This is a genomic window from Pseudoalteromonas sp. MB47 (assembly GCF_011319765.1).
GTDB classification, from domain to species: domain Bacteria; phylum Pseudomonadota; class Gammaproteobacteria; order Enterobacterales; family Alteromonadaceae; genus Pseudoalteromonas; species Pseudoalteromonas simplex.
In genome coordinates this window covers 173,015-230,685 of sequence record NZ_VFBD01000020.1, presented here as the reverse complement: position 1 = coordinate 230,685, position 57,671 = coordinate 173,015, and the positions used below count along the sequence as shown (strand labels likewise).

The following is a 57,671-nucleotide window of genomic DNA, read 5'->3' as shown; positions in this document are numbered from 1 at the left end:
ACTTTAACGCAACACTAAACCCTGAATCACTTGTGGTTCTTGAAAATGCGAAAGTTGAGCCGTCACTTGCAAATGCACAAGCAGAGCAGGGCTTCCAGTTTGAGCGTACAGGTTACTTCTGTCGTGATAGCAAAGCAGAAACCTTAGTATTCAATCAAACTGTGGGTCTTCGTGATTCATGGGCGAAGATTGAACAAAAGGGCTAATAGCTAATTTTGTTAAGTTTCTATGCTTAATAAAAAACCCTTTCACTTTAAAAGTGAAAGGGTTTTTTTATAACTATTAAAAGCGATTAGAAATAACCGCGAATACCCAAGCTGAAGTTACGACCAGGTAGTGGTGCTTTTTCTTTAATGAATGAGCTGTGTACGAAACCAAGTTCATCGGTTAAGTTGTCAACATTGATGTAAAGCTGTGTATCAACAGGACCTAAGTCAAGTTGGTAGTTAGCTGATGCATCAAATAGGGTATAGCCGTCAGTTTTTGTCTCGTAAGCAGTAATGTCAGACTGCTCAAAATAATGAGTACCGGTTAGGCTAAACTTCCAATCAGACACTGTGTACTGTAATTCAGAACCCAGTTTATTAGCCGGAATACGAGGTAAGTAACCTTCATCATCTTTTAGCTTAGCCGTTGTTGAATCACCAAACACTTTAACTAACGCACTTGGCGTCACTTGATAATGTACGTCAAATTCAATACCGTATAATTTCGCATCTTTACTTGTGAATTGGTAAACCGCCATTGCATCTTCATCTGCATCAGCTGCTGATTCTAAGCCATGCTCTTCATCAAAAACTAAACCGGTATTTTGCTGGTAGTAGTAGTTTTCAATGTCGTTATAGAAGAAGTTAACTGTGTAACCAAAGTCACCAATAAAACGACGGAAACTTAAATCAAAGTTAGTTGCAGTTTCTTGCTTGATATCTTCTGGCTCAAAATGAATTTCGCCATCTTCAATATGATAACCAAGGCCTAGCTCATAAGTACCTGTTGCGATATGAATACCGTTTGAAAGTAATTCAGCACTTAGCGGCGCACGTTCTGAACGTGATACACTCAGAGCAACACTTTGGCCTTCTTGATATTGCCAAATTGCACCTGCAGATAAGCTTAGGTTTGTGAAATCTTCACTGTAGTTAATGATTTCAGCTTCTTCTTCGTCATGGTGCTCTTCTTCCTCTTCATGATCGTGATCATGATGATGCTCAGCCATGCTTACAGCAGAATCGATTTGATAATCTTCAAGGCGTGCACCTAGCTCAATGGTCACATCACCAAACTGGCGCTCTTCAAGAACGAATAACGCGTTTGTTTTAGTGACACTTGCTGGCGTAAAGGCTTCTTCACCATCTGCATCATAGTCAGACTCAGTGTAGTGATAACCAGCCATACCGTGCCAAAGGCCTAACTTGTGCTCAACGGTTGCACGTGCTTCGGTTGTTTTGTTTGTAAACACGGTGCCCACTGCACCATCTTCGATTTCAGCGTGTTTGTAGTCTGTGTAGCCAACGCGTAGTGAGATATTTTCAATCCAGTTATCATGAAGTGCATAGCTCATGTAGCCTTGCCAGCGATCTTGCTCTAGCTGTGCAAATACTGATTCTTCGTGCTCTTCTTCACCTTCATGTTCGTCATGATCTTCCTCTTCTTCATGATGATGATGCTCATGAGCAGGAATACCATAATCTGTTTCGATGCGGCCGTATGACACACCTAGCGTTAGATGATCGCCCACGTAACTAGTACCAAAGTTAACTGTTTGGCTATCAATAAAGGTGTTTTCTACGCTGTTAGCTGTTTCGTGTTCTTCATGCTCCTCGTGCTCTTCATGTTCCTCAGGAAGCTCAAAGTTCGGTGTGTCGTAATCGTGACCTTTGCGCTTAGTACCGTCAAAATGGAAGTTGAAACCATCGTTACCGGTTTCAAGTTTTGCAGCATAGGTGTTGGTATTAGATACTGTATCGTGTGTATATTGAGCAGCACCGGTTAAAGACTCGATGTTATCGGTAGGAATACGGTTATCAACAACGTTCACCACACCACCGATAGCGCCAGAGCCATAAAGTAGAGTAGCAGGGCCGCGAAGTACTTCGATTTGCTCTGCTGCTAGGCTGTCATTTGATGTTGCGTGGTCAGGGCCTATACGAGATGCATCACTGCTATCAAGGCCATTTTGGGTGATCTTCACACGCGGACCATCTAAACCACGAATAATTGGGCTTGATGAAACTGGGCCAAAGTAGCTAGCATTAACGCCCGGTAAACCTTTTAGTGTTTCGCCTAATGTCGGTTTTGCTTCGTCTTTTAACTCATCACCGGCTAAAACATTCACAGGCGAAATCATTTCAAGACTATTTTTATGAAGCGCTGATGCATAAACAACAACCGTTTCAACTGAGGTTGGTGTAAGCGTAACCACAACATTTTGGTCTTCGCCATTAATAGCAATACGCTTATCGATGAAATTGTTTTTACTGATGTGAAGCTGACCTTTATTGTCTACATCAATTTTAAACTGACCTTGTTTGTCAGTCACAACGCTTTGTGATTTGCCGTGTACATGTATTTCAGCATTGCTGATAGGTTGTTGGTTTTTATCTAATACTTGACCTGTGATCACAGCAGCCATTGTTGATTGAGAAAACAGCGCAGCGGCAACAGCACTAGAAAGAATTGAAACTTGTTTCATCATTACTACTTCTAAGTTTGTTGTTGAGTGTTGCGTTATATTATAACGCTGAAAATATTAATCGCAATAACGTTATACTATAACTTTACCTATACCTTAACCCTAAGTCGCGATTTTATCACCATACACTATACTTAGACTGTTACACTGAGATGGCTGAATCTTATGTCTGATAAAAATAGGGTATTCAAAGCAAATTTTACTATTGCTGATTTAAGAGAGCATCGTAATCACAAAGAGGTGTTTACCACTGCTTGTGACCGTCGTGAAAGCTATCAACACTTTGTACTCAAGCTTTTAAGTTATTGCTTATTTTCACACAACGAAACAGCCATATTGAATGCAAGGTTCAGTCATGCTGAACCGGATGTGTCAATAAAAGCGCTTGATGACCACTATCAAACATGGCTTGCTGTTGACCAACCGGATATTGTGCAGCTTAATAAAATCGCGAAGCGGGTTGATGAACTGTGGGTCGTGACAACCTTAAACAACGACTGGCTTAAAGAAAATGAGCACCAGTTGGATCTGATCAATAATGGCCATTTAATTGCGTTTGATGACAGCTTTATTGAGGAATTAGCGAGTCATCTAACTAAAAACTTACAGTGGGATGTTACGATTGATCAGCAAATGGTGAGTGTGTCAGATAAAGAAAATTTCTACCAAACGAGTAAGCTTATTTGGCATTAAAGCTCAATTTTTACCTTGCCATTGGGTTTACTACAACACAGCAATACTTCGCCTGTTCGAACGAACGCAAGCGGCTCTTGATTGTAGCTCACATCACCTTCGACTAATTTTGCACGGCATGCGCCACAATAACCTTCACGGCATTGGTAGGGGACATCTATTTTGTTTTGTTCTAGGCATTCAAGGAGAGATGAACAGCCAGAATCAAATTCAAGATTCTGGCTGTCTGTTCCTGCAAGGATAACCTCTGCAGTGGTGTTTGAGCTCATTACAGGTCGAAATCACCAAAGTCAGATGCATCAACTTGAGAGTCAATTTGACCAACAAGGTAAGAGCTGATTTCAGCTTCTTGTGGGGCAACTTGAACATTGTCTGATACTAACCAAGAGTTGATCCACGGAATAGGGTTACTCTTACTTTCGAACTGTGCTGGTAGGCCTACCGCAGTCATACGTGCATTAGTGATGTATTCAACGTATTGGCATAAGATATCTTTGTTAAGACCAATCATAGAACCATCCTTGAACAGGTATTCTGCCCAATCTTTTTCTTGTTCTGCTGCTTCAACAAACATCTGAATTGCTTCTTCACGACATTGTGCTGCAACGATTGCCATTTCTGGGTCGTCTTTACCTTCTTGCATAATGTTCAAGATGTGCTGTGTACCAGATAAGTGTAACGCTTCATCACGGGCAATTAGCTTGATGATTTTTGCATTACCTTCCATTAATTCACGCTCAGCGAAAGCAAATGAACAAGCAAAGCTTACATAGAAACGAATCGCTTCTAAGATGTTAACCGACATCATTGCTAGGTAAAGTTGCTTTTTAAGGTCAAATAAGCTGACTTTAACTTCTTCACCATTGATCACATGTTTACCTTCACCATATAGGTTGTAAACAGAAATCATGTTTATTAAATCATCGTAATACTTAGTTACCGCATCAGCACGCTCACTGATTTTCTCGTTGCTTACGATATCGTCAAAGATAAGTTCAGGAGATTGTGTAACGTTACGAATAATGTGTGTGTATGAACGGCTGTGAATGGTTTCACTGAACGCCCATGTTTCAATCCAAGTTTCTAACTCAGGAATAGACACAATAGGTAATAACGCAACGTTAGGTGAACGGCCTTGTACACTATCAAGAAGCGTTTGATATTTTAAGTTACTTAAAAAGATGTGCTTTTCGTGCTCTGGTAACGCTTGGAAGTCAAGACGGTCTTTACTTACATCAACTTCTTCAGGACGCCAAAAGAACGAAAGTTGCTTTTCGATTAGCTTTTCGAAGATAGGGTACTTTTGTTGGTCGTAACGTGACACGTTTACCGTTTGGCCGAAAAACATCGGTTCTTGTAATTGGTTATTATGATTTCGGCTAAAAGTTGTATATGACATAGTGATTTCTCAAAAAACAGTCAGGACAAAGCGGGCTAATGAGCCCGCTTTTGTTATGTTATTAATTTAATTAGATTTTACAAGCGCCGCCTGCACAACCGTCATCTTCTACCTCTGGTGTTAACTCATCTTGAGAGTCTGATGCACCATCACGTGTGTTGTGATAGTACAGAGTTTTAACACCAAGTTTATACGCAGTCAGTAGGTCTTTTAATAGCACCTTCATAGGTACTTTACCGCCTTCGTACTTAGATGGATCATAGTTAGTGTTTGCAGAGATCGTTTGGTCAACGAATTTTTGCATAATACCAACCAGTTGTAGATAACCATCGTTTGAAGGAATATCCCACAGTAGCTCGTAGTTATCTTTAAGATTTTCATAATCAGGCACTACTTGCTTTAAGATACCATCTTTACTTGCTTTAACACTGATATGACCACGTGGTGGCTCGATACCATTTGTCGCGTTAGAGATTTGCGATGATGTCTCTGAAGGCATAAGGGCAGATAGCGTTGAGTTACGCATACCGTGCTCTTTAATGCTTTCGCGTAGTGAATCCCAATCTAAGTGAAGAGGCTCATCACAGAACTGATCTAGGTCACGTTTGTAAGTATCTGTTGGCATAATGCCTTGAGAATAGGTTGTCTCGTTAAATTTAGGACACGCACCACGTTCTTTCGCTAACTCATTTGATGCTTTCATTAGGTAATATTGAATTGCTTCAAATGTCTTGTGAGTCAGGGCATTTGCGCTGCCATCTGAGTAACGCTTACCATTTTTCGCTAAGTAGTACGCGTAGTTAATAACACCAATACCTAGCGTACGACGACCCATAGTCGCGTTTTTCGCCGCAGGAACAGGGTAGTCTTGGAAATCAAGTAAGTTATCAAGGGCACGTACTGCAAGTTCAGCAAGTTCTTCTAATTCGTCAAGTGATTCAATTGCACCTAAGTTAAACGCCGACAGCGTACAAAGTGCAATTTCACCTTCTTCATCCATTACATTGCTAAGTGGCTTAGTTGGTAATGCAATTTCTAAACATAAGTTAGATTGACGAATTGGTGCCACAGTCGAGATGAACGGGCTGTGCGTATTACAGTGGTCAACGTTTTGTAAGTAGATACGACCTGTGCTGGCACGCTCTTGTGCAAACATTGAGAATAACTCAATCGCCTTAATACGTTTTTTACGAATTGACTCGTCTTGCTCGTATTTGATGTATAGCTCATCAAACTTCGCTTGATCTTCAAAGAACGCATCGTATAGACCCGGTACATCTGATGGGCTAAATAATGTGATGTAATCGTCTTTGATTAAACGGCTATACATTAATTTGTTGAACTGCACACCGTAGTCAAGGTGACGTACACGGTTATCATCAACACCACGGTTGTTCTTAAGAACAAGTAGGTTTTCAACTTCTAAGTGCCAAAGTGGGTAGAACAACGTTGCTGCGCCGCCACGAACACCACCTTGTGAACAACTCTTAACCGCTGTTTGGAAGTGCTTATAAAACGGAATACAACCTGTATGGTACGCTTCGCCGTTACGAATAGGGCTACCAAGGGCACGGATGCGACCGGCATTAATACCAATACCTGCACGTTGCGAAACATATTTAACAATCGCAGACGATGTTGCATTAATAGAATCTAGGCTATCACCACATTCAATAAGTACACATGAGCTGAACTGACGTGTAGGGGTACGTACACCAGCCATGATAGGTGTAGGTAATGAAATTTTGAATGTAGATACTGCATCATAAAAACGCTTGATGTAATCAAGGCGTGTCTCTTTTGGATAATCAGAGAATAAGCTTGCAGCCACTAAGATATATAAAAACTGTGCACTTTCGTAGATTTCACCAGTTACACGGTTTTGAACTAAATACTTACCTTCAAGTTGCTTAACAGCAGCGTAGCTGAAGTTTAAGTCACGGTTGTGATCAATGTAAGCATCTAACTCGTCAATTTCTTGTTCGGTATAATCAACAAGTAGGTGTTGATCATAACGCTTGTCTTCAACTAATTTGGTGATGTGATCGTATAAGCGCGGCGGCTCAAATTGACCATATGCTTTTTTACGTAAATGGAATACAGCTAAGCGAGCAGCGAGGTATTGGTAATCAGGCGTATCTTTAGAGATCTGATCAGCTGCAGCTTTGATGATTGTTTCATGAATGTCATCGGTACGAATGCCGTCATAAAATTGAATGTGTGATTTTAATTCAACTTGTGAGACAGACACATTCTCTAGACCTTCTGCGGCCCAAGCGATCACGCGATGGATCTTATCTAGATCAAGTGACTCTTTACGGCCGTCACGTTTGCTTACAGATAGCTGTTGGTTCATAGTTTTGCCTGTATTCCTTGGGAAATTTTAGTTGTAAGACAAAGGTATTCTTTAATGTAATTATTATTATTCAACACCAAGATAAACTAATTGAATAACATTTAGCCACAATATCTGGTGTTGTTTAAATTGCAGATCACAAGATAGTGTGGTCTGAGTTGTTTTGCAAGGGATAGAATTGCCCCAATTTGTGGATAACTATTGGATAAGCGCATTGTGTTAGTAACCATTAACCTTTGAACATTCATAGACGACGAAATTTGTAGAAATCAACAAAAGATCCAGAAAATTTACCGTTTTGAAAAATAAATTTTGACTGATTTTTTTATCATCAATGAATGCTCAAAAGTAAATCAAATCACAACATATGGTGTTTCAGTTATCAAATAACACTATATATGGTTAAAACCATCAATCGGCGTTTGCCAATTAAAATCCGCTTGCCAGCCAAGTGCGGCATCTACACTGGGTATATAACCCCATAACGCTGTTGCGCTGTACATATTGGCCGCTTTTGCTGCTTGAATATCACGTTCAGCATCACCGATATATAAACAACGGCTCGGATCAACATCTAAGATCTCAGCAGTGTGTAATAGTGGATCCGGTGATGGTTTTGACACAGCTAATGTATCGCCACTCACAACTGCCTTTGCATCACGCAAAGAGGGAATAGCCTGCACTAAGGGCTCAGTTAAAAAGCCGGGCTTATTAGTCATAATGCCCCACTTAATATTGTTTTGCTCAAGTGCAATTAAAAGCTGTTCGATGCCGTTGAAGCATTTACTGTGCACAGCAATATCTTCGGCGTAATAGTCAAGAAGCTGCTGGCGCAAGGCGAGTTGTTCAAGTTCGGGCCATTTATCCCCAAACCCTACTTCTAATAATGCATTTGCACCGTTAGACGCAGCAGGGCGATAAACATGCTCAGCAACAGGCGCCACATTGGCGTCTGCTAACACGCGGTTTAATGCACCACCTAAGTCATCCGCGGTATCGAGTAGTGTGCCATCTAAATCAAAGATAAACGCATCAAAATCGATAGAGGGTGTTTGCACACCACTCATTAGGCTAGTTTCTCAAAGTGCAGGATGTAATTAACACTTACATCATCATTTAAGCTGTACTGCTTAGAAAACGGGTTATAGTGAAGACCGGTACTGGCGCGTACTTTTAATCCTGCTTCTTCTGCCCATGCAATAAGCTGCGCAGGTTTGATAAACTTTTTATGGTCATGCGTACCTTCAGGCACCATTTTTAAAAGCTTTTCAGCACCGACAATAGCAAACAAGTAGGCTTTTGGTGTTTTATTTAATGTTGAAAAGAACACATCAGCGCCCGGTTTAGCAAGGTCTGCTACAGCACGAATAATAGAAGCAGGGTCTGGAACATGCTCAAGCATTTCCATACAAGTCACTACATCAAAGCGAGCAGGGTGCTCAGCAGCGAATTGCTCTGCAGGTACTTTTATATAATCAACAGGTACGCCTGTTTCTAAACTATGTAACTTAGCAACGGTAAGTGGCTCTTGGCCCATATCGATACCGGTTACTTTAGCGCCCATACGCGCCATACTTTCACTTAAGATGCCGCCACCACAGCCAACATCTAAGGTTTCCTTATCAAATAAGCCGCCTACTTTATCAGCGACAAAATCCAAACGTAGAGGATTTATTTCATGAAGGGGTTTGAACTCTCCGTCGCGGTCCCACCAACGTTCTGCGATGGCTTCAAACTTTGCAATTTCTGCATTATCTACATTTTGATGCTCGGTCATAAAAAACTTCCTCGTTAATCTGAGGCCATTATATAGGGGGAAATTAATAAATCGCAAAGATTTAGCGCCTGTAAATCTAAATAAATTGTGATAGCATGGTCTGGAAATAATAACTAAAGCTCTTAAGACGGCGGTTTGCCTCTTAATGAGTCAATACTGAAGGAATGTGAAATCAAATGACTGATCTCGCCAATGAAATTCTGCCAGTCAATATTGAAGATGAATTAAAAAATTCCTACCTTGATTACGCGATGAGTGTAATCGTAGGACGTGCATTGCCAGACGTACGCGACGGCTTAAAGCCAGTTCACCGCCGCGTTTTATTCGCAATGAACGAACTCAATAATGATTGGAATAAACCTTACAAGAAATCAGCACGTGTTGTTGGTGATGTAATCGGTAAGTACCACCCACATGGCGACAGCGCGGTATATGACACCATCGTTCGTATGGCGCAGCCTTTCTCATTACGCTATATGCTTGTTGACGGCCAAGGTAACTTTGGTTCTGTTGACGGTGACTCTGCGGCAGCAATGCGTTATACGGAAGTCCGTATGGCGAAAATGTCACATGAATTATTAGCTGATTTAGAAAAAGAAACGGTTGATTACGTACCGAACTACGACGGTACTGAGCAAATTCCTGACGTATTACCTACAAAAGTACCTAACTTATTAGTAAATGGTTCTTCGGGTATCGCGGTTGGTATGGCGACGAACATTCCACCTCATAACTTAACAGAAGTTATCAATGGTTGTTTAGCGCTTATTCAAAACCCTGATATGTCAATTGCTGACCTTATTGAATATATCCCAGGTCCAGATTTCCCGACTGCGGCGATTATCAATGGTAAAAAAGGCATTGAGCAAGCGTACTTAACAGGTCGTGGTAAGGTATATATCCGTGCTCGTGCTGAAATCGAAGTTGACGAAAAAACCGGTCGTGAAACAATCATCGTTCACGAAATCCCTTATCAAGTTAACAAAGCACGCCTTATCGAAAAGATCGCAGAGCTTGTTAAAGATAAGAAGATTGAAGGTATTAGCGCACTACGTGACGAATCAGATAAAGACGGTATGCGTATCGTTATCGAAATCAAACGTGGTGATGTTGGTGAAGTAATCTTAAACAACCTTTATGCACAAACTCAGTTACAAACTGTGTTTGGTATGAACATGGTTGCACTTGATAACAACCAACCTAAGTGTTTCAACTTAAAAGAAATGCTTGAAGCGTTTATTGTACACCGTCGTGAAGTTGTTACACGTCGTACTGTATTTGATTTACGTAAAGCCCGTGACCGTGCTCACACGCTTGAAGGTTTAGCGATTGCACTTGCGAATATCGACCCAATTATCGAACTTATTCGTAAGTCACCAACACCAGCAGAAGCAAAAGCGGCACTAACAGCACGTTCTTGGGAACTAGGCACTGTTAAAGCAATGCTTGAAAAAGCAGGTGAAGATAACGTTGCACGTCCTGATTGGTTAGCGGCTGATTTAGGTATCCGTGATGGTCAGTACTATTTATCTGAGCAACAAGCACAAGCAATTCTAGACTTACGTTTACACAAACTAACAGGTCTTGAGCATGAGAAGATCTTAGACGAGTATCAAACACTTCTTGATCTAATTGCTGAGCTTTTACACATTCTTTCAAGCCCAGAGCGTTTAATGGAAGTTATCCGCGACGAGCTAGTAGAAATTAAAGAGCAATATGGTGACGAACGTCGTACTGAAATCAGTGCAGCAGCTCACGATATTAGCCTTGAAGACCTAATCAATGAAGAAGACGTTGTTGTAACGCTTTCTCACGAAGGTTACGTTAAGTATCAACCATTATCGGATTACGAAGCACAGCGTCGTGGTGGTAAAGGTAAGTCAGCAACGAAGATGAAAGATGAAGACTTCATCGAACGTCTATTAGTTGCAAATACCCACGATACAATCTTATGTTTCTCAACAGCAGGTCGCTTATACTGGTTGAAAGTATATCAGTTACCATTAGCAAGCCGTGCAGCGCGTGGTAAGCCAATTGTTAACTTATTACCTCTTGAAGCTGATGAGCGTATTACTGCTATCTTACCAGTACGTGAGTACGAAGAAGATAAATACATCTTCATGGCAACTGCGTTTGGTACAGTTAAGAAAACACCACTTACAGCATACAGCCGTCAACGTGCGAGCGGTATCATCGCAGTTAACCTAAATGAAGGCGATAGCCTAATTGGTGTTGATATCACTGATGGCACGAATGAAATCATGCTATTCACTGATGCTGGTAAAGTTGTTCGCTTTAAAGAAGCAGAAGAGTCAGCAGTTGTTGATGAAAACGGTAACCCAGTTCTAGACGAAAACGGTAACCCAGAAATCCGCTTCAAAGGTGTACGTCCAATGGGTCGTACAGCAACAGGTGTTCGTGGTATTAAGATGGCTGACGACCAACGCGTTGTGTCGTTAATCGTACCTAAGTCAGATGGTGCAATCCTAACTGTGACAGAAAACGGTTACGGTAAGCGTACAGCACTTGAAGACTACCCATCGAAGAGCCGTGCAACACAAGGTGTTGTATCAATCAAAGTAAGCGAGCGTAATGGCGCTGTGGTTGGTGCAGTACAAGTTGACGATAACGACGAAATCATGATTATCTCGAATCGCGGTACCCTAGTACGTACCCGTGTAAACGAGGTTTCTACGGTTGGTCGTAATACTCAAGGCGTTATTTTGATACGAACTATTGACGAAGAGCAAGTAGTTGGTTTACAACGTATCGAAGAAATCGAAGTTGATGAGCTAGAAGCCATCGAAGGCGAGGCCGTTGAAGTAGTCGATACCAATACTGAAGAAACGGGTGATAACCCACCTTCAGAATAACATTGATTTAAAAAGCGGCTTTGGCCGCTTTTTTTATCCGCACTATAATTACTGGAATGAGGCAAAGTAATGACTAAGTATAATTTTTGTGCAGGACCGGCAATGCTACCGCCGGCAGTTATGCAAAAAGCACAAAAAGAATTTATAGATTGGCAAGGTTTAGGTGTCTCTGTGATGGAAATTAGCCATCGCAGCAGCGACTTTTTAGCGCTTACCACTAAATGTGAAGCGAGCTTACGCCGCTTAATGAATATTAGCGATGAGTTTGAAGTGTTATTTATGCACGGCGGTGGCCGTGGTCAATTCAGTGCTGTGCCACTGAATCTTCATCTTGATGATAAGCCAGCCGTGTACTGTGAAAACGGTGTGTGGTCTAAAGGGGCTACTTCAGAAGCGGCAAAATTCACTGCAGTTGAAAGCATCAATGTACGTGATGATGAGCAGCAAAATGGCCAGTTCTCTATAAAACCAGCAAGCAGCTGGGAATTACCAGCTGATGCGTCGTACATTCACTATTGTCCGAATGAAACCGTTGATGGTATCGAAATTTTTGACGTACCATCACACCCATCAGCACCGATTGTGGCTGATATGTCATCGACTATTTTATCGCGCGAGTTTGACGTAAATCAGTTTGATCTTATTTACGCTGGCGCACAAAAGAATATCGGCCCGTCTGGTTTATCGATTGTTATTATTCGCAAAACACTTCTTGAGCGTGAAGGTCTTGCCAAGCCAGGTATTCTTGATTACGCCTTAGAAGCAAAACAAGGCAGCATGTATAACACGCCACCGACATTTGCGTGGTACTTAGCAGCTGAAGTATTTGAATGGCTTGAAGCAAACGGCGGCGTTAAAGCGATGGAAGAACAAAACATCGCAAAAGCAGAACTTCTTTACAACTACATTGATAGCTCAGATTTTTACAGCAACAAAGTTGCTAAACATTGCCGTTCGCGTATGAACGTACCGTTTTGGCTAAACGACGAATCACTGAATGATAAATTCATTAGTGAATCAAAAGAAGCAGGCTTATTAGCCCTTGAAGGTCACCGTATTGTCGGTGGTATGCGCGCAAGCATTTATAATGCGATGCCACTTGAAGGTGTTCAAGCCTTGGTTAATTTTATGAAAAAATTCGCCAAGGAGAACAGCTAATTATGGAACAGCTTCGTCTTGAACCGATTACAAAGGTAAATGGTAGTGTGACACTGCCAGGCTCAAAAAGCTTATCAAACCGTATTTTGTTACTAGCTGCTTTAGCAGAGGGCACAACGGTTGTTGAAAACCTATTAGATAGTGATGACATTCGCCACATGTTAGGTGCATTAAATCTTTTAGGTGTAAATGTATCGCTTAATGAAGATAAAACAGTGGCCACCGTAGAGGGTGTTGCTGGTCAATTCAAAACGCCAAGTGAGCCACTGTTCTTAGGTAATGCCGGTACGGCTTATCGTCCACTGACAGCGGTTTTAGCTGCTGTAGAAGGCGAGTACCAGCTGGTGGGTGAGCCTCGTATGGAAGAGCGCCCAATCGGCCATTTGGTAGATGCACTGCAAGCACTGGGTGGTGATGTTGAATACCTTAAGCATAAAGATTATCCACCACTGGCCATAAAAGGCGGTAAAATCAACGGTGGTAAAGTTGCAATTGATGGCAGCATTTCTAGCCAGTTCTTAACAGCGTTACTAATGGCAGCACCATTATTTAATGGCGATACAGAAATCACCATTAAAGGCACGCTGGTATCAAAGCCTTACATTGATATTACTCTAGATGTAATGAAGCGCTTTGGCGTTACTGTAAGCCATGACAATTACGAAACATTTTACGTTAAAGGCTGTCAGCAGTATCAAGCACTTGAGCGTATTATGGTTGAAGGTGATGCATCAAGCGCCTCTTATTTTGTTGCAGCTGCTGCAATAGCAGGCGGCGAAATTGAAATTAACGGGGTAGGTGCGGCATCTGTTCAAGGTGATATTGGTTTTGCCAAAGTGATGGAGCAAGTAGGCGCCAAAATCGATTGGTACGATGAAAAGCTGGTGGTTCGTAAAGGCGAGCTAAACGCGGTCGATATTGATGCCAATGCAATCCCTGATGCGGCAATGACACTCGCCACTGTTGCGCTTTTCGCTAAAGGTAAAACAGCAATTCGTAATATCTATAACTGGCGTGTAAAAGAAACAGATCGTTTATATGCCATGGCGACTGAGCTTCGTAAAGTTGGTGCAGAAGTGGTTGAAGGTGAAGATTTCATCGAAATTACACCACCAGACACATTTAACGATGTAGCGATTGATACCTATAACGATCACCGTATTGCCATGTGTTTTGCAATGGTTGCCGTTGGCGGAAAGCCGATAACCATTAACGATCCTAAGTGTACATACAAAACTTTTCCAACGTTTTTCAAAGTACTAGAGTCTGTCTCAAGTCAATAAAACAGAAGAAAATATAAAAAGTTACATTCTAAATGCGGATCTATTTCTAGAACTGGCGTATAATATCGCGGTTTTATTTTGGTGTGCATTGCAGGAGGTTATAAATGCAGGCGTTATCAATGCCCGTAATCACCATCGATGGCCCAAGTGGTTCAGGTAAAGGAACTGTTTGTCGCTTGTTAGCCGAGAAATTAGGTTGGGATGTATTAGACAGTGGAGCGATTTACCGTGTGCTGTCACTTGCAGCGCTTCATCATCAAATTGAACTAGATAATGAAGATGCGCTAGTTCCGCTAGCTGCAAACTTAGATGTACAGTTTTTGGTCGATAGCCAAACGCATACTTCTAAAATTGTCTTGGAAGGCGAAGACGTCACAACCACAATTCGTAACGAAGAAGTGGGTGCTGCGGCATCAAAAATTGCTGCATTACCACGGGTGAGAGAAGCATTATTACGTCGTCAACGTGCGTTTCGTACTGAGAGCGGCTTAATTGCCGATGGTCGTGACATGGGCACAGTTGTGTTCCCAGATGCACCATTGAAGATTTATTTAACCGCATCAGCTGAAGAGCGCGCTCGTCGTCGCTTTGCTGAGTTGAACGAACGCGGTCTTGATGTTACACTAAGTGGTCTACTTGAGGACATAAAAGCTCGCGATCACCGTGATATGACGCGTGAAGTTGCGCCGCTTGTTCCTGCAGAAGACGCCATTGAGCTCGATACAAGTGAGCTTAATGCAATGCAAGTGTTTGATAAAGTTGTAACTTTACTCGACGAAGCAGTACTTGCAGGAAAGCTTCCAAAAGCTTAAAAGTAATTTATTAAGGTACCGGCAGGAAGCCAGTGCTATTTTAACAACCCCATGCAGCATGGTTGCTAATTGGTTATTTAATTATTTAGAGACGTATAATGTCAGAAAATTTTGCGCAGTTATTTGAAGAAAGCCTTAAGGGTTTTGAAGCAGAGCAAGGCTCTATCGTTAAAGGTACTGTTATCTCAATCGAGAACAACATCGTACTTGTTGATGCTGGTCTTAAATCTGAAAGTGCAATCCCTGCTGAGCAATTCAAAAATGCTGCTGGTGAACTAGAAGTTGCTGTTGGCGACGAAGTAGATGTTGCTTTAGACGCAATCGAAGACGGTTTCGGTGAAACTATCCTTTCTCGTGAGAAAGCGAAGCGTCACGAAGCGTGGATCCGCTTAGAAAAAGCATGTGAAGAGCAAGAGACTGTTACTGGTGTTATCAACGGTAAAGTTAAAGGCGGTTTCACTGTTGAAGTTGATTCAATCCGTGCCTTCCTACCTGGTTCACTTGTTGATGTTCGTCCAGTACGTGACACAACTCACCTTGAAGGTAAAGAGCTTGAGTTCAAAGTAATCAAGCTTGACCAAAAACGTAACAACGTTGTTGTTTCTCGCCGTGCAGTTATCGAATCAGAGAACTCACAAGAGCGTGAAGAACTTCTTGCTAACCTTGTTGAAGGTCAAGAAGTTAAAGGTATCGTTAAGAACCTTACTGACTACGGTGCGTTCGTTGACCTTGGTGGTGTTGACGGTCTACTACACATCACAGACATGGCGTGGAAGCGTGTTAAGCACCCTTCAGAAATCGTTAATGTTGGCGACGAAATCGCAGTTAAAGTTCTTAAATTCGACAAAGAAAAGACTCGTGTATCTCTAGGCCTTAAACAGCTTGGCGAAGATCCATGGGCAGCTATCGCTGGTCGTTACCCAGAAGGTTCTAAGCTTTCTGGTCGTGTAACTAACCTTACTGACTACGGTTGTTTCGTTGAAATCGAAGAAGGCGTAGAAGGTCTAGTACACGTTTCTGAAATGGATTGGACTAACAAGAACATCCACCCTTCAAAAGTTGTTTCACTAGGTGACACTGTTGAAGTTATGGTTCTTGAAATCGACGAAGAGCGTCGTCGTATTTCTCTTGGTCTTAAGCAATGTATTGCTAACCCATGGCAAGAATTTGCTCGTCTACAAAACAAAGGCGACCAAGTTACTGGTAAGATCAAATCAATCACTGACTTCGGTATCTTCATCGGTCTTGAAGGCGGTATTGACGGTCTTGTTCACCTTTCAGACATTTCTTGGAACACGCCAGGCGAAGAAGCTGTACGTGAATTCAAGAAAGGCGACGAAATCACTGCTATCGTATTACAAGTTGACCCAGAGCGTGAGCGTATCTCTCTAGGTGTTAAACAAATCGAAGCTGACCCATTCAATAACTACCTGGACGCAAACAAAAAAGGTGCTATTGTTAAAGGTAAAGTGACTGAAGTTGATGCGAAAGGCGCAACTGTTGAGCTAATCGAAGGCGTTGAAGGTTACATCCGTGTAGCTGATATCGCTCAAGAGCGTGTTGAAGATGCTACTACTGTAGTTTCTGCAGGCGACGAAATCGAAGCGAAATACGTTGGTGTTGATCGTAAGAACCGCACTTTAAGCTTATCTGTTAAAGCTCTTTTCGAAGCAGAAGAGAAAGAAGTACTAGAGAAGCTTAAGAAAGAAGAGCCAGCGTTCGAAAACGCTATGGCTGCAGCATTCAAAAATGCTCAAAAAGACTAATATCTAGTCTTTTAAAATTGGAAGGGCAGTTTTGCCCTTCCTTTACCACTCTTTAAGGAAACGCTATGACTAAGTCAGAATTGATAGAACAACTTGCCGAGCAACACGCACACATCCCTGTGAAAGATGTTGAAAATGCTGTTAAAGAAATTCTTGAACAAATGGCCGGCTCATTATCTAGCTCAGATCGCATCGAGATCCGTGGCTTTGGAAGTTTCTCATTGCATTATCGTTCTCCTCGCACAGGTCGTAATCCAAAGACTGGCGAAACAGTTGAGTTAGACGGTAAGCACGTACCACATTTTAAACCAGGTAAAGAATTACGTGACCGCGTAAATGCGAGTATTGCCTAGTTTTATACAGGAGTAGTTACTTGTTTAGGGTATTAAAAATTGTATTAATTGCGCTGTGTTTATTTATTGCGTTTGTACTTGGTTCACAGAATCCACAATTGGTGCAAATCAATTATTTAATCGCGAGTAATACTTTGCCCCTAGCTGTTGTAATAAGTATCTGCTTTATTTTAGGTGTCGCAATTGGTTGTTTTATAAGCTTTACACTGTTTTCTCAGTTAAAGTGGCAAAATTATCGCTTAAAAAAGAAATTAGCGCCTGAAAAAAACAATAAAAAGCTTGTTGCTAATAAAGACACCTAATCATGATTGAGCTTCTGTTTTTACTTTTACCCGTTGCAGCCGGTTACGGTTGGATAATGGGTAAAAACAGCGCTAAAAACCAAGCTCATCAGCTTAATCGCCAAATTACCTCTGAATATTCTAAAGGCCTTAAATTTCTCTTAGACAGAGAAGAAGACCAAGGCTTAGAACACCTTATTAATCTACTCGAAGTTGCCGCTGATTCAGTTGAACACTATTCAACGCTAGCCACTATGTTCCGCCGCCGTGGCGAACTTGACCGCGCTATTAAAATTCATGAGCTGCTATTAAAACACCCAAGTCTTGATGAGCAACAAGCTGCAACCAGCCGCTTAGAGCTCGCTGAAGACTATATAATGGCAGGCTTGTTAGATGGTGCAGAAGAGCATTTAGTATGGCTTGTTAAGGCAGGTTATAAAGAAGCGTTAGAGCCAATTATTAATCTCTATTCACAAACACGTGAATGGGAAAAGGGCATTAACATGTACGAGGCCCACAGTGAGTTGTTCACTAAACCTCAGCATGTAAAAGCAATTGCCAATTTTTACTGTGAAGCAGCTTTACAAGACAATGATACGCAAATTATGCGTAAAGCTATTAGCTTAAACCACAAAGCTATTCGCCCATTGTATGAGCTTGGCCACAGTGCTTTCACTAAAGAAGATTATGTAAAAGCAATTTACTATTGGCGCGAGCTTATTAGCCAATTCACGTTTTTTGCGCCGGTATTTATTGAAGAATTAGCACTGAGCTATCAAAAGCTTAATTTAACGCATCAGTTTTACGAATTACTGAATGAACTGCTAGATAAAGGTGGTGTATTAATAAAAATAAAACACTGCCAAGCTTTACTTGAGCAAGGGCACATCGAGCAAGCAATTAAATTTTTAACGGATAGTTTAAAGCGTCATCCGACTATTCGTGGCTTTAGCTTTTTATTACAGCTACTTGCCAAACAAAACAACGATATTAAAGATGTACTCGATCAAATTGATAAGCTCGTAACGTCTTATATCGCAACTAAACCTGATTTTCAGTGCCAACACTGTGGCTTTACCAGTCATACCATTTATTGGGTATGTCCATCTTGTAAGCACTGGGAAACAATTGTTCCAAGCCGTGGCATAGACGGTTTTTAATTCATATTAGTCCATTAGTTTTTAGGAAAGTTATGTCTGTCGAAGATTCAAAAAAAGTATTAATTGCCCTTGATTATGATGATCAACAAACAGCTCTTGCGTTTGTAAAGCAATTATCGCCTGATACGTGTCGCCTTAAAGTAGGCAAAGAAATGTTCACGTATTTTGGTCCTAGCTTTGTTAAGGAACTAATCGACTTAGGTTTTGATGTATTCTTAGACCTAAAATTTCATGATATTCCAAACACAGTGGCTAAAGCCGTAACAGCAGCTGCAAAAATGGGTGTATGGATGGTTAACGTGCATGCCTCTGGCGGCGTTGAAATGATGACCAAAGCAAAACAAGCTTTAGAGCAGTTTGGTGATGACGCACCGTTACTGATTGCAGTAACTGTACTAACCAGTATGGATGCCGCAGAGCTTACTCGTTTAGGTGTAGATAAAACACCTGAAGAGCAAGTGATTTACCTAGCAAAGCTTGCCAAAGAATCAGGCCTTGACGGGGTAGTGTGCTCAGCACAAGAAGCGAAAAAGCTAAAAGCAGAACTTGGCGCAGACTTTAAACTGGTTACTCCTGGTATTCGCCCTGCAGGCAGCGATGCAGGCGACCAAAAACGCATCATGACACCAAAACAAGCAGTTGAAGATGGCAGCGACTATTTAGTTGTAGGCCGCCCAATCACCCAATCGGCAGACCCAGTTGCAACACTAAAAGACATTAACGACTCACTAAAATAATCCTCGTTATTTTAAAAAGCCTTTAAAGAGCATTGTAAGCGTGATTTATATCGCGTTAGATACAAGGCTCTTTTTGTTTGGCTAGCTTAAGTTAGCGAAAGAAAGCATATTAAGCGTGTTAATGTCTCGGCTTTGGCTCGATGTAAGATTTTTTTGTGCAAGGTGGAAAACTTATGAGGGTAAATACGTATTCCATTTTGATCATTTGCAAATAATGAGTTTTTATAAATTAGTTAAACACTGTATTTTTTAACTGTCATAATTCATGGTAGTTAAATTACATGCCTTATTCTCGGTATGTAAAACTCTTGAATTTTCGCTTTACCTTTTTTTAAAATTAAGTAACTGACTTTTAATCTATTTTGCTCTGCTATTCTCGTTTAATAAAAAATATTGATTCTCGATTAAGTAAATTCTCGGTATTGGGGTGACGAATTTTTATTGCCACCCATCTCAGAAGTTAGTAAGTTGATAATGTTATTATAAATTTAAATATATATTTACTTAGATTAGGGTAATCACTTGCGAGTGTTTATCGGTATTTTTGGTAAAATGTTGTTATGTGCTTTAATAAGTCTGAGCATAACTCAAGCGAGGAGAAAGTATTTTGACATTAGATGGATATAGAAAAGAATTTGAACAATCTTCAAACAGATCTATTTCAATGCCGGTTGCTGGAGCCATTATTTGGGGTTTAGTTGGGCTTTTAAGTACACAATTTAGCGCAAATATTTCTATATATATTCTACTTTTTGCAACAGGCGGTATTTTTCCTATAGCTTTATTAATTGCTAAATTTAGAAAAGAGAACTTAGTTTCCTCATCTAACCCTTTAGCAAAACTAATGGGCTTATGCATAATTATGGTTAATCTTCTTTGGGCTGTCCATATACCATTACTTTTTAATGCACCTGAATTTGTTCCTTTGAGTTTAGGCGTTGGCTTAGGACTTCATTGGGTAGTCTATTCTTGGATCGTTAACCATCCTGTTGGCTTAATACATGCTGTGTTAAGAAGCATTTTAATTGTAGCAGCTTGGTATTTATTTCCTAACAGCAGTATTTTAGCTATCTCTTGTGTTATCGTTGTCACTTATTTAATTAGTATTTATCAAATGTTAACTAGGGATATAGCAAGCACATAACAAGCCAATCAAGATGGAAATTTACAGTGTACTGTTTTCGCCCCGCTCAACTATTTTATTTAGCAAACTATAAATTTCCCCTTATTGGGGCGTTATAGCACGGGTTGTATCACAAATATTAAGCTCGGCCGTGGCAGTGAATATGCTTCAAGGTTATTCGTAAGGAAAATATTAGGACATGGAAAAATTTCTTCTCGCAATTTTAGTAATTCCATTCCTTATTGGTTTGTAATTTTTTCTGTTAATTCAGTCTCTGAGTTTAGTAAATCATTAGAAAATTGTTCTCATCCATTGCTTGTTAGATGTTTCTCATTTTTATTTCTAACTAATAATTTTTTCAATTCAATTGCGATTTCACATAAAAAAGAGGCTTTTAAAAACATAGGACTGGCTTTATTGTGTTGGCTAGCCGCAGCTGTTATTTTGTATATTGCCCATCAATTCCAATATGTATAAGAAGCTAATGTATAACGGTGGGCTTGAGTAATAAACTGATAGATAGTCAGAGTACTATTTGCGGTAAGTTCGAATTAGTATATTGCCCATGTGATGCTACTTATAAACTTATTTTGCTATTGAAAAAATAGTAATCTTCTAATTAAGGTTTTAGGAGAAACCGTTGAAGATGGCAGCGACTATTTAGTTTTAGGCCGCCCAATCACCCAACCGGCAGACCCAGTTGCAACACTAAAAGAAATTAACGATTAACTAAAATAACCTCGTTATTTTAAAATAGTCTTTAAAGAGCATTGTATGCGTGATTTATATCGCGCGTTATACAATGCTCTTTTTGTTTGTTGGCAATTTGAAAAATACTCTAGGTTATCTACAAGCGAGAATCTGATGATCGAGCCAACTCGTTTTTGGACAGAAACCATTTAGCACTTCGAAAGATAACGCCGCAAATAAACGGTAAAAAATAGTTGGCTATAATTTGTGAGGTAGCTAACTGTTTTTTGTTCACCATTTAATTTGTTTTGTTAAGTGCGATGTTGATCAATATCGTGACCGCAGTTGTAACACTTTGACGTTGGTAAACGATATTTGAAAAAGCCTTGTACAATTTGATTTCGTGAGCATTTTTGGCAGGTATAACCCAACGCTTTAATTACTAATAGAATAGCAAGCACCATGCCACCGATATAAACGGGGTTAACAAAGAAGTCATCAACGGTAGTCACTTGGAATTGGAAGCCTATGATACATAACAATAACAAACCCAAATATATTTTAAACTGAACACTACGCTTCAATTTAACCTCACTTTCACCTGAGTACCAACGCTTGCAGCAGCGGAGAGCGAAGCGAATCCGCTGACTGCACTTGTTAGTGATTAATTCTCCCCAACAAGTCGAAGACTTCCTGAACGACCATATCTGGCTCATCTTTCTGTGGGAAATGGTAACTCTTGTTTGTTAATACAGCCTTTCCTTGTGGAAATGCGTATGCCCATTCAGAGTGTAATTCTCCCCACATTTCCCGAGCTTCATCTGTAAAAAAGAGTAATGGAGGATTTTCATATTTTTTTATTGATGCAATGACTGTTACAGGAATGTCCTGTATTTCAGGATAACTGGGCAGTGGTCGTTTAGCCCAGAAATCTAGGTATTGGTTAGACATTCCGTTTTTCATATCGTCCAGTTTCACTTGAGCAATTTCTTTTTCTGCTTTAGTAAGATCAATTCTTCTCATAATATCAACATCATGTTCTGAAGCTGGCTCAACTAGCATTAACCCGGAAACCCATTCAGGATAGGTAGCAGCAAAGCGTCTAGCGATGTAAGCGCCATATGAATGGGCCACATAAACTACTGGTTTTTTAATGTGAAGAGCTTCAAGAACTAAACGGGCCTCTTCAGCATACTCCTCAGAGCTATAATTCTTCACAACGTGCTCTGAGCCACCGTTTCCAATCCGAGAGTAACGAATGACACGAGTGTTTTTGGCAAGACTTTTGAAAATAGGGTCCCAATCAGATAAACCTGCTGAACCTCCAGCCTCTAAGAATACGGTATGTTTGCCATTACCAGACATCTCGTATTCGACATCATATCCATTTACCGTGACGAAACTAGGCTTGGCAAAAACAACCACTGGAACAAAAAGACTAAAAAGCAACCACGCAGATTTCATTTATTCTCCTTAAACACTAACATTTTAGTATTTATGCGACACGCAGTCTGTGTTGCATAATCGCTTGTTGGACTGAGCCGCTACCTGCTTGGTGTGACAGAGTTGGTGTTGTTTATGCTATGGGAATTTGCTTTTTGGTGGTTCTCACTTTCGTAGCTAATTTAATCAGCTTAGCTAGTGTTATGTATGCTTTCCCTGCATTGCTCAGCGCTTATTATGTACTCATTACACCTAAATTTGCCTTAATAAGCAATTATATTTTTACTCGTTTAGGAGCCGCAATCTGAGTTATTAATAACTGATTTTAAGCATTTTCGCTAGCTCGTTTTGGGGCAAAGGCGAGCTATATTTTAACTCGCCGATGGACAGAAACAATTTAGCGCCGAAGGATGACTCTGTGCCAAAAGCGGATCTTCACGCCGTTGTAACCAGCTAAAATAGTTGGCTAGAATTTTGTTAGGTACAATCAAAGCCAAATATTTTTTGTCCGTGTTAACAGCCTTGTTAGCAATTTTTACATCGTTCTCTGAAACACTCTTTCATCCTCACCCAAAGAGAGCATTTTCAATGCAATGACTTGCTTATTTTTATATATTGCTTGCAGTCTTGCTTCAGTAAACGCTTTAAAAACAATGGTCTTTTTATCAAGTAACTCAATTTCAAACGCCGGATCATTTGAATATTGATAAAAGAGTTTACCACTTTTTTGGAATATCTTGCGCTCTCCAAACGTACCTACTATCTGATTGAAATCACTCTGACTTGGCTGGTATTGGCTCGATTTTGCTTTAACCAATGGATAGACCCATTGATGCAAACCAAGGTTTTTACTATTACTTTTGATTAAGGAATTAAGCACCTCTGCATAAGCAACATAAAATGCATTATCACTACTTGTTTCAATATTTGGTTTCACCCCCTTTCTTTCCCAGTTGTCATTTGTTCTTGGATCTACAGGTCGTGTGGATGGTAAAGTGAGAATATAATCATTATTTACTATTTCAGTACTTCTACCATGAGCGGCGCCAGCAGTTACCTCTCCAACAATGGTTGCTCTATTCAAACTTTGCATTGAATAGCTAAAGCCTTCTGCAGCGGATGCAGAATTACTGCTGGTGAGGATATAAAGTGGAGTATCTTTAAACCTAGGACCAGGTACATATGGCGAAGTCCAATCTTGCGTTTGAGTTAACACACCGTTTTCACGGCTTTCAAAAGTTGATAAATGGACTGTATCTAGGTCAAAGAAGTAACTTGCTAAGGAAGTCACCATAAATGGACTACCGCCATAATTGTTCCTTAAATCAATAATGATACCATCGGCATGCTGTAAAAATTTCATCGCATTTTCAAGCGTCTCACCTCCTAAGTGACTGTCAGAGAAAGCTCTTATATCGAGGTAACCAATATTGCCATCAAGCAATTCAACCTTTTTAAAACCATAGTTGTCTATAGGAGTCTCCATGACACGACTATCAGCAAACGCCTCAGTTTGTGCTGACGAACGATAGTCTTTCAATTCACTAACCCAATTTGGATCATAAACAACAGAAAGATGTTTATCATTTGCAATCTTGTTTAATTCCAAGGTCATAAATTCAGCAATATCTTCAGATGACTTTTGACGTTCACAACCAGATAAAAATACTTGCGAACGTATTAACTGAGCTAACCTTGTTGCTGTATTTTCAATGACGTAGTTATCTTCAAGTTGTTTGGCAATATTTTGTGACACATCATGACAATCTGCAGCGCTGACATAATTGCATAGAACGAGTGAGCTAACGATGAGGGGTTTAAAGACTTTATTGTTCATATTTTCCTGAAATTTTAATTATTGTTTTTTAATAACGTTCGAACACACCAAAAGGGGTTAAAAGATTTTTTAAATGCTAAATTAAATTGCTAACGCCGCCCTAAGCGGTGAGTAATAGTTGGCTAAACTGTGAAGCGAAGCGGAACCGAGCCAACTGTTACGAATCCGACTTTAAGGCCTTGTTAGGGCATGTTATTTAAAAAACATATGCTTGATTTAGTGTCTCTCCGCAACCACCAGACTGACATTCGTAGTTAATGTCAACAATCATGTCATCTCTCAGAGTAACTTCATAATTGCTGCCACAATATTTACCCGAAAACTTATTAATTTCTTCAAAATAAAATGAATAACTTCTAGAAGGATATGAGGCTACTTTTGTCAATATTATCTCTGCATTTCGGCTCATTATTACAATACCTTCACTGGAGTCAGCATCATCTATGACTTTAGGCTAGAAGAGCAGCCTGCAATAGCGACGATTAAAAATATGGTGAGGAATCACATAGTGCCCTAACAATTTTCTAGTGCGCTCGCCGCGCATCTTTGTGCCGATGTTTCACGCATGTATTAATGAATTTATTTTTAACAAATAACGTAGTGCATTGCCAACTATAATATTTTTATTGACGCCTAAGGTATTCATAAAAAGAATATTAGCTCGTAGCTCATTTTCTTGACTATGGAAGCACAACGATATAGCTGTGTATTTACACAGCGATGACATTAAAGTTATGTGGAATATCAGGTTTATGGAGTAGAGCCAATAGCATTAGATGAATAACACTGTGTCTGATCGCTCAAAGCCGACCTTAGAGTAATTACGTTAACTCAATTATGGGCATAATGAGTTAGAGCCAAAGGACGGCTTTGTACCAATTGAAGACGGTCAGGGGTTATAATGTCTGTGGTCAAGGTTTGACTCCTTTAGCTTCACTTACATCTCCCTTTAAACAAAACTAAGTTTCCTATTAAGCGATACAGCGAACCTCTACACGTACCACCAAAATCAAATCTGGTCGACAAAAAAACAACTATTTGATCATTTCCAATAATTAAAATTTAAACAGGTTCAAGTCATAAACCAAAATAACTATTTCAGCATGTAGAGCTCTTTCTCAAAGTCATTCAAACCACTTAAATGAATTACTTTAAGAATACAGTTAGATAATATGCGTGATGCTTTATTGAGGACATCCCGTGAGGGTACCTCCTTTCCAACATCCCTTACCGGAACGACATCTTTAACCTTCGCATTATGGACAGCAGACGAGCGAATGTTGTAGAAGGCTTTTAAGTAGTTATAATTCACTTCTCGCTCCTTGTAGTTATCTGAAGAAAGCTTGGCACCAAGTAATCGTACTTGTAACGACAGCTGTTCTGAACTTTCACTCTTCGTTAGAATTGATTCAGCACACATCCCTAAATCAACTGCCTTATCAACAAGGTCATGAGAATTCATAGAAGACGATTTACGTTTAAGCGCCAATTCAATTGCCCCTTTGGTTTTACTATTTAACGCGTTGTACTTGCTAAACACGTTCTTCAACGTGTCTTTATCATCAAAATACAAATCATCATTGCAAAAAGGACGTAGCAACTGCAGTGCGCTTATAATGTTCACATCAATAAAGCCAGAGCATGGCACTGTATCGTCAAAAAGCATTCTATTACTCGTAATACACGCACCATATTCCTTTGTAAAGAGCGACAAGAAATTTGCCTTCAAGGTATGTGATTCTAAAATATCGTAAAGTGATCTTCTTTCATCATGAGCCACATCGTCATAATCATGAGCATCAAACATATTTTGACGAACTGTGGTTACGATAAAAGCAGGCTTATCCCCAGGGTAATCACGACTGATATCATACCAATCCCTATTAATCCTGTTTTTAACCCCATCTGGGAGCGCTTCAAACCCACAAATACGCGTATTATCATCAAAATAATATGTTTGATCAGGATAAACGCCTTCCAACAGTGAAATAAGATGCAAAGGAACTGTTTGGTTATCGGCAAAATCAAGAAAATATTTAAACGCTTGCTTAGCATCTATCTCATTCGCTTTCTTACAAAGCCACTTAGCCACATCAAACGGGGATATTGTAGTGCGACATGTTGACGTTCCCCACAATCTGTTTACTAAGTTAGGATAACTCGCTAATAACGCATCCATTAATTTAAGCGGCTTTTTAGCCACCCCATCTTTAACTACCATGCTTCGCCAATCAACAAGTGGGCTCATCATTTTCAAAAAGTGTGCATCTTTACGACACTCATCTATAAGTGAGATTATGTCCTTTTGATACGCTTTCATACTCTTTCCATTACACGTTCAATTCACGCGCTATAGCAGGCCCATTGCCACACTAAAGCCAGCTCTTTGGTTATTAAAGCCAATTGGGTCAAAAAAATCGATTTAATACACCATAATTTACCACTGTACTGTTATAGCTCAAAGCTGAACTACTTCAAAGTGCCAGCAGCTGACGCTCAACTATAGTAGTTTTATTGGGCAGATAAAATTGTATTTCACCTAAGCATTAAGTGGTAAAGCTTTCCTATAAGCCCAAATATCATAAGTGATCTAGGGCACATCGACTTAGCTGAAAAACTCCAGAGATAATATTTAATTTCGAATCCATACCTCATAGAGTTGTAACGCTCCAGCTAACTAAGCTTTTTATGTGATTTTCTTCAGCTTGATACGGAATTCATTTTCTTTAAGTTGTGCTTTATATAACGGTATAGAATGACCAACAAGTTTTTTTATAATATCTATATCCAAATCAGATGCGCGAGCCCCAAACGTTATTGATAATATTTCTCCCGGAATAGGATAAACTTTTCCACCATCAGCCTGAAAGGTTCGCCACTCTCTTTCATAACTCCATTGCTCAGACTTTGTATATAAAACACGCATCAAAGACTTTTCATGACCATCCTTTGAAAGAAGTGATTTAACGTTCATTGATGGATAATTTTTAGTATATGCAACCTTTCTAGTAACTTTTGAATTACCGAGTTCATTTGAATCATTTCTCTCGAACTCGATACAAACTCCTTTGTGGTCATCAGCATAGTGAGACCACATTAGTATATCTTTTTCATCTTCGCTAAGGATAAAATACCAAAATCTTTAAGTTCCTTTTTAAAGGAATCAATGTCACCTGTTAGGTCTTTTCTTGTGTAAGCAAGAACCTCATTTGGATCTTCATTAGGAAACGCTTTTTTGATTTTATCCTGATCGTTAGATTCAATTATAGCTGACGAGTTCTTAAAGGAGCACTGTGTATCAAATGGATCATTAAATGATTCTGGCTTTGGATAATAAATCCTATTATTTGCGATAATGTCTAAAGTAAAATTATTTAATGGTTTGTATTTAAACAGTGATTTTATTTCTGGATTATTCATTTTCGGCATACTCTCAGCTCTGCCCAATCACATAACATCTTATTGAACAACACTTTGTGTGGGTTATAAGCACACCAAAACGGCGTGTATTACATACCCTGATAATTTCACCAATAATTACCTTTGTAAACAGATAATTAAAACAGCTAGGAATTAAGCATGTTATTTTGCCCCAAAGTGGTGGTTAATAATGTTATCGAGAAAAATTAGGAGACAACTCATCTAAACAGGAATAAATTTAACTTTTTCAGTGTCAGGTGATCGCTCAAAGGCGACCTTAGAGTATTTACGTTAAATCATTTTGGGGCAGTAATGAGTTAATCCGGAAATGTTGGTTTTGGAACAATACCGACTTCCACTTTTAAATGAATAGTACTCAAAATAACGTTAGAAAACTTATAGCACCCGTACGTTAAAGCTATAAACCAATAAGAATAAAAAAAGAGTAAAGCTTTCACCTTACTCTTTCAGATAATTCAATATCTTGTTGACTCGCAACTCGCAACTCGCAACTCGCAACTCGCAACTCGCAACTTACTTCAATCTAACCGACGTCGCTTCAATCTCGATTAAACCTTGCTTAAACAAACCACCAATGGCTTTTTTGTAGTTTGCTTTACTGGTTGAGAAAGTCTTTTTAATTGCTTCAGGGTCTGACTTATCACCTAGGTGAAGTACGCCGCCTTCGGCTTTTAATTTAGCTAATATTTTTTCGCCTAAGTCGTTTACTTTACCCATACCTGGCTTTTCAAGTAGTACGTCGATTTTACCGTCTTCACGTACTTTTTGAATAAAGCCTTTTAAGCGTTGGCCCACAAACAGCTTTTTAAATACTGTGTTGTAGTAAACAACGCCAATGTGGGCTTCGTTTACAAGTACTTTGTAGCCAAGGTCTGTTTTACCGGCAACGATTAAGTCAACTTCTTCCATTACTGAGTAAGTTGGTGCTTCTTTCGATAAAAATTTATTAAAGTTGCTCGATGCACAAATACGTTGGCTGGCATTATCTAGGTATAAACGTACAAGATAAGAAAAGCCGTCTTTCATTTTTGGCTTTTGTTCGTTGTATGGCGCAAGTACGTCTTTTTCAAGGCCCCAATCCATAAACGCACCGGTGCTATTGATTGCTTTAACGCGTAGTAGGGCAAATTCGCCTACCTCAGCCAATGGTTTTTTTGTGGTGCCGGTTGGGTGACCTGCGTGATCTAGGTAAATGAATACTTGAACGCTGTCGCCAGCTTCTAGTTCGTAATCAATTTCTTTGCTTGGTAAGAATACTTCGCCCAAATCACGGCCATCTAAATAAGCACCTTCGTTAGACATTTCGTTAACGAAAAGGGTTTGTGTGGTTCCTAAAATACTCATTGTTATTCCTGTTCTGGCTTTTTCTTACGGCGCATTGGAGCAAAACCATCTACATCAATTGGTGCTTGAATAGGGGCTTTAGGCTTTTTAGGGGCTGCTTTGCGTTTTGGTTTTGCAGGTTTTGCAGCCACTTTTTTCTCTGCTTTTTTCCAAACTGTGTTTGGTTTTTTCTCGCGCAGACCTTTAAATTTACCAACAAGGCCGTCAACGGTGAAAAAGCTTAATTCATCATTTAAAAATGCTTTAATTGCTTTGTAGCTTGGCCAATCTTTCGGGCCCACTAATGAAATAGCAGTTCCTTTAAAGCCTGCGCGACCAGTACGACCAATACGGTGCACATATTCTTCAACATGCTTTGGTAGGTCAAAGTTAATTACGTGGGTCACGCTTAATAAATCAAGACCACGTGATGCAACATCGGTGGTGATTAAGATTTTAAAGTTTTCACGGCTAAAGGCATCCATAATTTCAAGGCGCTTTGCCTGTGTTAAGTCACCCGCAAGCGCTTGCGCTTTAAAGCCTTTATCGTTTAATAGCTGGCTTAAACGTTGAGTATCTATACGTGTTGCGGTGAAAATAATGCATTGGCCAACATTGTCTTGTTTTACAAAGTGCTCAAGTAGGGCTTCTTTGTGATCTAGATGATCAGCTAAATAAAGCTGCTGAGTAATGTCACTATGTTGCTCGTTAGAGGCACTTAACAATATTTGTTTTGGTGAACGTAAAAGGTTACGTGACAGGGCATCAACTTGTGCATGGTCAAGGGTTGCTGAAAACAATAACGTTTGGCGTAAACGGTGATCAGCAAGCTCGTTAATCATTTTAACTTGATCGGTAAAGCCTAAATCTAAGATACGGTCAGCTTCATCAAAAATTAACAGCTCTAAGCCTGAAAGCTGTAATGAGCGTTGACTCAAATGGTCAGCTAAACGCCCTGGTGTACCTACTACAAAATGAGGGTCTTTGCGCAGTGCTTTAATTTGGTCATTAAAGTTTTCACCACCCAGTACTTTTACAGCACTAATGTTTGTACCGGCAATTAATAGCCTTAATTGGCTGTACACTTGGGTTGCTAATTCGCGGGTAGGTGCAACGATTAAAACGCGAGGGTCGCGTTTACTGAGTGCTTTTTGTTTCATTACACGCTGTACAGCAGGTAATAAAAACGCCAGCGTTTTGCCCGATCCTGTTTTTGACTGTGCAAAAATATCATGGCCTGCGATAGCTGTTGGTACCGCGTGAGCTTGAATGTCAGTGGGCTGGGTGATGCCTTGATGCGCGAGTTGTTTTTCGAGGCGTGTATCAATCCCAAGTTCAGTAAATTGCAATGCGTAATCTCCGATGAGCAAAATTTGTAAATCCCGTTCATTATAACGCACTTGCCTCACTAGGAGACAGTAAAAACACAGCTAATTCGCATCAGTTTTTGCAATTATCGCTAATTCGCGTAAAATACGCGCCCTCAATGCGCCGGATTTGCGATTCGGTTAACGCCCCACATGGGCATTTAAAGCAAAAGGTAAAACCATGACTGCTGTTCATAAAGACAATGTAACTAGCGAGCACTTTGTTGTTTGCGCACTTTACAAGTTTGTAGCCCTTCCTGATTTTGAAGCGATTCGCCAACCACTACTAAAAGTAATGGAAGACAATGAAGTACGCGGTACTTTGTTACTTGCGGCTGAAGGTATCAACGGTACTGTTTCTGCTAAACGTGAAGGTATCGATAACCTACTTGCATGGTTAGATTCACAACCAAACCTAGACAACATTGTGACTAAAGAGTCATATGATGATGAATGCCCGTTCTACCGTACTAAGGTAAAACTGAAAAAAGAAATCGTAACTATGGGTGTTGAAGGTATCGATCCACGTGAAGTAGTGGGTACATACGTAAAACCAGCTGATTGGAATGCATTAATTTCAGATCCTGAAGTGATTCTTATCGATACGCGTAACGATTACGAAATCGAGATCGGTACTTTCCAAAATGCCGTTGATCCAAACACGAAGACATTCCGCGAATTCCCAGCATGGGCGAAAGAAAACCTAGACCCAGCAAAGCACAAAAAAGTCGCTATGTTCTGTACCGGTGGTATTCGCTGTGAAAAATCAACTGCGTACATGAAAGAGCAAGGCTTTGACGAAGTATTCCACCTTGAAGGCGGTATTCTTAAGTACTTAGAAGAAGTACCAAAAGAAGAAACCATGTGGGAAGGTGAGTGTTTTGTATTTGATAACCGTGTAGCGGTAAATCACGATTTACAAAAAGGCTCTTACGACCAATGTCACGCATGTCGTATGCCTATCACTGAAGAAGAAAAGCAAAAGCCTGAATACATGGAGGGTGTATCGTGTCATCACTGTCACGACAGCCTAACAGAAGAGCAACGTGCTCGTTTTGCTGAGCGTCAAAAGCAAATCGAGTTAGCACAAGCGCGTGGCGAAGGGCACATCGGTAACGAAGCGCAAGAAGTTCTTCGTAAGCGTAAAGAAGCTAAAAAAGCACAAAAAGAAGCACAGCGCCAACAGTAATTGTTAGCTTTATGAATTGATAGAAACCCCAGCATTGTCTGGGGTTTTTTTATGCCTATTCAAAAAGAACATATAAGTGATGGTTCTTATTGTCTGGAGGTAACCATTGCAAGCGAAGCACACTTAAAAGAGGTCGATTCATCACATTGTCGTTTCTAATTAGAAAACACAGGCGATGTATGAGTTTATTTCACCTTGGCTAATTGTTTATTAAACGAAGTCAGCTTTTTATTGATCACAAAGCTGTTACACTTCGTAACAATTAAAACGATTCTTATTTAGGTGAAATTTTGACAATTGGCAAATTACATACATGGACTTTAATTGCCTGTATTAGTTGTGTTTCCGTCGCTGAGGCGGCTAATGTAGTTGTAGAATCAGTGTCTGTTGAAAAGTCTAAACAACAGATAAAAGCAGTGGGTAATGCAGAAGCGATTCACTCAGTCACTCTTTACCCAGCAGTTGGGGACAGAGTCACCGCTGTTTACTTTAAACCAGGCGATAACGTTGCCAAAGGTGACTTACTGTTAGAGCTTGATTCACGTAGACAAAAAGCAGCGTTGATCGAAGCTGAAATTACCTTAAAAGATGCTGAGCGCACCATGAAAAGGCTTGAAGAAAGCCACGCCCGTGGTGCGGTGCCACAAAGTGATTTAGATGATGCGAAAACACTTTATGAGCTTGCAAAAGTCCAGTTAATGCAAGCGAAAACAGAGCGTGAAGACCGCGAAGTTCGTGCTCCGTTCAGTGGTGTTATGGGTTTAACTGACGTCGAAGTAGGCGATAGGATCACAACCCAAACAGCCATTGCCACTATCGATGATATTTCTGAGCTTTATATCAATTTTAATGCCCCAGAAGCCGCTATCTCAGTGCTTAAACAAAAATCTTCGGTCGAAGTAGTGCCTTGGTTAGGCGATAAAGCTTACACGGCTAAGGTGGCAGAGCTTGATTCGCGTATCAATGCGCAAACCCGCACACTCAGAACAAAAGCCAAACTTGACAATAATGCTCAGCAATTTATGCCGGGTATGAGCTTTCGTGTGCACATAAATATTCTAGGTGAAGAGCTTGCTGTAGTACCCGAAGCAGCCATGATGTGGGGGGCAGCAGGCCCTTACGTATGGAAGAGTGTCGATAAAAAAGCCACACGCGTTGATGTTAAAATTGAGCAGCGTTTAGCAGGGCGTTTACTAGTCTCTGGTGGCTTAAACGAAGGTGACTTATTGGTGACAGAAGGCGTTCAGCGCCTAAGACCTAATCAAGAGCTTAATTTCATCAATGAAGTGCAGCTAGCCAAGGAGTAATGATGAAACAGCAACCTATGATGGAAGACTTGCCATCAATGGCGATACGTCGCCCTGTTTTAATTGTGGTACTTAACTTACTCATTATTATTGCCGGTATCGCTGCAATAGCAGGTGTTGAAGTACGTGAGCTTCCTGATGTTGATAGACCACGTATTACTGTATCAGCGTCTTTTCCGGGTGGTTCACCGGAGACTGTAGATACCGAAGTAACTAGTAAGCTCGAAGGGGCGGTTGCGAGGGTAAGTGGTGTAAAGTCGATTCGTGCGCAAAGTGAAGAAAACAATGCTCGTATCGTGGTTGAGTTTCGCCCCGGTGTTAATCTAGATGATGCTGCAAACGAAACACGCGAATCGGTAGCCCGTGTGCAGCGAGAATTACCCGAAGAAGTTGAACGGGTATCAATTATTAAAGCCGATAATGATGCCGAAGCGGTTGTATCGTTAACGGTATCAAGTGATAGCTTATCCCTTGAGGCGTTGACAGAGCGTGTTGATGTTGACTTAGCCCCGCAGTTTTTAACCATTCCAGGGGTTGCCGATGTTCGCTTAAATGGCGACCGTGAACGGGTTCTTAGAGTGCGCATCGACCCACTTAAGCTAAGTAGCTTTAACCTTACCGTACCAGATATTGCCAACGTACTTCGTCAGGCTCCTTTTGATGTACCTGCGGGTAGTTTAAAATCAAACGACCAACAGGTAATCGTTCGTGCTGATGCAACGTCAATCTCTGCAGAACAAGTAGCCGATATCATTGTACGAGACGATACCCGTATTGGCGATGTTGCGGCTGTTTACTTTGGTCCAGCTGATCCGCGTTCATTCGTAAGGCTTAATGGTACACCTGTGATTGGCATGGAAATTATTCGTCAGGCGCAATCTAATACCATTGAAATTTCAGATGAAGTGCTAACTTTAATCGAACGTATGCGAGTGCGTTTTCCTGAAATGGAATTTACTTTAACCTCTGACGATGCGCAGTTTATCAGAAGCTCAGTTGATGAAGTTATTAATTCACTTTTACTAACCGTGCTACTAGTGGTGATCACACTGTGGGTGTTTATTGGCTCATGGCGCGCAACGCTGGTTCCTGCATTTGCGATACCTGTTGCATTAATTGGCTCTTTAGCACTTATTTGGGCGCTTGGTTTCTCAATTAATATTCTTACCTTGCTTGCACTCGTGTTAGCTACTGGCCTAATAGTAGATGATGCCATTGTGGTTAGTGAAAACATACAACGTCAGCGGGGCTTAGGTCTTGGTCGCCGTGCAGCTGCAGTGGTTGGTACCCGTGAAGTATTCTTTGCTGTTGTGGCAACAACCGCCGTATTAGCTGCGGTGTTTGTGCCTATTGCCTTTTTACCATCAACAGCAGGACGACTATTTAGAGAGTTTGGTGGTGTATTAGCTGGCGCCGTTATCATATCAAGTTTTGTAGCGCTGTCTTTGGTCCCTGCGCTGACATCAAAACTGAAATTAAAGCAGGGCGGTTTTCATCCATTTGCAAAAGTTGGCCATGTGTTAGCCGCTGTTTATAAGCGCACAATACACGGTGTACTTGAACATGCATGGCTTACTTTCTTTGCATGCTTGTTGGTTGCTGCAGGCTCTGGGGCACTGTATTTCAATTTAGATAACGAGTTATTACCAACAGAAGATCGCGGTAAAATTCGTATTTTTGCTCGTGGTCCTGATGGTGTTGGCCTGAATTTTATGGACAGGCAAGCGGTGCAAATGGAAGATATCTTATTGCCGTATGTAGAAAGTGGTGATATTGAGTCTATTTACACTGTGGTTGGGCAGTGGGATCCAAATATTGTATTTATCACTGTGCCACTAAAACATTGGGACGAACGTCATTTTAGTCAGCAAGAAATTATCAATAAAATACGTGAGCCTTTAGGTAATATTCCTGGTGCGGCTGGTTACCCAGGTGGTTCAAATAGTTTGAACTTGCGTGGTCAAGGCGGTGGTATTGAGCTTGCCTTATTGGGCCAAGACTACCTCGAGATATTTAAAGCCGCGCAAGATTTCTCTGCTGAAATTGAAAAAGCAGTGCCAGAAGTGGCCCCTGTGCGTATTTCATATCAGCCGTCACAGCCACAATTACGGGTTAATATTGATAGACGTCGTGCTGAAGAGCTAGGCGTATCGCTTAGTGATATATCAGTAACGTTACGTGCTGCAATCAATGGTGATGATATCGCCGATTTAAACATTGGTGACCAATCAATCCCGATTATGTTGCAAGCACAAAACCAAACCATCACAAACCCGAGCGATTTAGCTAACTTGTATGTTGGTGGCCGTAATGGTCAATTAGTGCCCTTGAGTAGTGTGGCAACGATTACTGAAGAAGGTGTTGCAGCAGAGCTTGAGCGCCACGCGCAGCGCCGTGCTATTGAACTGAGTATGGAAATGCCTGAGGGCGTAACTATTGCTGAGCTGGTTACAAAAATCCGTGATATTTCAGAGCAATCTCTGCCTGCTGGCATCAGCTTAGCGTTTAAAGGTGAGGCATTAACCTTTGAAGAAACCGCCAATGAAGTATTAGTGACCTATGTTCTGGCCTTTTTAATTGTTCTTCTGGTATTGGCAGCGCAATTTGAAAGTGTGAATAGTGCAATTGTTGTGATGATCACAGTACCATTTGGTATTACATCTGCAATTTTAGCGTTATATCTAACAGGTACATCATTAAACATTTACTCGCAAATTGGTTTAGTGATGCTGATTGGTCTAATTGCTAAAAATGCCATCTTGCTGGTGGAGTTTGCCGACCAATTACGTGACCAAGGCCGCTCGGTTAGAGTGGCGGTAGAAGAGGCCGCATTAGTTCGTCTTCGCCCAATAGCGATGACACTGGTTTCAACTTTATTGGGTGCATTACCTCTTATTTTATCTACCGGCGCAGGGGCTGAGGCTCGTAACGCCATTGGTTGGGTAGTATTTGGCGGTTTAGCACTGGCTGTGTTATTTACCCTCTATTTAACGCCTGTTATTTACCTTGGTTTAGCTCGCTTTACTAAACCAAGAGGTGATGAGTCGAAACTTCTGGCTGAAGAGTTAGAAAAGGCTTAATCCAACTTAATTGGCTATTTTTTCTTTGAAAAAATAGCCAATTACCCTCACAATTAAATCAATTGTTTAAAACTAGGTACGCGTATGCAAGCCGAACACGTCGATATCGCCCAATTTCTTTCTGATCACGCTCCCTTTGATGATCTTCCTGAAGAGGCGGTAAATAAACTCGCATCACAAGTCGAAATCGCTTATTTTCGCGCAGGCACTGAAATACTAAATTATGGCGAGGATATCGCTGATTTATTTGTTATTCGAACAGGTGCTGTAGAGATATATCGTCGTGATGGTGATTTATACAACCGTTTAACTATCGGCGGCATTTTTGGGCAAATGGGCCTTCTGATGAACCGCAAAGTTCGCTTTCCGGCAAAGGCACTCGAAGACACCTTAGTTTATTGCATTAATGTTGAGTTGTTTAATCAATACTGCGACGAATACGAAACATTTGCTGACTTTTTTGAAGCCGATGGTAATGTGCGCCTTCATCAGGCAATTGTTGAACAGGCAGACAGCAACGATTTAACAACCGCCAAGGTCAAGTCGCTTCTTCATCGTGATGTTGTCACTGTGGCAAAAGATGCCTCTGTGCAAATGGTTGCGCAATTAATGACGCAAGAGTCGGTATCGTCTGTGCTTGTTACTGATGCCGATAAACCAATCAGTGATGATCCTGATGATGACGACGGCCAAGTTGTTGGCATTATTACTGACCGTGACTTACGCACCAGTGTAATTGCTGAAGGGTTAAGTTACGAAGCGCCAGCTGCTCAAATAATGCAAAAAGACTTAATACTACTCGATAGTAATGCCTATGTGTTTGAAGCTGTACTGGCCATGCTCAGAGATAACATTCACCACTTGCCTGTGGTTGTTAAGAAAAAGCCGATTGGCGTTATTTCGTTATCGGATATTTTACGCTACGAGTCGCAAAGTAGCTTATTGTTAGTGCGCGGCATATTAGCTCAGCAATCGGTTGAAGATTTAGCTCACTATGCAAGGCAATTACCTAATGTATTTGTTCGTATGGTTAACGAAGATGCTAACTCTCACATGATTGGTACCGCAATGGCTGTAATAGGGCGTACCTTCAAACAGCGTTTACTTGATTTAGCTGAAGAAAAGTTTGGCACACCGCCGGTTCCTTATTGCTTCATCGCTTTAGGTTCAATGGCGCGTGATGAGCAATTAATTGTGACCGACCAAGATAACGCCATTATCCTTGATAATAGTTTTAACGAGGAATTACATGACGAGTATTTTCAGAATTTGGCTGATTTTGTTTGTGACGGTTTAGCTGAGTGTGGCTACAAATATTGTGAAGGCGAAATCATGGCGTCATTTAAAAAGTGGCGTTTAACACGCGAGCAGTGGAAAGAACAATTTGCAGGTTGGATGGCCGAACCTAAACCGCAGGCTTTATTACATAGCTCGATCTTTTTTGATTTAGATGGTGTTTACGGTAAAAACAAATGGGCCGATGAACTCAAACGCTTTATCGCAACAGAAGGGCGCAAGAATAAGCGTTTCTTGGCAAACCTTGCTGCGAATGCGCGTAACAGAACGCCGCCTTTAGGTTTCTTTAAAGACTTTGTGTTAGAGCATAATGGCCAACACAAGCGCTCTATGAACTTAAAACGCCGCGGTACAGCGCCTTTATCTGATGTGATACGCGTGCATGCATTAGCGATAGGCAGTCGTAAACAAAATTCATTCGAGCGTTTAGAAGATATTATCGAAGCTAAACTACTTCCTGAAGGCAAAGCACAAGATTTACGAGACGCCCTAGAGTACATTGCCATGATCAGAATTAGACACCAAGCGTGGCAAATAGAAAAGCTTGATGAAGCGCCAGATAATGACTTAGAGCCTCATTTACTTTCTCCTTTTGAGCAGCGCAATCTTAAAGAGGCGTTTGCCATTTTAGATAAAGCGCAGAATTTCCTAAAATTCAGATACTCTGCTAACTCAGGGATGAAGTAATGGCAAAACAAGGCGCAAAACTTGATTGGCCGACTCGGTATCAAGAGTTATTAACACAGAGCAAACAGCCACTAATCAAAGCGTATTATGAATCAGCTATTTGTGATTTAAGCACACCAATTAGTGATATTCCCTTAGTAGCACTTGATTTTGAAACAACCGGTCTAAATTATCAAAATGACGATATAGTCAGTGTTGGTTTAATTCCATTTAATACCAAGCGTATTTTTTGTAAAGATAGCCAACATTGGATTGTTCAACCAAGGCGCAAGCTTGCTGAAGAGTCGATTGTTATTCATGGTATAACTCACTCAGAAGTGAGCGATGCACCTGACTTTTCAACGATTATGGCGCCTTTGTTAGCAGCATTAAAAGGCAAAGTGATTGTGGTGCATTTTGCTCCCATTGAACGGCACTTTTTATATCAAGCGTTGCAAGCCCGTTTAGGCGAAGGGCTTGAATTTGCCGTTATAGACACGCTTGATCTGGAAACGCGCGCACTTAAAGCAAAGCAGGGGTTACTAGGTCGACTATTTAATTCTAAGCTGGATTCTGTGCGCTTAGCTGACTCTCGCATTCGTTATTCGTTACCAGCGTATCAAAACCACAATGCACTTAATGATGCCACAGCCACCGCAGAGCTGCTACAAGCGCAAATAGCTTACCACTACCGCCCAGATACGCCACTCAGCGAATTACTAATATAGCGCTCGTAGCACCGACGTTATGTCGGGTATTTAAATTATTGTGCAAAGCTTATCAATAAAAAAACGCCGCAAAAAATGCGGCGTTTTTTATTATTTCAAAGCGTATTTAGTGTCTTGGTTCTGTTCGTAAACCTAGGAGTAAACTCACACACATTAATAGCAATACAAAGGTAAACGGCAAGCCCGTAGATACGGCGCCGGCTTGTAAGGCCTCGATTGCTTGTGTGCCACCAATCCAAACAAGTGCAGCTGCAATTGCACCCTCGATTGTAGCCCAGAAAATACGTTGTGGCACTGGCGCGTCAACTTTACCACCAGCGGTGATTGAGTCGATTACTAATGAACCTGAGTCAGATGACGTAATAAAGAACACCAGTACTAGCACAATTGCAATGAATGAAAGCACTTGCGACATTGGCAGGGCTTCAAACATTTGGAACATAGCTAGTGGTACATCAGTTAAGCCTTTTTCACCTAGTACACCCACTTTATCAATCACTTGTTCAATAGCGATACCACCATAAATTGACATCCAGAAGATAGTCACAACAGTAGGAACAAGTAATACAGCAATTAAGAACTCACGGATTGTGCGGCCTTCAGATACGCGTGCAATGAACATACCTACGAACGGTGACCATGAAATCCACCAAGCCCAGTAGAATACAGTCCAGCCATGCATCCATGTTTCATCTTCACGACCATGAGGATTACTCAGTGGAATAATGTTTTCAACATAACCCATTACTGTATTAGGAAGGTTGCCAAATGCTGCAGAAAACCCAACAAGTGCAACAAATACGAGTAATACAAAAGCGATAAGCATGTTTACGTTACTAAGCAGTTTTACACCGCCGTCGATACCGCGAACAACAGAAATAACAGCTAGTAACGTCACACCAATAATAACGCCTATTTCTAAGCCAATTCCGCTATCAGTACCAAATACGTGATTAATACCAGCAGCGGCTTGTTGTGCGCCTAAACCAAGAGATGTTGCAAGGCCAAATAGAGTGGCAAGTACAGCTAGGATATCAATAAGGTGGCCAGGCCAGCCCCACGCTTTGTCACCTAAAATTGGGTAAAAAATTGAACGAATAGATAACGGCAAACCTTTGTTATAGCAAAAGAATGCGAGTGAAAGCGAAACAACCGCGTAAATTGCCCAAGGGTGTAAACCCCAGTGGAACATAGTTGCACCCATTGCCAGTTTAGCGGCTTCCGGCGTGTTTGCTTCAACACCAAGTGGTGTTTCGTACCAACCTGTAAAGTAGGCGACAGGTTCTGCGACGCCCCAAAACATTAAGCCTATACCCATACCTGCAGCAAATAACATTGCAAGCCAAGAAATACGTGAATGAGTTGGACGTGCTTCTTTACCCCCAAGGCGGATATTACCGTATGGTGAAACAATTAACGCTAAGCAAAACAATACGAATAAGTTTGCTGACCACATAAAAAAGCCATCAAAGTTATTAATAATGTCGTTTTTAATTCCATTCAGAGTTGTTTTTGCTGTTTCAGCATCTGAAATAAGTGTTGCCACTAAGAATAGGGCAATTAATCCAGCACTAATGCCAAATACAGGGTTGTGCACATCAAAACCCCATTTTTGTACATTGTCCTGTCCGACAGTGTAGTCGGTATTGTCGATACTGTACTTGTCATGATGTTCGCTCATGAATACCTCTTGTTGTGATTATATTTAGCAGAGAGCTAAACGGCCGGTTGGCACTAGCTTGGCTATTACTATTTTTACGTATCAAACCCAAAAATAGTTTGTAGACGAACTAAATTTGTACCAAAGTTTAGTCTTTAGTGTAGGAGCTCGAAAAAAAATGTAAATGGTTTTGTCCCTAAACAGCCGAATAAATGCAGTTTTTTACGTTTTTTGTTGGAATTGTGAACAAATTAGGCAGCGAAAGGAATAATTTGATGACAGTATTATTTCAAAGCAAATTATTTCAATTGAGAGGAAAGTGCTGCAAACACAGGGCTTGCAGCACAAAGTTACTACTTTTTGTAAGCGTCGTTATGAACGCCAGCAGCACGACCTGAAGGGTCAGCATTGTTCTGGAATGATGCATCCCAAGCTAGTGCTTCAGGAGTAGAACAAGCAACAGATTTGCCATGCGGAACACATTTTGCAGCTGCATCACCAGGGAAGTGCTCTTCAAAAATACTACGATAGAAATACGCTTCTTTAGAATCAGGCGTATTGATCGGGTATTTGTATTTTGCATTAGCAAGGTCTTGATCGCTAACTTGTTCGTTCACATACTCTTTTAACGTATCAATCCAGTTATAGCCTACACCATCAGAGAACTGCTCTTTTTGGCGCCAAAGCACGTCGTCTGGCAGGTAGCCGTCGAACGCTTCACGAATAATGTGTTTTTCGATTTTACCGTCTTTACACATTTTCGCTTCTGGGTTGATACGCATTGCTACGTCTACAAATTCTTTATCTAAGAATGGCACTCGCGCTTCAACGCCCCATGCTGCCATTGATTTATTCGCACGTAAGCAATCGAACATATGTAGTTTAGAGACTTTACGGTTAAGCTCTTCATGGAACTCTTGCGCATTTGGTGCTTTGTGGAAATAAAGGTAACCACCAAATAGCTCATCAGCTCCTTCGCCCGACAACACCATTTTAATACCCATGGCTTTAATTTGGCGCGCCATTAAGTACATCGGCGTTGAGGCACGAATAGTTGTTACATCGTACGTTTCAATGTGATAAATCACTTCACGTAGGGCATCAATACCTTCTTGAATGGTGAAGTGAATAGGGTGGTGAACCGTACCAATCATATCAGCTACTTTTTGTGCAGCTGCTAAATCGGGTGAACCCTCAAGACCCACAGAGAATGAATGCAGTTTTGGCCACCATGCATCAGACTCATCATTATCTTCGATACGTTTTGCAGCAAAACGTTGTGTGATAGCTGAAATTACCGATGAATCTAAACCGCCTGATAATAGAACACCGTAAGGTACGTCACACATTAATTGACGTTTAACAGCAGCTTCTAAGCCTTCTTTAACATCGCTTGATTTAGCTTCGTTGTCTTTTACTGCGTCATAGCTTTGCCAATCGCGGCTGTAATACTTACGAAGTTGACCATCTTTGCTCCACAAGAAATGACCCGGAGGGAATTCTTCAATATGTTTACAAATTGGCGATAATGCTTTTAATTCTGAGGCAACATAAAAGTTACCATGTTCATCATGACCCGTATAAAGCGGAATAATCCCGATATGGTCACGACCAATTAAGTAGGCATCTTGCTCTTCGTCGTATAAACAAAACGCGAAAATACCATTTAAATCGTCTAAAAACTCAGGGCCTTTTTGCTTATATAAAGCTAAAATAACTTCACAGTCAGACTGAGTTTGAAAAGTAAAATCAGTTTCTAAGCTGGCAGCGAGCTCTTTGTGGTTATAAATTTCACCGTTAACAGCAAGAATATTTGTACGCTCAGGGTTGTACAAAGGCTGTGCACCACTCGATACGCCAACAATCGCTAGACGTTCGTGGACTAAAATAGCTTTATCTGATGAATACACGCCAGACCAGTCTGGCCCGCGGTGCCTTAATAGTTTTGACATCTCAATTGCTTGGCTACGCAATTGAGCGGGATCAGATTTAATATCTAATACCCCAAAAATTGAACACATAGTGACTCCTCATTCCAAATATGTGCGCAGTTAACAGAATTTATATAACTGCGAATGTTTGTTTTAACAGAAATAATTACCTAAGTCACACAGGTTTTTTAATTAATTGAGAATAAAATATGCACCTGCGCTAACCTCTTTGCACCAGTATGGGGTAAGTGGTTAAAGGGTGAGCGGTTTAAATGCTTGATTTGTTCAAATTGGATGATAATGAGTCTGGAATAAAGGCTTTTGTTACTAAATTTTCTGCACAGCTTTGGTGCAAAGGAATGTATAGGGTTTTTACCTTTTTAAATGTATAGACAAGCTTTAAAGCAATGCGAGCAAAGACTTTCTTTGCTCGCTTTTTAAACACCAATAAATTAACGCTATTTATTAATATAGTTTAGTGCTATCGCAAGTTGATTTAAGTGCGCAGTGAGTTTTTCTTGTGCTGCATGGGCTTCTTTAAGTGTAACAAACTTAAAGTGAAGGAAATCACCGGGTTTTAATTGTGCAAAGTGACGAAGATCGGCTTCGATCACGGTACCGAGCAATGGGTAACCACCCGTTGTTTGCGCATCGTTTAATAGCACTATGGGTTCACCATTTGGCGGAAGCTGAATACAGCCAGGAGCGACAGCCATAGAGGGTAATGAAACATCATGGCTGATATCACACTCATCACTTAATAGCCGTGTGCCCATGCGGTTACTATTTGGTGATACATGCCATGAATGATTTATAAAGTTAACGATGGTGTCTTTTGGTAACAGTGCTGCATGTGGTGCGGCATGAATACGAATTTGTGTACTTTTAGGTGGTAGCATAGCGCCTAAGCCAATTTTGGTATTGTACCTTGGCGTTATATCAAAACTATCGCCAGCCTGTAGTGCTTGACCGGTCAAGCCACCAAAACCTGCTAATATATCTGTTGAGTAAGAATCTAAAATTGGCTCAGGTAAATGCCACTCGCCGCCAATCGCAAGGTAACTTCTAAAACCATGACGCGCCGCATTAAACTTTAATACATCGCCTTTTTTTATGTAAAAGCTCCAGCCTGGTTCAACAGCATTGCCATTCACTGTGGCTTTCATATCTGTACCGTGCAGTGCAATGTAGTAATCGTTATCGAACTGAATTTCGGCAAGACCCAAAGTGATTTCAATAACGGGGTTGTTGTCGTCGTTGCCGACTAAACGGTTTGTAATAACTTGAGCATAAGGGTCAATGCACCCTGATTGTCCAATGCCTAAATGGCGAGATCCTGTGCGGCCTTGATCTTGTATAGACATTTGCATACCAGGTTTGATGATAGTGATCATTTTAACACCTCCTGAATAACAAACTCTAAAGTATCACCGGGTTCGATAGCACAAGGCGAGGCTGCATTGATATCAAATAGACGAAAATCTGTATGACCAATAATTTGCCAGCCTCCAGGGGAGCTTTCAGGGTAAATACCGGTTTGATTGCCGCCAATAGCAACAGATCCTTTTGGAACAGAGAGCCTTGGTTCAGCATGTCGAGGTGTGAAAAGTTGTGGATTTAAACCATCTAAATAAGCAAAACCGGGTTTAAAGCCTAAAAAAAGCACGTGGTATTTGGCACTGCTGTGCATTTGAGCAACATCATCAACAGACAGATTATGATGTTTAGCAACATGTGCTATATCAGGCCCATATTCACCACCATAACGAGTCGCAAGTTTATGATGACGTGAGTTAAAGTCAGTAGCTTTAAGTTCGTGCCATTGTTCAAGTAATCGTGGCAGCCAACCAGCAAGTTGAGCGGGCTCTTTCAGGTAAAGTGTTAAATTATTATTGGCAGGGACTACATCAACAAAGTCATCACTGCTTTGGCAATATTGTGCTAATGCCCATATTTTCTTTTGCGTAGTGAGTATGTCGCTTGCTGTTTCATAGGCATCAAAAAAGATGCTATGCGTAGTGAGCGCCATAATTTTAGGTGTACTTTTGGTCGTCGTCATTGCGTATCAATCTTATTATTATCCCTTAATGCTTATTAGCATATAGGCTGTTTGTTGATGATGTAAATGTGTCTTTAGTGTTAATTAGAAAAACTCAAGACAATCAAGTGGCTATAATAGTTTATAACCACTTGATAAAGTGCAATGTCTAATTACTGTGCGTTATTTAGTAACCAATTAGACAGTAAACGTACGCCATAGCCTGTACCGCCTTCAGCTAGTTCATCTTTTGCTTTAGAGTTTAGCGCGTTACCTGCAATATCAATGTGAACCCAACGTGTGTCACCGGCAAAGTTTTGTAAGAAACTCGCTGCTGTAGTAGCACCTGGGCCATGTGAACCGATGTTTTTAAGATCAGCAATGTCTGACTTTAATGCATCTTCATAACCTAGAGGTAAACGCCATAGGTTTTCATTTACTTGCTTACCCGCAATAGTTAGTTGCTCAACAAGAGTATCATCATCAGAGAAAACCGCCGCGTATTCATTACCTACAGCACGAATTTTAGACCCGGTTAGGGTCGCAACATCAACCATAATACTTGGTTTGTATTTGTCACGGGCATACCACATTGCATCACTCAGTACTAAGCGACCTTCAGCATCTGTATTAACAATTTCAACACTTAAACCTTCGGCTGTTCTTACAACATCGCCAGGCGCAACAGCAAATTGCGATACCATATTGGCAGCCATGCCCATTACAGCAACAACGTTTGTGTCGGCTTTAGCAAGTGCCATTGCTTTAACAGTACCCAGTACTGCAGCTGCCCCTGCCATGTCTGATTTCATGCGGGCAATTGACGCGCCTGTTTTAAGGCTGTAGCCACCTGAATCAAAGGTAATACCTTTACCCACTAACGCGATAGGGGTGTTTTTATTACCTTGATAATGAGCAACCACTAAACGTGCACCTTCTTCGCTACCACGACCAACTGCTTCAAGTGCACCCATGCCTAGCTTTTTAATTTGCTTAGGTTCTAAAACTGTAATTTTAACACCTAACTTTTTAAGCTCTTTTGCCGCTTTAGCAAAATCAACCGGTGTCATTTCTGTTGCAACTTCAGAGGTTAAGTCACGTGCTAAAAATACACCTTGTTCAATGCTTTGTAGTAATTTATGGGTTTTGACCGCTTGGTCTAAATTTTCAACATCTAATGTGTAGTTAACAACGTGGCTGTCTTGTTCTTTTTTGTATTGCTCAAAACGGTGGTCACGTAAATTTGCGCCATGTGCAAATTCTGCTGCATATTTAGCATTGATTGCGCTGTCTTTAAGCTCTGAAAAATCAAGGCTAACATTTGCTTGTTTAGCCGACTGCAATTTAGCGTGAACGTTACCACCTAGTTTTGCCATTTTTGCTGCATCTAGTTTTGGCTGCTCTCCTAAGCCAACAAGTAAGATGCGTTGATGGTCGCTACCGTTTGGTGCGATAACTTCTAACGTTTTTCCATAACCTGCTTTAAAGTCGCTAAATTCAATGACTTTATTTAGGTGAGTTTGGGTTTCTGGCTTTAAATAATTAAAATTAGCAACTTGGCTATCTGTATCTAAAAATAAAACTAGTGTGTTGTCGTTCGGTTTAATTGATTTTGCAAAAGTGAACTCTGCGGCATTCACTTGCGTAGCAAGTGTTAATCCTAATGCAATAGCAGATAAGCTGTGTGCAATTTTCATTTTTTAATATCCCAATGTTAAAAAGCTGTGTTTTACCGTAAATAAGGTTAAGAGTTAAATTGTTAGCGGTGAATCGCTGTTTGCATGCGTTTAAGTTGAAATTATTAATACCTACACGCGGTCTGTCTTAAATACTGGCTTTTAAGAGGAAATTAGTATGACAATTAAGTCGATGTTACTGACACTATTTACTTGCAGTGCCATTTTTACCACCAGCCCAATTAAAGCTGAAACAATGCCAGATAACGCAACAGGGCATATTGAAACCATTGTGCTAGGTTCAGGTTGTTTTTGGGGAGCAGAAAAACGTTACGAAGCACTTGATGGCGTGTTGGATGCGGTATCTGGCTATGCCGATGGGCATGGTTTTAAAGCGACCTACAAGAACATAACACGTAGCTCGCGACGCTTTGATAAAAACAATTTTGCAGAAGTTGTTAAAGTGACATACAACAGCAACGAGTTAACAACACAATCACTGTTAATGCATTATTTTGAAAATCATGATCCAACCCAGCTAAATCGCCAAGGTAATGATATTGGCACTCAATACCGCTCAACAATTTTGGTAAGTAATAATGAGCAACTCGAGGTTGCTAATACACTTAAAGATGAATACCAAAGTAAATTAACCGCAGCAGGCTACGGCAAGATTGTGACTGTAATAAAACCGCTTGATGTATTTTATGCTGCTGAGGATTATCATCAAGACTATTTAAAGAAAAACCCCAATGGCTATTGCCCTGATCATTCAACGGGCGTTGTATTCACACCAGTCGAAAAACAGCAGGTTGATAACACAGCCTTATTGGCAGGTAAGCAAATTGTAGTGATAGATGCTAAAGGTTATTGCCCATACTGTGAAAAGTTTAAAAAAGAGGTCGCTAATGAGTACATGGGGACAATTCCTATGACTTTCCGTCATGCTGATCAACTTGACGGTTTAACGATTAAAACGCCGACTTGGGCAACACCCACGTTATTATTTATAGAAAATGGCGAAGAGGTTTATGGTCGCCAAGGCTATGTCAGTAAAGGTGAGTTTTACAAAGCCTTAGGCGCATTTAAACTGGGGGACAGTGAAGCCTTTAGAGTTGCATTTCATGCCAGAACTGACAGCCCATTTTGTAAGCAGTACGATATCTTTAAAAATACACCCGACGGTATTTTTATTGATAAGCTAAGTGGAGCGCCGCTTTTTGATACCCGAGATAGATTTAACTCAGGCACTGGCTGGCTTTCATTTACACATCCAGTTAAAGACAGTGTAACTATGCATGAAGACAACAGTTATGGCATGCAGCGTATTGAGCTTAAATCAAAAAGCTCTGGTATTCATTTAGGGCATTTGTTCCCTGGTGAAGGGCCAAGAGGTAAAGACAGGTACTGCATTAATGCAACAGTGCTTGATTTTGTGCCAAGAGATGAAACTTAATAAGTTAGAACTTATTTATAGCCAGCTTTCAGAGCTGGCTTTTATATTAAAAGCTACCTCATACAATTCTTTATTAACATAAAGTTTATATTTCAATTAATAACAATAAAATATTATTTTAAATATAGATTTCAATCATACCTTCTTATTTTTATAAGCTATTGACTAGTTAATTTAAACCATAAATTACCAGTTATATGAAAAGTCTGATCGTACCTTATATAAAAACAGTTTAGAATGCGGTATGAATACAATAGTTCATTTCATGGAGGGTAAATGAATAAACAGCAATTAAATGATATTTCGTTACAAAAAATTTGGATTGGTGAGCTTAAGGATATTGATTTTTTAGTTTACGGACACGAATTCACAGTATTTAACGACGTAGAGCACTTTTTTTCCGCTTTTGAAGCTCAATCTCATTTTCCACTTATTGTTTTTGCTGACGACATTGTAAACCAAGGCGAAGCGCTCAAGAAAATCCGTAAGCACGAACTGTTATGGCAAAGCTGTATTTTGGTAAATACGCCTTGTTATTTATCAGAAGCTCTTGCAAATGGTCTTTTTAATAAACAAAGTGATGATTTTTATAACTCCGTAATAACGCGCGCAACTAGTTTAAATCTAAGTCTTAATTTAGTCGACTCAGCTTTAACTAAGCTTTTGTCTTTTATGTGGATTTATAAAGATAATAGCTTGTTACCTGTTCATGATTTAAGCATTAATAGTGTTTATTATTATCCGCTTTTAGAGTGTTTCGGGGTTAACACTAAAGATGCGATGTCATGGTTGTCGAGTATCCATAGAAGAAAACTCTTACAGACAGATAAGTTAATCGACCGTGTTCGCTACTGTAGACACTGCCAATCAGGGCACTTAAATTATGTTGATTCATGCCCAAGTTGTCAAAGTATTGATATTGCCAGTGTATCTAGTTTGCACTGTTTTAACTGTGGTCATGTAAATGGCGAATCTAAATTTAAAGAGGGTATCGGGCTAAGCTGCCCTAATTGCCATACAAAATTGAGACACATTGGCGTTGACTATGATCGCCCAATAGAAAACCAGAAATGTAACCAATGCCATACTAGCTTTGTAGATGCTGACGTTATTGCTAAATGCTTCCACTGTCAGACCAGTAATCAAGTTGATGAGTTAATAGTACAGAACATTCATAGTTACAACATATCAATGGAAGGTAAAAGTTTAATTAGACTTGGTGAGCGTTTTGACAATTTTAATTTAACCAGCACTGACTCTATTAACTATTCACATTTCGAATGGGTGGTTAAGTGGCAAAACCAACTTGCCGTAAGGCACCAGCAAACACACTCAATAGTTAAGATAGAGTTAAAAAACCTCGCGCAATTTATTGCAGAAAATGGTGAAGCACGTGCTATTCAATTAATAGACGAATTTGAGAGCAGAATTAACGAGAGTATCAGGACCACGGATATTTGCTGTTTAGCAGGAGAGCATACATTACTTTTAATGTTACCTAATACAACAATTGAACATTTATCCTTTGTTTATCAAAAATTAAAAGGGATTTCTTTACTCAATAAAAATAGCGACTTCTCACTTTCGATTAAAGGCATTCCACTTCCATCAAAAGAAATGCCAGATGAAATAGGTGTTTGGCTTGAGCAACAATTTGCAGCTCAGCAGGAGAGTGTTTTATGAGTACGCTCAGCACTTTAATACATATTACTGAACAAATTATTTTTTATGTACAAAGTAATATATTAGTTCTAGTGAAATTTATTCCTTTATACCTTATCTATGAGTTGCCGCTATTTTTAATAATCACGTTTGGCATAATTAAATGGACTAGAGAAAAGACACGTATAAACAATACTAAATTATTTTATTTACCAAAAGTTAGCTGTGTTATTACTTGTTATGCAGAAGGGGATGCAGTTAAAGAAACCATTCACTCACTCGTTGAACAAACTTACCCAGGTAAAATTGAAATTATTGCTGTAATAGATGGTGCTGTTCAAAATAACCACACTTACCATGTAGCTAAAGAATGTAAGCAGTTATTTAAACGCAAAAATCGTGAGATTGTTTTATTGCCAAAATGGCAGCGGGGAGGGCGAGTTTCAACTTTAAACGCAGGCTTATCCTATGCTAAAGGTGAAATTATCGTCAATGTTGATGCGGATACTTCATTTGACAATGATATGATGGCAAATTTAGTCAGGTTATTTGAAGACCCTAATGTACCTGCTGTGGGAGGTGCTTTAAGAGTTCGTAATGTGAATAAAACTTTATGGACTAGAATGCAAGCAATCGAATACTTAATATCGATGCAGGGTGGTAAAACTGGCTTAGCTCAATGTAATTTAATTAACAACATTTCAGGTGCATTTGGTGCATTTAGACGTGATTTCTTAAAACAAATAGGAGGTTGGGATACTCATACTGCAGAAGACTTAGATCTAACAGTTCGTATCAAACAGTATTTTAAACGCTACCCTAATTTAAAAATACCTTACGCTACGGCGTCGATTGCACATACAGACGCACCTCAATCATTTAAAGAGCTTGTCTTGCAAAGATTACGTTGGGACGGGGACTTGCTGTTTTTATATTTGCGTAAACATTGGCCAGCTTTTTCTCCTAAGCTTTTAGGCTGGAAGAATTTTTTGTTTACACTTTTTTATGGTTACTTGCAAAACGTTATGTTGCCATTTGTCATTTTTGTGTATTTTGTTGGGGTTGCTATTATTTATCCTTGGCAATTCTCACTAGCATTAATATTCGTCATTTATGCCTTATACCTTCTAACTATCGGCTATTTTTATTTGTTAGTTTTAGTTAGTGTTTCAGAAAGGCCTAAGCAAGATTTTACACTATTCCTCTGGTTACCTCTCTATCCCATCTATGCATTTATAATGCGCCTAATATGTTGCTTTGCGCTGGTTAACGAAGTATTCCGGCGGTCGCATGAAGAGTCTAGTATGGCACCTTGGTGGGTGCTTAAACGTGGTCAAAAATTTTAGATTAAGGGAATAATATGAAATTGCATTTTAATAGCACTGCAAAGGTCAACAATCCGAACGAAGAAAAAGGAATTAAAGTTCCATATGCTGGAGCAAAAAGAACATCACATAAATTACGCTGGTATTTTTTAATTCTGATTGCATTGAGCCCTATTTGTATTGTCGCATGGATTTATTTAGTGCCGCAACTTAAGGTTGAAGCTGTTGGTATCATTACGACTGAACCGCTTCTGATTAAAGCTCCAAGTAAAGGAACTATTGAATTTGTTGACGTTAACCTTGGTGATTCTGTGATGAAAGATGAAATATTGCTCACATTATATAACCCTGAATTGACAGGGCAGTATCAAGAAGTTGACCGACAAATATTAAATCTAACTCAACAACAGATACCATTTAGCAAAACAATTATGACGCAGCTAGAACAAAGAAAGCGAGTCGCAAAAGAAGGCGTTGAAAGGCAGCAAGAATTACTTAATACGTATAAAGATTATAAAAGCCGCGGAATAGTCCCCGTTTCTGATTTAGCAAGCGCAATAGCTGCTTTTAACAGTGCTCAATTAAGTTACGAACAGACAAAAGTTGATATCTTGCGTGAGAAAGAGCGGCAAGAAATGGAACGCTTGTATGGATTAAAGGGGCAACGCTATCAAGATCTTTCAATTGAATTTGCAAAGTTGTCTGCACTGCAACAAAACCTTGTTGTTAAAACTCCGTTTTCGGGAAATATTAACGATATCTTTGTGCAAGATGGTCAGTTTGTAGATCAAAACTCACCATTATTTTCAGTAGATACCGGCAGAGAACTAAGAGTTCATGCTTATCTTGCACCAAAATTTTTGGAGTATTCAAAAATAGGTCAAAAAGCGACTGTAAAACTTCCAAATGGTAAAAAATTTGATGCTGTAATTAATGAATATACAGAGCTTACAAGTAAGATACCCCCGCAGCTTTCAGGTCCATTCGAAGGCGAAAAAGCCGCTTTAAAACTTATTTTGCAAGTAGATATTCCAGCAGAATACCATATAGAAGGATTACCTGTAGAAATTCAATTTGATCGCATCACAATGAAGGGGATGTCAGATTTATTTGCCAAACATTAAATAAAAAAAGCCCGGTCAGAACACACAAGAACCGGGCTTTCGACAACAATTTGGTTGGGGGAACTTTTACAGCGCTAGGTTTTGTTTTGCGCGACTTAAGTTGTGATTAACAAGTTCATTTTTTGAAATTTGCACCGCTTCATAAAAGTCAGAAAGTGCAGCAGTATCTTTTTCAGACATGATGCGGGCAACACCACGGTTACTAAGTGCAAACGAAGTTAATTCGCGGCGTTTGTAACCAGGTACCTTACTTGTACTTAGAAGAGAAATTGCTTGTGTACACAGGCTTTCCGCTTCTGAAAAATTCTTTTCTTTAACGCTTAATGCACAGCGGTTGAAGGCAGTTTCGTATTGGCTAGTTGCATTATCGTTCGTTTGAGCTTGCTCAATAACCATCAGTTTATAATCAGCTTGTTTGGCTACTGCCATCGCTGAGCAAGTTAATAAAGAGCTAAGTGCAATAGTGGTTACAAGTGTTTTTAACATGATAGTTTTCCTCTGAATAAGTTGGTGTTTCTTGCCAACGAGTGAACTTTAAAATATTCCCATAAGCTAAACAAACGATTAAATTAAAACTGATAGATGAAGAAATTTAATCTATAGAGTAATTACTCAGGATTCGGAATTTTACTGTGATGTAGAGGAGATGAAGTTGTTGTATTCCTGTATTGAAAGTTACAAATTAGCTGAGTTGATTGCTGATAAATTTAATGCTGTCTCTTATATAGAAATGTTATTTGGGTCCGTAAATTGTGGTTTTAAAATATATTTAGGTCAAAGGGGCACAGTCTTAATATTTGGACAGTAGCAATTGGTTAGTAACTTTGTTAAAACTAAACATCTTAAATAACAAGAGTTTATTGTGGTACGCAGACTAGCAATAAATTCATAATTATCATGATAAACCGTAAGAAGGAATACTGGTGCAAGGATATAGAATTAGCACAGACAAAACTGATCTTGATTTTGAAGTAATTTACGGTTTTATTTCAAAAAGCTACTGGGCGTCCGGAATACCAAAGCAGACGCTAGAAAAAGTCATTTCAACTAAGCCATTAACATTAACCTTTCGTGTGCACCAAGTGGCTGCGTAAATTATTCTTGTTATTATTTGAATTATTTACGTAATTGCTTTGTATACTTCCCAATCTACTGAAAATGACACCTTTTGATTGTGATCTTTGTTTTCCGAAATAAAAGCTAATGTATCAGGTTTTTTCTTTGGTAATGCAGGTGAATTGTGAAACCCATTTCCAACAAACCTAAAACCATGCTCCCATAATAATTGAGCAGATTTCCAACCACTTAAGTCTGATTTTTGTGGTGATTGAAATTGCCTACCCATAAATGCCATCTTGTTACCGCAGATCATGCATTTATGCGATAGTTCAGCTTCTGGCAAGTGAGCACTGTATTCTTCAATATTATTGGTAGCAGACTTCTTAAAAGAAACTCTGCAATCAAAACATGCGAACTTAAATAAAAAGCTTTCCATTAAGTTGTGTCCTCCGTGTTATATAAAAATATGGCTCAATCAAGGGTAAAGGACCTTTCTAATTTCAACAGGACCTTTCGCTATGCCTAATTTTTCTGCTGGTGTTTTACCATTATTCCCGGTTAAACAAAAGTTGTAATAGGCTCTTAGTATCTGCAATAGCTTATTTATTCTCTCAGGGTTGTATGGCTGCTTTCATGTCTATAAGTACACAGTGTTAGATGACAATTGCATTAGGCGCTCAAGTATAGATATTCTTCATCTTCATCTTCATCTTCATTCTCATAGCCATTAATGAAGAAAATACGTTTACGAATTACATTTATCTTATGAATTGGCACGTCAAGCCATATTCAGGATGTCTATTTATGTATTCTGGTGATTTAAGATCATCTTGTGTAATAATTCGTTTAGCATTATAGAAAAATAACAACAATTTAAAGGTTACATGGAACCAACTACTTTTATTTTGTAGTGAACTTGCGTTTGATTGCAGTGTTATCTTATACAGGCATTAGCAAATTTAAGGACAGAATTATGAAAACAGGACTCTTATCAATCGGGTTTTTAATTATATCAAATGTAAGCTTTGCTGACTGTAAAGTTGAGCTTGAAGAAAGGTTAAAAGACGATTTGAGCCTAACATACCAACAATTTGATCAGACGTACGATGCCGGTTTTAGATTGTTAGAAAAATCAGGTTGCCATGCTGAAGCTGCCATTCTGATAAAACGTTATATCTCTCATAATAATTCAAATGAAAGCTCATTAACTTGGCATTTAGCGCAAATGGAAGGGTTAGCGGGTGACTATCAACAAGCGGTTTTTCACGCTAAAAAAGTATTGGATCCCGATGAAAAGCTAAGTGGTTCAAAAATGTATTGGAATGACTTTGTACTAGGAAACATCGCTTTTTGGAATAAAGACAAAGCAAAACTAAAACAACACATAGCAAATATTGAAAAGGGACAAAGTTTTAAACCTAACCAGATAAATCTGAACTATTTGAATCAGTTACTCAAACATTTTGATTTAAGTTACAAACAAGCATTGTCTGAGCAACCAACCACTTAGACATGAATTATCGAATCTTCAACATATTCGACTTTATCCTAACAAATAATTCTGACTATAATTATGCAAATATTCTCTAAATTTCTTCTACTCTCTATCTTCATATTTGGTGTGCTTTCATTTAATGCGCTTGCTAACAAGCAGTCAGCTGATTTTGAAGTCATTAATCTCGCTGATGATTTTTATACTTTATATCAGTCAAGCAAGACGTTGACTGCAGAAAATAGAGCAGAGCAGTTTTCTCAACATTTCACCTCTCAATTTGCGCCTTTTTATAGTGACAAAAGCTTTGTTAAAGCTATTGAGGGTTTCAGTGGAATAGAAGAAGTATATTTTTCAAAAAATAGACGTTTATCTAAAGAGTTAAACAGCAGTTTGGAATCATTTATTGCTACTTTCCCTGATTTCAAATCTGAAACCCCCATTTACATACTTCACTCATTAGGAAGGTTCAATGGGGCAACGCGAGAGTTAAATGGTAAGACTTACTTAATGTTTGGTGTAGACCTTATGGCCAAATATCATACCTGGAAAAACGATACGCCATTCTTTCATCACGAGTTATTTCACGTTTATCATGAAAAATTATTTCAATGTAAGGATGAGCTATGGTGCTCTATTTGGACTGAGGGATTAGCTACTTACGTTTCACATAAATTAACTCCGTCAGCCAGTGATGATGAATTGATGCTAAACATACCTAGCAATTTGGTGAAAAAGATTCGCGCAAGGCAGCTCGATTCTTTCGTTGACCTTAAGAAAAAGTTTTACTCAAAAAAAACTGAAATATTTTCTTCATTTTTCAACTTCGCAAAGGACGAGACAAAGCTGCCATACCGAAGAGGTTATTACCTAGGTTATATTTTAGCGAAAGAAATTGGCAAGAATTACAGCTTAGAGCAATTGGCTAAAATGAATAAAAAGACAGTAGAGAGCCTATTGCTAAAAGAACTTGATTTATTGATAAAAGCGGAAGACTAAAAAACGAAACACCTAATCGACAAAACCCAGCTGAAGCTGGGTTTTGTGACAACACAATTCTGTGAGAACTTATAATGCTAAGTTCTTTTTCGCACGCGTTAAGTTGTGCTCTACTAACTCGTTACCTGAAATTTGTACTGCTTCGTAAAAGTCAGACAATGCAGCAGTGTCGTTTTCAGACATGATTCGAGCTACACCGCGGTTGCTTAATGCAAATGAGGTTAATTCACGACGTTTATAAGCAGGTACCTTGCTCTTGCTAAGCAAGCTGATTGCTTTAGAGCAAAGTGTTTCAGCTTCTGTAAAATTCTTTGCTTGAACACTTAACGCACATTGGTTAAATGCTAGTTCGTATTGACGGTTTGTTTCTACTGTTGCTTGTGTAGATTGATCAATAACCATTAATTTGTAGTCACTTTGATCAGCCACTGCCATAGCTGAACAAGTTAATAATGAGCTAACTGCAACGCGTTTCATAAGTGTACTAAACATAATCATTTCCTCTATTTGAGTCGGTATCAATCGCCGACAAATGAACTTTAATTGAACACTGCAAATTCAACAAACGATAAAAAATGACCTAATAGATGAAGAAATTTAACCTATAGACTTTAGTCTAATGTAATGAATTGGAATTAGAGGGGAAGCTTGAAGTTAGATAGAGGAAGCTTTTCGTTATTTGATCTTATGCCGATTGCTGAAATTGGCTTTAGCTATCAATTAACAATTTAACGGTTTAAAAAACGTACATAAGGACCCATTAATCTTAAGTCACCTACTGATGGATTGAAAATGGACTTACTTACACTTTTACTTATAGTTATCGTTGCTTTTGTTAGCCTAGTTATAGCCTTTATCATTTTGTCCCATATGGTACGTTGGGCTAAAAAAATGCCAAAAGGCGCTTATCTTTTTATGGCTTTATTTCCGCTTATCTCATTATTTCCGATACCGCCGCCCGTGTTCGAAAACGTTGCTAAAGCAAAGCATGAGCAACGTAAAAAACAAAAGCAAGATGATAAATAATCATAGGTAGGGAGAGCCATAAATTAAACAAATAGTTGTTTATTAATGGCTAAATCGGTACTTTAAGGTGGTATATAGTTGTTAAATAGGTAAAAAATAAAAAAGACTATGAAGCTTAAACTTGCGTGTTTATTACTATGCCCATTCGTTGCCAATGCAGCTGAAGATAAAGTGGCTGTTTATCTTAATTTTGAGCAAGCTTATTTGAGCAACGATGTATCTTTGTTTGCGCCATTATTAAGTAAAAACTATACGATTAAACAAACATTGCATATTCCTGGGCTAGGGTCAGATACTGTGCCTGTTACTAAAGCACAGTTACTTGAAGGCATGAAGCAAAATCCTAAGCCTAGTTCATTACCGCGTTCAAAAGCTGAATCAGTTAAAATAGAAACAATTTCAAAACAGCATTTCTGTGCACGTTCACAAACTTTAGATCAAGTCGTCGTGGCAGGTAAAAACTACGAAGAGAAGGAACTAAGAAAAGCGTGTTTTAAACACGAAAATAACAGCTATGAAGCCATATCACATACCATTGATGTGTATTATCGAGAGCTTTGATAGAGAAAGTTAACATTCTGAAGTTTCCGTGTATCAAATAAACGTACTAACTGATATTAATTACGGACAAACCCTATAAATGAGATAAGGAAATAAATATGAAAAAACAGTTAGGTTTAGTAGCTGGAGTATTTTTAGCATCAACAAGTTGTTTCGCAGCTGATAGCTTTCAAGTTGAAACATCTGTTTATAAAGCGAATGAGCTACTAGCATCGCCAGTAATGCTGGTGGAAGAAAAACAACCTGCGACCATCTCTATAGGTGAGGGGTTTAGCTATGAAGTTACAGTGATACCACAAAAAGAGAATACGGCGGCTATAGAAACATCTATCACACTCGCTGGCAGCTATTTTACACCTTCTTTTGTTGTGGAATATGGTAAACAAGCGTCTTTCGAAATTGGTGAAAACAAAGTGAGTATTTTAGTAACCAAGTCGAAAAGTTAAATTTTCAATAAACGACCCTCAATGAAATTGAGGGTCTTTAATCTTTTATTTTAGATGTTTGAAAGTATCAAGCATCCATTTAATAAATAGCTCTAATTGTGCATTGGTTTCACTAGGATCGTGTTGCACTAAGTAATATTTATCTTTTGTTTTTAATGGCATATCGGTGAAATTAAATAACCATTGCTCATCAAACCAAGTTTGACTAATAGGCAAGGGGATTAGGGCAATACCCATCCCCTGTTGCGCGGCACGTGCCACACCAAACATACTATCAACCTGAATAATTTGTTTTGGTGCAAAGTCATCAATACCAGCATGCTCTGCCCATTGGTGCCAAGCCCAAGGACGTGCTTTATGAAGTATAAGAGGAACTTCATTTAAAG

50 protein-coding genes and 1 pseudogene (2 of these 51 running past the window's edge) are annotated in these 57,671 nt (G+C 39.8%); 27 read left to right on the top strand and 24 right to left on the bottom strand.

Annotated elements, in window-relative coordinates; translation table 11 throughout:
- On the top strand, window positions 1-206 hold the 3' portion of the coding sequence (glnS, locus tag IMPJCBKJ_RS10650) for a glutamine--tRNA ligase (RefSeq protein ID WP_166340235.1). The gene continues 1,462 nt to the left of window position 1, outside the view; the window shows 206 of its 1,668 coding nt (coding positions 1,463-1,668); the start codon falls outside the window, past its left edge; it ends in the stop codon at window positions 204-206.
- Between the two features lie 86 nt (window positions 207-292).
- On the opposite strand, the gene IMPJCBKJ_RS10645 is transcribed toward glnS, so the two are convergent.
- Window positions 293-2,692 (bottom strand): TonB-dependent receptor, encoded by a 2,400-nt coding sequence (locus IMPJCBKJ_RS10645; RefSeq protein WP_166340428.1) that lies wholly within the window; start codon window positions 2,690-2,692, stop codon window positions 293-295.
- Window positions 2,693-2,857: 165 nt separating this feature from the next.
- Between IMPJCBKJ_RS10645 and IMPJCBKJ_RS10640 the strand changes: the two genes are divergently transcribed.
- Window positions 2,858-3,385 carry a YaeQ family protein gene (locus IMPJCBKJ_RS10640; protein WP_138600680.1) on the top strand — a complete coding sequence of 176 codons (528 nt, stop codon included), beginning with the start codon at window positions 2,858-2,860 and terminating at the stop codon, window positions 3,383-3,385.
- Here the strand turns inward: IMPJCBKJ_RS10640 and yfaE are convergent.
- From yfaE to ubiG, 5 genes are all read right to left on the bottom strand, one after another.
- Window positions 3,382-3,654, bottom strand: a complete 273-nt coding sequence (yfaE, locus tag IMPJCBKJ_RS10635; RefSeq protein WP_166340233.1) for a class I ribonucleotide reductase maintenance protein YfaE — start codon at window positions 3,652-3,654, stop codon at window positions 3,382-3,384. The two genes, IMPJCBKJ_RS10640 and yfaE, sit on opposite strands and share 4 nt — an antisense overlap.
- Complete coding sequence (gene nrdB, locus IMPJCBKJ_RS10630; RefSeq protein ID WP_054551358.1) at window positions 3,654-4,784, bottom strand: class Ia ribonucleoside-diphosphate reductase subunit beta; 1,131 nt, start codon at window positions 4,782-4,784, stop codon at window positions 3,654-3,656. Before nrdB ends, yfaE begins: the two co-directional genes overlap by 1 nt.
- A gap of 70 nt (window positions 4,785-4,854) precedes the next feature.
- Window positions 4,855-7,140 (bottom strand): class 1a ribonucleoside-diphosphate reductase subunit alpha, encoded by a 2,286-nt coding sequence (gene nrdA, locus IMPJCBKJ_RS10625; protein WP_054551357.1) that lies wholly within the window; start codon window positions 7,138-7,140, stop codon window positions 4,855-4,857.
- A gap of 392 nt (window positions 7,141-7,532) precedes the next feature.
- Complete coding sequence (locus tag IMPJCBKJ_RS10620) at window positions 7,533-8,207, bottom strand: HAD-IA family hydrolase (protein WP_054561556.1); 675 nt, start codon at window positions 8,205-8,207, stop codon at window positions 7,533-7,535.
- On the bottom strand, window positions 8,207-8,917 hold the full coding sequence (gene ubiG / locus IMPJCBKJ_RS10615) for a bifunctional 2-polyprenyl-6-hydroxyphenol methylase/3-demethylubiquinol 3-O-methyltransferase UbiG (RefSeq protein ID WP_054551355.1): 711 nt from the start codon (window positions 8,915-8,917) through the stop codon (window positions 8,207-8,209). Before ubiG ends, IMPJCBKJ_RS10620 begins: the two co-directional genes overlap by 1 nt.
- Before the next feature lie 176 nt (window positions 8,918-9,093).
- On the opposite strand from ubiG, the gene gyrA reads away from it, so the two are divergent.
- The 11 genes and pseudogenes from gyrA to IMPJCBKJ_RS20705 all read left to right on the top strand — a co-directional run.
- On the top strand, window positions 9,094-11,790 hold the full coding sequence (gene gyrA / locus IMPJCBKJ_RS10610) for a DNA topoisomerase (ATP-hydrolyzing) subunit A (RefSeq protein ID WP_138600685.1): 2,697 nt from the start codon (window positions 9,094-9,096) through the stop codon (window positions 11,788-11,790).
- Between the two features lie 69 nt (window positions 11,791-11,859).
- On the top strand, window positions 11,860-12,948 hold the full coding sequence (gene serC, locus IMPJCBKJ_RS10605) for a 3-phosphoserine/phosphohydroxythreonine transaminase (RefSeq protein ID WP_166340231.1): 1,089 nt from the start codon (window positions 11,860-11,862) through the stop codon (window positions 12,946-12,948).
- A gap of 2 nt (window positions 12,949-12,950) precedes the next feature.
- Window positions 12,951-14,231 carry a 3-phosphoshikimate 1-carboxyvinyltransferase gene (gene aroA, locus IMPJCBKJ_RS10600; RefSeq protein WP_166340229.1) on the top strand — a complete coding sequence of 427 codons (1,281 nt, stop codon included), beginning with the start codon at window positions 12,951-12,953 and terminating at the stop codon, window positions 14,229-14,231.
- Window positions 14,232-14,335: 104 nt separating this feature from the next.
- On the top strand, window positions 14,336-15,043 hold the full coding sequence (cmk, locus tag IMPJCBKJ_RS10595) for a (d)CMP kinase (protein WP_058585079.1): 708 nt from the start codon (window positions 14,336-14,338) through the stop codon (window positions 15,041-15,043).
- 98 nt (window positions 15,044-15,141) lie between these two features.
- Window positions 15,142-16,809: a 30S ribosomal protein S1 gene (gene rpsA, locus IMPJCBKJ_RS10590; RefSeq protein WP_054551350.1), complete on the top strand. Its 1,668-nt coding sequence runs from the start codon at window positions 15,142-15,144 to the stop codon at window positions 16,807-16,809.
- A gap of 65 nt (window positions 16,810-16,874) precedes the next feature.
- The gene (gene ihfB, locus IMPJCBKJ_RS10585; RefSeq protein WP_036968575.1) at window positions 16,875-17,162 is read left to right on the top strand and encodes an integration host factor subunit beta; all 288 of its coding nucleotides are present in this window, start codon (window positions 16,875-16,877) and stop codon (window positions 17,160-17,162) included.
- A 20-nt stretch (window positions 17,163-17,182) separates the two neighbouring features.
- Window positions 17,183-17,464, top strand: a complete 282-nt coding sequence (locus IMPJCBKJ_RS10580) for a LapA family protein (RefSeq protein ID WP_054551349.1) — start codon at window positions 17,183-17,185, stop codon at window positions 17,462-17,464.
- Window positions 17,465-17,466: 2 nt separating this feature from the next.
- Window positions 17,467-18,603, top strand: a complete 1,137-nt coding sequence (gene lapB, locus IMPJCBKJ_RS10575) for a lipopolysaccharide assembly protein LapB (protein WP_058585078.1) — start codon at window positions 17,467-17,469, stop codon at window positions 18,601-18,603.
- A gap of 32 nt (window positions 18,604-18,635) precedes the next feature.
- Window positions 18,636-19,340: an orotidine-5'-phosphate decarboxylase gene (gene pyrF / locus IMPJCBKJ_RS10570; RefSeq protein WP_166340227.1), complete on the top strand. Its 705-nt coding sequence runs from the start codon at window positions 18,636-18,638 to the stop codon at window positions 19,338-19,340.
- 607 nt (window positions 19,341-19,947) lie between these two features.
- On the top strand, window positions 19,948-20,484 hold the full coding sequence (locus tag IMPJCBKJ_RS10565) for a hypothetical protein (protein WP_166340225.1): 537 nt from the start codon (window positions 19,948-19,950) through the stop codon (window positions 20,482-20,484).
- A 612-nt stretch (window positions 20,485-21,096) separates the two neighbouring features.
- Window positions 21,097-21,192: pseudogene (locus IMPJCBKJ_RS20705) on the top strand (orotidine-5'-phosphate decarboxylase); the annotation flags it as partial.
- Window positions 21,193-21,464: 272 nt separating this feature from the next.
- Here IMPJCBKJ_RS20705 and IMPJCBKJ_RS10555 read toward each other — a convergent pair.
- The 9 genes from IMPJCBKJ_RS10555 to IMPJCBKJ_RS10515 form a co-directional block, all read right to left on the bottom strand.
- Window positions 21,465-21,737: a hypothetical protein gene (locus tag IMPJCBKJ_RS10555; protein WP_166340223.1), complete on the bottom strand. Its 273-nt coding sequence runs from the start codon at window positions 21,735-21,737 to the stop codon at window positions 21,465-21,467.
- Window positions 21,738-21,810: 73 nt separating this feature from the next.
- Window positions 21,811-22,617 carry an alpha/beta hydrolase gene (locus IMPJCBKJ_RS10550; RefSeq protein ID WP_166340221.1) on the bottom strand — a complete coding sequence of 269 codons (807 nt, stop codon included), beginning with the start codon at window positions 22,615-22,617 and terminating at the stop codon, window positions 21,811-21,813.
- A gap of 514 nt (window positions 22,618-23,131) precedes the next feature.
- On the bottom strand, window positions 23,132-24,433 hold the full coding sequence (locus IMPJCBKJ_RS10545) for a S41 family peptidase (RefSeq protein ID WP_166340219.1): 1,302 nt from the start codon (window positions 24,431-24,433) through the stop codon (window positions 23,132-23,134).
- A gap of 196 nt (window positions 24,434-24,629) precedes the next feature.
- Window positions 24,630-24,842 carry a hypothetical protein gene (locus IMPJCBKJ_RS10540; protein WP_166340217.1) on the bottom strand — a complete coding sequence of 71 codons (213 nt, stop codon included), beginning with the start codon at window positions 24,840-24,842 and terminating at the stop codon, window positions 24,630-24,632.
- A 684-nt stretch (window positions 24,843-25,526) separates the two neighbouring features.
- A complete protein-coding gene (locus IMPJCBKJ_RS10535; RefSeq protein ID WP_166340215.1) occupies window positions 25,527-26,753 on the bottom strand; it encodes a HEPN domain-containing protein in 1,227 nt (408 codons plus the stop codon).
- A gap of 366 nt (window positions 26,754-27,119) precedes the next feature.
- A complete protein-coding gene (locus IMPJCBKJ_RS10530; protein ID WP_166340213.1) occupies window positions 27,120-27,530 on the bottom strand; it encodes a DUF2971 domain-containing protein in 411 nt (136 codons plus the stop codon).
- Window positions 27,530-27,853 (bottom strand): hypothetical protein, encoded by a 324-nt coding sequence (locus tag IMPJCBKJ_RS10525; RefSeq protein WP_166340211.1) that lies wholly within the window; start codon window positions 27,851-27,853, stop codon window positions 27,530-27,532. Before IMPJCBKJ_RS10525 ends, IMPJCBKJ_RS10530 begins: the two co-directional genes overlap by 1 nt.
- Before the next feature lie 534 nt (window positions 27,854-28,387).
- Window positions 28,388-29,218, bottom strand: a complete 831-nt coding sequence (locus tag IMPJCBKJ_RS10520) for a S1-like domain-containing RNA-binding protein (RefSeq protein WP_166340209.1) — start codon at window positions 29,216-29,218, stop codon at window positions 28,388-28,390.
- 2 nt (window positions 29,219-29,220) lie between these two features.
- On the bottom strand, window positions 29,221-30,546 hold the full coding sequence (locus tag IMPJCBKJ_RS10515) for a DEAD/DEAH box helicase (protein WP_166340426.1): 1,326 nt from the start codon (window positions 30,544-30,546) through the stop codon (window positions 29,221-29,223).
- Window positions 30,547-30,745: 199 nt separating this feature from the next.
- Here IMPJCBKJ_RS10515 and IMPJCBKJ_RS10510 point away from each other — a divergent pair, with 199 nt between their 5' ends.
- From IMPJCBKJ_RS10510 to IMPJCBKJ_RS10490, 5 genes are all read left to right on the top strand, one after another.
- Entirely contained in the window at window positions 30,746-31,753 is a 1,008-nt protein-coding gene (locus IMPJCBKJ_RS10510; RefSeq protein WP_166340207.1) for a rhodanese-related sulfurtransferase, read from the top strand.
- A 296-nt stretch (window positions 31,754-32,049) separates the two neighbouring features.
- Window positions 32,050-33,060 carry an efflux RND transporter periplasmic adaptor subunit gene (locus IMPJCBKJ_RS10505; protein WP_249364126.1) on the top strand — a complete coding sequence of 337 codons (1,011 nt, stop codon included), beginning with the start codon at window positions 32,050-32,052 and terminating at the stop codon, window positions 33,058-33,060.
- A 2-nt stretch (window positions 33,061-33,062) separates the two neighbouring features.
- A complete protein-coding gene (locus IMPJCBKJ_RS10500) occupies window positions 33,063-36,140 on the top strand; it encodes an efflux RND transporter permease subunit (RefSeq protein ID WP_206004193.1) in 3,078 nt (1,025 codons plus the stop codon).
- Between the two features lie 84 nt (window positions 36,141-36,224).
- Window positions 36,225-38,123, top strand: coding sequence for a DUF294 nucleotidyltransferase-like domain-containing protein (locus IMPJCBKJ_RS10495; protein WP_166340203.1), 1,899 nt, complete (start codon window positions 36,225-36,227; stop codon window positions 38,121-38,123).
- Window positions 38,123-38,830, top strand: a complete 708-nt coding sequence (locus tag IMPJCBKJ_RS10490; RefSeq protein WP_166340201.1) for a 3'-5' exonuclease — start codon at window positions 38,123-38,125, stop codon at window positions 38,828-38,830. Before IMPJCBKJ_RS10495 ends, IMPJCBKJ_RS10490 begins: the two co-directional genes overlap by 1 nt.
- A gap of 106 nt (window positions 38,831-38,936) precedes the next feature.
- Here the strand turns inward: IMPJCBKJ_RS10490 and IMPJCBKJ_RS10485 are convergent, their stop codons facing one another.
- From IMPJCBKJ_RS10485 to IMPJCBKJ_RS10465, 5 genes are all read right to left on the bottom strand, one after another.
- Window positions 38,937-40,511 carry a BCCT family transporter gene (locus tag IMPJCBKJ_RS10485; protein ID WP_054553779.1) on the bottom strand — a complete coding sequence of 525 codons (1,575 nt, stop codon included), beginning with the start codon at window positions 40,509-40,511 and terminating at the stop codon, window positions 38,937-38,939.
- A gap of 332 nt (window positions 40,512-40,843) precedes the next feature.
- Window positions 40,844-42,511 carry an asparagine synthase B gene (asnB, locus tag IMPJCBKJ_RS10480; RefSeq protein WP_138619474.1) on the bottom strand — a complete coding sequence of 556 codons (1,668 nt, stop codon included), beginning with the start codon at window positions 42,509-42,511 and terminating at the stop codon, window positions 40,844-40,846.
- A 368-nt stretch (window positions 42,512-42,879) separates the two neighbouring features.
- Window positions 42,880-43,815, bottom strand: a complete 936-nt coding sequence (locus tag IMPJCBKJ_RS10475; RefSeq protein WP_166340199.1) for a biotin-dependent carboxyltransferase family protein — start codon at window positions 43,813-43,815, stop codon at window positions 42,880-42,882.
- Window positions 43,812-44,480 (bottom strand): 5-oxoprolinase subunit PxpB, encoded by a 669-nt coding sequence (gene pxpB / locus IMPJCBKJ_RS10470; RefSeq protein ID WP_054553782.1) that lies wholly within the window; start codon window positions 44,478-44,480, stop codon window positions 43,812-43,814. The genes IMPJCBKJ_RS10475 and pxpB overlap by 4 nt, the downstream gene beginning before the upstream one ends.
- Window positions 44,481-44,632: 152 nt before the next feature.
- A complete protein-coding gene (locus IMPJCBKJ_RS10465; RefSeq protein WP_166340197.1) occupies window positions 44,633-46,156 on the bottom strand; it encodes a leucyl aminopeptidase in 1,524 nt (507 codons plus the stop codon).
- 157 nt (window positions 46,157-46,313) lie between these two features.
- Between IMPJCBKJ_RS10465 and msrA the strand changes: the two genes are divergently transcribed.
- The 4 genes from msrA to IMPJCBKJ_RS10445 all read left to right on the top strand — a co-directional run bounded on the left by msrA (window position 46,314) and on the right by IMPJCBKJ_RS10445 (window position 51,702).
- Window positions 46,314-47,591, top strand: a complete 1,278-nt coding sequence (msrA, locus tag IMPJCBKJ_RS10460) for a peptide-methionine (S)-S-oxide reductase MsrA (RefSeq protein ID WP_166340195.1) — start codon at window positions 46,314-46,316, stop codon at window positions 47,589-47,591.
- Between the two features lie 276 nt (window positions 47,592-47,867).
- On the top strand, window positions 47,868-49,274 hold the full coding sequence (locus tag IMPJCBKJ_RS10455) for a hypothetical protein (protein WP_166340193.1): 1,407 nt from the start codon (window positions 47,868-47,870) through the stop codon (window positions 49,272-49,274).
- The gene (locus IMPJCBKJ_RS10450; protein WP_166340191.1) at window positions 49,271-50,599 is read left to right on the top strand and encodes a glycosyltransferase; all 1,329 of its coding nucleotides are present in this window, start codon (window positions 49,271-49,273) and stop codon (window positions 50,597-50,599) included. Before IMPJCBKJ_RS10455 ends, IMPJCBKJ_RS10450 begins: the two co-directional genes overlap by 4 nt.
- Window positions 50,600-50,613: 14 nt before the next feature.
- On the top strand, window positions 50,614-51,702 hold the full coding sequence (locus tag IMPJCBKJ_RS10445) for an HlyD family secretion protein (RefSeq protein WP_054553787.1): 1,089 nt from the start codon (window positions 50,614-50,616) through the stop codon (window positions 51,700-51,702).
- Between the two features lie 66 nt (window positions 51,703-51,768).
- Here the strand turns inward: IMPJCBKJ_RS10445 and IMPJCBKJ_RS10440 are convergent, their stop codons facing one another.
- Window positions 51,769-52,188, bottom strand: a complete 420-nt coding sequence (locus IMPJCBKJ_RS10440; RefSeq protein WP_054553788.1) for a hypothetical protein — start codon at window positions 52,186-52,188, stop codon at window positions 51,769-51,771.
- Window positions 52,189-52,822: 634 nt separating this feature from the next.
- A complete protein-coding gene (locus IMPJCBKJ_RS10435; RefSeq protein WP_166340189.1) occupies window positions 52,823-53,197 on the bottom strand; it encodes a hypothetical protein in 375 nt (124 codons plus the stop codon).
- Between the two features lie 537 nt (window positions 53,198-53,734).
- Here IMPJCBKJ_RS10435 and IMPJCBKJ_RS10430 point away from each other — a divergent pair.
- Window positions 53,735-54,271, top strand: a complete 537-nt coding sequence (locus IMPJCBKJ_RS10430) for a hypothetical protein (protein WP_166340187.1) — start codon at window positions 53,735-53,737, stop codon at window positions 54,269-54,271.
- 63 nt (window positions 54,272-54,334) lie between these two features.
- Window positions 54,335-55,252: a DUF5700 domain-containing putative Zn-dependent protease gene (locus IMPJCBKJ_RS10425; RefSeq protein WP_166340185.1), complete on the top strand. Its 918-nt coding sequence runs from the start codon at window positions 54,335-54,337 to the stop codon at window positions 55,250-55,252.
- Between the two features lie 69 nt (window positions 55,253-55,321).
- Here IMPJCBKJ_RS10425 and IMPJCBKJ_RS10420 read toward each other — a convergent pair whose 3' ends face one another.
- Window positions 55,322-55,744, bottom strand: coding sequence for a hypothetical protein (locus tag IMPJCBKJ_RS10420; protein WP_166340183.1), 423 nt, complete (start codon window positions 55,742-55,744; stop codon window positions 55,322-55,324).
- A 300-nt stretch (window positions 55,745-56,044) separates the two neighbouring features.
- Here IMPJCBKJ_RS10420 and IMPJCBKJ_RS10415 point away from each other — a divergent pair, with 300 nt between their 5' ends.
- The 3 genes from IMPJCBKJ_RS10415 to IMPJCBKJ_RS10405 all read left to right on the top strand — a co-directional run bounded on the left by IMPJCBKJ_RS10415 (window position 56,045) and on the right by IMPJCBKJ_RS10405 (window position 57,285).
- Window positions 56,045-56,278 (top strand): hypothetical protein, encoded by a 234-nt coding sequence (locus tag IMPJCBKJ_RS10415; protein ID WP_166340181.1) that lies wholly within the window; start codon window positions 56,045-56,047, stop codon window positions 56,276-56,278.
- 108 nt (window positions 56,279-56,386) lie between these two features.
- Complete coding sequence (locus IMPJCBKJ_RS10410; protein WP_166340179.1) at window positions 56,387-56,839, top strand: hypothetical protein; 453 nt, start codon at window positions 56,387-56,389, stop codon at window positions 56,837-56,839.
- Between the two features lie 98 nt (window positions 56,840-56,937).
- Entirely contained in the window at window positions 56,938-57,285 is a 348-nt protein-coding gene (locus IMPJCBKJ_RS10405; protein ID WP_166340177.1) for a hypothetical protein, read from the top strand.
- A gap of 45 nt (window positions 57,286-57,330) precedes the next feature.
- On the opposite strand, the gene IMPJCBKJ_RS10400 is transcribed toward IMPJCBKJ_RS10405, so the two are convergent.
- Window positions 57,331-57,671 carry the 3' end of a LysR family transcriptional regulator gene (locus IMPJCBKJ_RS10400; RefSeq protein ID WP_054553795.1) on the bottom strand. It continues 538 nt past the right edge of the window, so the window shows 341 of its 879 coding nt (coding positions 539-879); its start codon lies off the right edge, out of view; its stop codon occupies window positions 57,331-57,333.

Coding starts and splice junctions, on each gene's coding strand:
- IMPJCBKJ_RS10430 (WP_166340187.1), top strand. CDS start 53,735: ATGAAAACAGGACTCTTATCAATCGGGTTTTTAATTATATCAAATGTA.
- IMPJCBKJ_RS10485 (WP_054553779.1), bottom strand. CDS start 40,511: ATGAGCGAACATCATGACAAGTACAGTATCGACAATACCGACTACACT.
- IMPJCBKJ_RS10445 (WP_054553787.1), top strand. CDS start 50,614: ATGAAATTGCATTTTAATAGCACTGCAAAGGTCAACAATCCGAACGAA.
- IMPJCBKJ_RS10525 (WP_166340211.1), bottom strand. CDS start 27,853: ATGAATAATCCAGAAATAAAATCACTGTTTAAATACAAACCATTAAAT.
- asnB (WP_138619474.1), bottom strand. CDS start 42,511: ATGTGTTCAATTTTTGGGGTATTAGATATTAAATCTGATCCCGCTCAA.
- IMPJCBKJ_RS10455 (WP_166340193.1), top strand. CDS start 47,868: ATGAATAAACAGCAATTAAATGATATTTCGTTACAAAAAATTTGGATT.
- IMPJCBKJ_RS10520 (WP_166340209.1), bottom strand. CDS start 29,218: ATGAGTATTTTAGGAACCACACAAACCCTTTTCGTTAACGAAATGTCT.
- IMPJCBKJ_RS10440 (WP_054553788.1), bottom strand. CDS start 52,188: ATGTTAAAAACACTTGTAACCACTATTGCACTTAGCTCTTTATTAACT.
- IMPJCBKJ_RS10545 (WP_166340219.1), bottom strand. CDS start 24,433: ATGAACAATAAAGTCTTTAAACCCCTCATCGTTAGCTCACTCGTTCTA.
- pyrF (WP_166340227.1), top strand. CDS start 18,636: ATGTCTGTCGAAGATTCAAAAAAAGTATTAATTGCCCTTGATTATGAT.
- ihfB (WP_036968575.1), top strand. CDS start 16,875: ATGACTAAGTCAGAATTGATAGAACAACTTGCCGAGCAACACGCACAC.
- serC (WP_166340231.1), top strand. CDS start 11,860: ATGACTAAGTATAATTTTTGTGCAGGACCGGCAATGCTACCGCCGGCA.
- IMPJCBKJ_RS10410 (WP_166340179.1), top strand. CDS start 56,387: ATGAAGCTTAAACTTGCGTGTTTATTACTATGCCCATTCGTTGCCAAT.
- lapB (WP_058585078.1), top strand. CDS start 17,467: ATGATTGAGCTTCTGTTTTTACTTTTACCCGTTGCAGCCGGTTACGGT.
- msrA (WP_166340195.1), top strand. CDS start 46,314: ATGACAATTAAGTCGATGTTACTGACACTATTTACTTGCAGTGCCATT.
- yfaE (WP_166340233.1), bottom strand. CDS start 3,654: ATGAGCTCAAACACCACTGCAGAGGTTATCCTTGCAGGAACAGACAGC.
- IMPJCBKJ_RS10495 (WP_166340203.1), top strand. CDS start 36,225: ATGCAAGCCGAACACGTCGATATCGCCCAATTTCTTTCTGATCACGCT.
- IMPJCBKJ_RS10530 (WP_166340213.1), bottom strand. CDS start 27,530: ATGTGGTCTCACTATGCTGATGACCACAAAGGAGTTTGTATCGAGTTC.
- cmk (WP_058585079.1), top strand. CDS start 14,336: ATGCAGGCGTTATCAATGCCCGTAATCACCATCGATGGCCCAAGTGGT.
- IMPJCBKJ_RS10415 (WP_166340181.1), top strand. CDS start 56,045: ATGGACTTACTTACACTTTTACTTATAGTTATCGTTGCTTTTGTTAGC.
- IMPJCBKJ_RS10510 (WP_166340207.1), top strand. CDS start 30,746: ATGACTGCTGTTCATAAAGACAATGTAACTAGCGAGCACTTTGTTGTT.
- IMPJCBKJ_RS10550 (WP_166340221.1), bottom strand. CDS start 22,617: ATGAAATCTGCGTGGTTGCTTTTTAGTCTTTTTGTTCCAGTGGTTGTT.
- IMPJCBKJ_RS10435 (WP_166340189.1), bottom strand. CDS start 53,197: ATGGAAAGCTTTTTATTTAAGTTCGCATGTTTTGATTGCAGAGTTTCT.
- ubiG (WP_054551355.1), bottom strand. CDS start 8,917: ATGACCGAGCATCAAAATGTAGATAATGCAGAAATTGCAAAGTTTGAA.
- IMPJCBKJ_RS10640 (WP_138600680.1), top strand. CDS start 2,858: ATGTCTGATAAAAATAGGGTATTCAAAGCAAATTTTACTATTGCTGAT.
- IMPJCBKJ_RS10425 (WP_166340185.1), top strand. CDS start 54,335: ATGCAAATATTCTCTAAATTTCTTCTACTCTCTATCTTCATATTTGGT.
- rpsA (WP_054551350.1), top strand. CDS start 15,142: ATGTCAGAAAATTTTGCGCAGTTATTTGAAGAAAGCCTTAAGGGTTTT.
- aroA (WP_166340229.1), top strand. CDS start 12,951: ATGGAACAGCTTCGTCTTGAACCGATTACAAAGGTAAATGGTAGTGTG.
- IMPJCBKJ_RS10450 (WP_166340191.1), top strand. CDS start 49,271: ATGAGTACGCTCAGCACTTTAATACATATTACTGAACAAATTATTTTT.
- IMPJCBKJ_RS10540 (WP_166340217.1), bottom strand. CDS start 24,842: ATGAGCCGAAATGCAGAGATAATATTGACAAAAGTAGCCTCATATCCT.
- IMPJCBKJ_RS10405 (WP_166340177.1), top strand. CDS start 56,938: ATGAAAAAACAGTTAGGTTTAGTAGCTGGAGTATTTTTAGCATCAACA.
- pxpB (WP_054553782.1), bottom strand. CDS start 44,480: ATGACGACGACCAAAAGTACACCTAAAATTATGGCGCTCACTACGCAT.
- IMPJCBKJ_RS10465 (WP_166340197.1), bottom strand. CDS start 46,156: ATGAAAATTGCACACAGCTTATCTGCTATTGCATTAGGATTAACACTT.
- IMPJCBKJ_RS10645 (WP_166340428.1), bottom strand. CDS start 2,692: ATGAAACAAGTTTCAATTCTTTCTAGTGCTGTTGCCGCTGCGCTGTTT.
- IMPJCBKJ_RS10475 (WP_166340199.1), bottom strand. CDS start 43,815: ATGATCACTATCATCAAACCTGGTATGCAAATGTCTATACAAGATCAA.
- IMPJCBKJ_RS10500 (WP_206004193.1), top strand. CDS start 33,063: ATGAAACAGCAACCTATGATGGAAGACTTGCCATCAATGGCGATACGT.
- gyrA (WP_138600685.1), top strand. CDS start 9,094: ATGACTGATCTCGCCAATGAAATTCTGCCAGTCAATATTGAAGATGAA.
- nrdA (WP_054551357.1), bottom strand. CDS start 7,140: ATGAACCAACAGCTATCTGTAAGCAAACGTGACGGCCGTAAAGAGTCA.
- IMPJCBKJ_RS10490 (WP_166340201.1), top strand. CDS start 38,123: ATGGCAAAACAAGGCGCAAAACTTGATTGGCCGACTCGGTATCAAGAG.
- IMPJCBKJ_RS10620 (WP_054561556.1), bottom strand. CDS start 8,207: ATGAGTGGTGTGCAAACACCCTCTATCGATTTTGATGCGTTTATCTTT.
- nrdB (WP_054551358.1), bottom strand. CDS start 4,784: ATGTCATATACAACTTTTAGCCGAAATCATAATAACCAATTACAAGAA.
- IMPJCBKJ_RS10535 (WP_166340215.1), bottom strand. CDS start 26,753: ATGAAAGCGTATCAAAAGGACATAATCTCACTTATAGATGAGTGTCGT.
- IMPJCBKJ_RS10420 (WP_166340183.1), bottom strand. CDS start 55,744: ATGTTTAGTACACTTATGAAACGCGTTGCAGTTAGCTCATTATTAACT.